The organism is Tateyamaria sp. (genome assembly GCF_059783535.1).
Window position 1 is genome coordinate 1 of record NZ_JBYNDP010000010.1, and the last position, 50,097, is coordinate 50,097.

Below are 50,097 nucleotides of genomic sequence, written 5' to 3' on the forward strand. Positions count from 1 at the left end.
CGGATGGATGAACACGCCCCAAAGCCGCCCCTGCGCAACGGCATAGCGCGCATCAAGCGCACTATCGAAATTGGCTTGCATCAGACGCATTAACTCTTCCGCACTCAGCCCCTCAGCAGACCGAATTGGCACCATGGCACGCATTCGGTCGGCTGTCGGGTCCGCAATCACAATGACTGGTATGTCGTCGATGGTGAACTGAATTGCGTTGCCAGCAGGCTGCGCTTCCGGATCAATCGCACGAATGATCTCGGCCATGCGCAGCATCGTCATGGGTGGTTCCACCGGTGCGCTGGGAAGTGCATCAGCCTCCGGAAGCACTTCGGCTTCGGATCCGGTCTGCGGTGTCGTTTGTGCGTGCGCCGCGCCGAAGATTGCCATTCCCCCTAGGATAGCAGCCATGCAAGTCGTGCGAAAAAGTCCCATAAGCCAATGCCTTTTATCTGCGAACAGGTAAAAGTTAGGTCAGCCCGTTCTCAAATACCAAGCACCGTTTGGTGATGGATTGAAACAGATGCAGCCAAAAGCTGCGCCTGCAATGCCTTAGACAGCCGCCTTGAGGGCGTTGGCCAGGTCGGTTCTCTCCCAGCTAAAGCCACCATCCGCATCAGGTGCACGGCCAAAATGACCGTACGCTGCGGTGCGCTGGTAGATGGGCTTGTTCAGAGACAGATGTTCGCGAATACCACGCGGTGTCAGATCCATGGCCTGCGCCACGGCAGCCTCGATTGCGGCATCTTCAACCTCACCGGTGCCGAACGTGTCGCAATAGATCGACAGGGGCTTCGACACACCGATGGCGTAGCTCAGCTGAATGGTGCATTTGTCAGCCAGTCCCGATGCGACCACGTTTTTAGCCAGATAGCGAGCGGCATATGCAGCCGAGCGGTCCACCTTGGTCGGATCCTTGCCGGAAAATGCGCCGCCACCATGCGGAGCAGCCCCACCATATGTATCCACGATGATTTTGCGGCCCGTCAAACCGGCGTCACCGTCGGGACCACCAATGACAAACTTGCCAGTCGGATTCACGTGCCATTCGGTTTCATCCGTCAACCAGCCTTCTGGCAACACCTCTTCAATGTAGGGGGCAACGATGGCGCGGATGTCTTCACTACTCAGGTTTTCGTCCAAGTGCTGTGTCGACAAAACCAGTGAGCTGATCCCAACCGGCTTGCCATCGCGGTAGATCACGGACAGCTGCGACTTGGCATCCGGCCCCAACGCGGGCTCCGTACCGTTTTTGCGGACCTCTGCCAATCTGCGCAGGATCGCATGCGCATACTGGATCGGTGCAGGCATCAGATCAGGTGTTTCATTCGTGGCATAGCCGAACATGATCCCCTGATCGCCTGCGCCTTCGTCCTTGTCCGCTGCTGCGTCTACACCTTGCGCGATGTGCGCAGATTGTTCGTGCAGCAGGTTCGTGACCTCACAAGTGGCGTGGTGAAACTTGTCCTGCTCGTAACCAATGTCCTTGATGCAGGCCCGGGCAATCTCATTGATCTTGCCCATGTAATCATGAAGTTTATCCTGGTCGCTCAGCCCGACCTCACCGCCTATGACGACGCGATTGGTTGTGGCGAATGTTTCGCAAGCGACACGGGCTTCGGGTTCTTCTGAAAGAAATGCATCCAGCACTGCATCTGAAATACGGTCGCAGACCTTATCTGGGTGGCCCTCGGAAACGGACTCCGAGGTGAAAATATAATTCTGACGGGACATAAGCGCTCCATTAGGTTAATCCGCGTCACGTCAGGAAGCCGTTGTGACGGGTTCAGACGCACTTACGCTCGAAGCACAGGCGCGTCAATGGGGGGTGTGCGCCGGGTAAGAGCGCGATGCAATACGGCTACAATCAAACCAACCAAGACCAACAAAACCCAAGGTAAATCACCGGTCTTGCTATAAAGTGTAGGCGGGGCCGGCATCGGCAGTTTGGCATCAAGATAACCCGCTTCGTTGAGAGCCAATGAAGCGGCGATACGCCCCTTCGGATCGATCACCGCAGAGATGCCGGTATTGGCCGCCCGGATCAGCGGCAGCCCCTGCTCGATAGCGCGCATCTGTGCTTGCGCCAGATGCTGCTGCGGCCCGGACCGCGTTCCAAACCAGGCATCATTGGTCAGTTGCATCAGAAATGTCGGGCGTTCGGACGTTCCACCAACATCATGTGCAAAAACCGCCTCATAACAGATAAGCGGCAAGGCCGATCCGAGAGGGCCCATGTCGATTATCTGGGGCCCCGGCCCGCGCCCGTATCCGCTGTCCGCTCGTTCGGCCAGCGCACGAATACCTAAGCTTCGAAACAGCCCGGGCAAAGGCATGTATTCTCCAAAGGGAACAAGATGGTGCTTGTCATAGATCTGTGTGACCTGTGCTGCCGCATCCAGAATCACAAGACTGTTGAAATAGGTATCCTCGTTGCGGCGTTGAATGCCTAGAACAACTGGTGCGCCCCGCGCTGCATCGGCGATAACGTCAAAGGCAGGTTGCGCATTTTCGACAAGGTAGGGAAGCGCCGTCTCGGGCCAGACAATAAGATCGGGAACAGGCCCTGCAGCGGTATAGTCGATTTGGCGGTTGATGAAGACAGGGATGCGCGTCGGATCCCATTTCTCGTCCTGTGGCGCATTGGGTTGAACCAAACGAACCGTATGCTCGGTCAGTGGGCTCTGGTTTCCACCGGGTGACAAAAGGACTGGTACCAAAACAGCTAGCAACAGAACCGCTTGTACCCAGATCCGTCGAACAGCGCATATCAATGCCATCACCGCGAGCAACGCAAGCATCGTTCCATGCGGGCCACCAAATGCGAGAGCCTGTCCAGCGAGGCTGCCCACAAGGGCCTGCGGAGGAGTGGCCCAAGGAAAACCAGTAAATAGATAGGCCCGCAGGATTTCCGCCCCGGTCCAACCGAACACCAGAATCCAAAATTGTCCACCGCACCACTTCGCCAGCGCAAGCGCCGCAGACCAGAACAACCCAAGCAGGATCGACAACAGAACAAGGGCAAAAGGCGCCATCCAACCGGTGTTAGCTGCATCAACTTGAAACGGTTCGGTAATCCAGTTCAGCGTTACAGCAAAGTAACCAACACCCACAGCTAGGCCGAAAAGGGCCGCATGCCGCGCATTGCGCGCCACCTGCAGCAGCAGAAACATGGCCATAACCGGAACAGTTATCGCAGGAGCGAAATCGACTGGCGCGTGGGACAAGGCCCCGAATCCGCCCGCCACAAGGGCCAACAGAACCTGCGCCCAGATCGGCCATGCCGATACATGGACGCGGGATCGGTTCATTCGGCAGGCTCCAGGCCCTTAAGTCGAACCCGCATCCGTTTGATACGGCGCGGATCGGCATCGATCACTTCAAACTGTGGCCCGTCAGGGTGCAGCACCACCTCTCCACGCGCAGGCACACGTCCCGCCAGCATGAAGACCAAACCGCCAAGCGTATCAATATCTTCCTCATCCACATCGTCATGTGTCGTCAGAGATACTCCAATCTCAGCCTCGAACTCCTTCAGTGGTGTCTTGGCCAGCGCAAGGTAGCATCCGGACTTTTCCCGTGTGAACAAGGCGCCTTCATCAACGTCATGTTCATCCTCGATTTCGCCAACCACCTGCTCGATCAGGTCTTCAATCGTGACCAATCCGTCAACACCGCCATATTCATCAATGACAAGCGCCATGTGCCGCCGTTCAGTCTGCATCTTTGTCAGCAGAACACCGATGGTCATCGAAGGGGGAACAAACAAAAGCGGGCGCAAGCGGGCGCGCAGATCGTAGTTGGCCCCACCGCCGTTGAAGCCATGTTGCAGCGCCACGTCCTTGAGGTGGGCAAAACCGATGGGAGTGTCCAGCGTCCCCTCGAACACCGGCAATCGGGTATACCCGCTATCTTTGAACACCTGCACCAACTCGTCCAACGAGACGGTATCCTGCACTGCCGTAATGTCAGCCTTGGGCACGGCAACATCCTCGACCCGCAAACGGCGCAGGTTGATCATGCCATGAGACTGTGGTCGGGGGCTTGGGACCTCGGACACATTTGGGGCGCTGTCCGATGGGCTGAGCGCACCAATGACGCGCGCCAGAAATCCACCACTATGGGAAGGTTCGGTCATGTCAGTATCTGACTGCGCGCGTTGCGCCGCGTCAGACGATCCGTCGATGTCGCCCATTGGCTCCTATCCAGTTCGTTTGGGCCACTTGGCCCTGAATGCGACCTAATATGGGTCAGCCACCCCCAGTTTGCCAAGTATTTCGACCTCAAGTGCTTCCATGCGCGTGGCATCATGGTCACGGATATGGTCATAACCCAACAAGTGTAACACTCCGTGAACAAGCAAATGGGTCACATGAGCGGCAAAAGGCTTGTTCTGCTCAGCGGCCTCACGGGCACACGTGTCATAGGCGATGGCGATATCGCCAAGGCTGATTGAACCGCTCGGGTCGGGTTGAGGCGGAGTGGGCGCATCGCCATCCACATCAGGCGACAAATCCTCTTCCGGCCAGCTCAGAACATTGGTCGGCCTCGCCTTGTCCCGAAAATCAGCGTTCAAGGCAGAAATGCGCACATCATCACAGGCGAGTACCGATAGTTCAGCCCGCGCTAGACCCAGAGCTGACAAGGTTTCGACAATCGCAGTGTCAGCCAACGCCTCGAGATCGACATCCTGCCAGCGGCTATCTTCAATCAGGATGTCGATATGATGTGGCAACTGTCATCACCTGGGGCCAGCCCCGGCCAGGCCGAGGTTTGTTCAGCAAGAAAAAAGCGTATCAGGACGCTTCGGTATCGGCCTCGTACGCTTCAATGATAGCGGCTACAAGCGGATGGCGTACCACATCCTTGGACGTGAAATAGTTAAAGCTGATATTCGGAATGGTTTTGAGCAACCTTTCGGCATCAGCCAAGCCGGAGGCAACGCCGCGCGGCAAGTCGATTTGTGTGCGGTCGCCCGTTATTACCATACGTGACCCTTCGCCCAAACGCGTCAGGAACATTTTCATCTGCATGGTTGTGGCATTCTGTGCCTCATCAAGCACAACAAAAGCGCGCGACAAGGTCCGGCCCCGCATGAATGCAAGCGGCGCGATCTCGATCGTCTTTTCCTCTTTCAGCTTGGCAAGCTGTTTGCCCGGCAGAAAGTCGTTCAAAGCGTCATAGAGCGGCTGCATGTACGGATCGACTTTTTCTTCCTGTGTGCCGGGCAGGAAGCCCAAACGCTCACCCGCTTCAACCGCTGGGCGGCAAAGGATGATCCGGTCCACATGACCCGATATGAACATCGACACGCCGACCGCGACCGCCAGATACGTCTTGCCAGTGCCAGCGGGACCAATGCCAAAAGCCATTTCATTCTCGAACAGCGCCTGAACATAGGCCTTTTGCGCATCCGTGCGCGGTTCGACCAGCTTCTTTCGCGTCTTTATCTCTATTCGGCTACCGACTGGCATTTCCAATTGATCGCCTTGACGGGAACCTGTGCCTTCTTCGGACTGCCCCATGCGCAACTCACGATCCACATCGGCAGGTTCAACATCCTTGCCAGTCTCCAGCCTCAGATAAAGCGCATTCAAAACATCTGCGGCACGCTTCTGAGCGCCCTCTTCTCCCAGCACAGCCAACACGTTTCCCCGTCTCACGATCTGCACCTCAAGGGCGGTCTCGATGGCCGTCAAATGGCTGTCATAAGGACCGCACAGGTCAATCAGCAAACGGTTGTCGGGAAATTCCAGGACCATTTCCTGGGTTGGGTGGTCTAGGGTCAAATGTCACTCCTTGAGTCTGTGTTTCGCCTAGCGTTGCAAGTTCAGCTTGGGGGTGCAACGGGATGTTGGCCCTTTTCACGCATTTGAAACAAAAAAGGCCGGAACGCTAAGCGCGCTCCGGCCTCGAAATGTGTTTCGCTTTCGATCAATTGGGATCGTTGATCCGTGATCCACCCTTGAAGTCACCGACGGTTTGGGTTGGCGACGCAATTCCAGAGCAGACAGGTTTTCCGTATTTGTCGAGACGGGCAGACAGGTATCCTTCGACGCCGTCATCGATGATCCAGTGATCGCACCCGTTTGGATCTACCCAGATGCCGGCTTGAAGTTGGCTCAGGTTCTTTCTGTCGGTACCGCGGTCTATGGTCTTGTCTGCAGGCAGACCATCGCCAAAGCCATCAGCGCAGGCCCCGAGAAAAAGACCTGCTACTGCAAGTGGGACGAATTTCAGTTTTGTCATGATGCGCCCCTCACTGAATGCAGATAATTTCGACACGACGATTTGCCGCCATGCCCTTTGCCGTATTGTTCGGCTGCGCTGGCAGTCGTTCGCCGTAGCCACGCACATCTGCAATCCGTGCTCCGGATTGCTGCGCAACAGCGGCGACCGCATTGGCCCGGTTCAGCGAAAGACGCAGGTTGTATGCGTCGCTGGCGCGGCTATCGGTGTGTCCTGTTATGATGAAGCTAGTGGCGGTCGAGCTTTGAAAAAACTGCGCCAAGCGTTCGCGACCCGCCTTGTGGATGCGGAAGCTATCGGTCTTGAAGAATTGATCAGTATTCATCACCCCGCATAGGTTGCCTCGGCGACAGACTGGTATGCCCTTACGGTTGACGTGGGGCGTCATATAGCCCTCGGCCCCGTCATCCATGACCCAGTGCTCGCAGCCATCTGGATCGACCCAAATGCCCGGAATGTACTGACCTTTGTCACGCCCTTCCTGTGACCGCGTCTGGCCAAAAGCCTGCGCGGACACATCGGACACCATCAGCGAAGTCAGCGCCACGGCGGTGGCAGCCGCAGTGGCCAAAAGCTTATCAACTGTCATCGAAAATAGTTTCGCCACAGCCCTGTCCCTTTTTTGATCCCCCGCAAGGGCCACACCATGTTGGAACAAGCTGACCCCCGCTACTCTGAGCGAAAGCGTAGGCAATTATTAACACTCTGTGAACCCGCTTTTCACCACATATTGTGTCCAAAATGCGCTGAGTTACAATTGAACCGAGCAATTTGTGCACAAATTTCCAGCAGTGACCCGGATCAGTCGATCACGCCCGCCAGAGAATTTGCTCCGGCCTCAACGATTCTCACAGGCGAAATGTCGCCCGCTTTCCTTTCGGCATTTTCGACATGGACAGCGTGCAGATACTCGCTTTTGCCGCCCATCTGCCCAGGTAGACGACCAGGCTTTTCAAACAGTACGCTCACAGTTCTACCCACCATACCCTCCTGTATCGATCGCTGCTGGCGCGTGATCAGGGCCTGTAACCTTTGCAGCCGGTCGTCAGCTTCCGCGGGCTCTACCTGCGGTCGTTCAGCAGCGGGCGTACCCGGGCGGGTCGAGTATTTGAAACTGTAGGCGTAGCCATAGTTGACCTCTTCCACCAGATCGAGCGTCGCCTGAAAATCAGCCTCGGTTTCTTCGGGAAAGCCGACAATAAAATCACCCGACATCAAAATGTCAGGCCGCGCTTCGCGGATACGTTCGATCAGCCGCAGGTAGCTTTCGGCGGTGTGGCTGCGGTTCATGCGCTTCAGGATGCGGTCGCTTCCCGACTGCACAGGCAGATGAAGGTACGGCATCAGTTTCGCGCAGGTGCCGTGTGCCTCGATCAGGTCGTCTGTCATGTCGTTGGGGTGGCTAGTCGTAAAGCGGATGCGCTCAAGCCCATCCACCTTATCCAGATCCCAGATCAGCTTGGCCAGTGTGAAATCGGACCCATCTGGACCAGCCCCGTGATACGCGTTCACGTTCTGACCAAGCAAAGTGATCTCACGCACACCCCGTTCGACGAGATCGCGCGCCTCGGTCAGAATGCGATCCACTGGGCGGCTCAACTCGGCTCCGCGCGTATAAGGCACCACGCAGAAGGCGCAGAACTTGTCGCACCCTTCCTGCACGGTCAGGAACGCAGTCGGACCTCGTTGAGCCTTTGGGCGGTTCTTCAGCTTCTCGAACTTGTCCTCTTCTGGGAAGTCCGTATCGAGCGCTTTTTCCCCGGCTTGAGTCTTTGCTTCCATCTCGGGCAGACGGTGATAGCTTTGAGGGCCCACAACCAGATCCACCAAGGGCTGACGCCGCATTATCTCTTGGCCTTCCGCCTGTGCAACACAGCCAGCCACGCCGATCTTGAGGTCCGGTTTCTCAGCCTTCAAACCCTTGAACCTGCCCAGCTCGGAGTAGACCTTTTCCGCTGCCTTCTCACGGATGTGGCAGGTGTTCAGCAGAATCATGTCCGCGTCATTGGGTGTCTGCGTCTCGACGTAACCCTGCCCGCCCAGCGCCTCGGCCATCCTTTCGCTGTCATATACATTCATCTGGCAGCCATAGGTCTTGATAAAGAGCTTTTTCGGCGTCGTCATGGGCTTTGATCCCGGATCATGCGGATGGAATGCGGGCTGTACCAGCCTGCCTGACATCTTGCAATGCGGCGCGGATTAACCGAAATTTGACCTCAACCGCGCCAAAAGACGCTAAACGGGGCACAGAATGCAATTCGACAGTCTAAACAGCTTCATTCGTGACAAGGACGCTGTTCCGAAAAAGGGACCCGTTGCCGTTGTTTTGATTGAGGACGATGTCGAAGTGGACACGACCCTGCGGCACCATCAGCAAGCCGGTTTCAATCAGGTCATCGCGTTCATGCCGAAGCGGTTCAAACTGGCCCGCGACCTTTCCGAAACCCTGATACGCGTCGATTTTGACACGTCGGCACCTAACGCGCTTGAGACGGCGGTGAACGGAGTGATTGGTGCAGTCTCAGCAGGCACATGGATGTATTACTGCTACAATGCAGAATTCTTGTTCCACCCGTTTTGCGAGACCAGGTCGGTTGGGGAGATGCTGGCATTTCATACCGAGGAACGACGCGATGCGATGTTGACCTATGTGGTGGATCTGTACGCAGATGATCTTTGGTCTTGCCCTAATGCGGTGTCACTGGATCGTGCCTATCTGGATCGATCCGGATACTATGCGCTCGCCCGCCCGGATGAAAAAGGGCACCCGAAGGAACGGCAACTGAACTTCTACGGCGGTTTGCGTTGGAGATTCGAAGAGCACGTCCCCGAAGCAAGGCGTAAGATCGACCGAATTTCCCTGTTCAAAGCCAAACCTGGCCTGAAACTGCGGAACGATCACACGTTTAACAACGAAGAATACAACACCTATGCCTGCGAGTGGCACCACAACCTGACCGCAGCGGTCTGTTCGTTCCGAACCGCAAAGGCACTGAAGCTGAACCCCGGCAGCACCTACGATATCGAGACATTCAAATGGCACAACTCGGCCCCGTTCGAATGGCATTCACGTCAGTTGCTGGACCTTGGATTGATGGAACCGGGGCAATGGTTCTAACGGCCAAAACGTTACGCGCGGTCGACCCTTCGATTTAGTAAGATACCGCGATCAGGGAGCCAGTGCGGCGAGCGCTCATAGGATTTGCTTGCCAATGGAGCTGATACTTTAGGCGTTGCTCTTTCGCAGAGTGGGCTGTGCTGTCGCTACAATCCCAAAAATCCAAAGCCTTACTATGCGCGGCTTGACATAAGCGGCCCGGGTACTCTTGCGCCCGCGGCCTTTGCCATCGAAGGTGCGCCTATGGATTCCGGTATCGAGTTTTCATTCCGCAAACTCACACCCGCCGCGCAACGGCACATTCGGGTGTTCCAGCTTCACCAGTTCCTGGACCGGTTTGCGATGGGACTGACCGTGTCCGTGGTTGCATTGGCGTTGGTCGACCGCGGAATGGACCTGTTCCAGATTTCGCTGTTGTTCGGTGCCTATTCCGTCACGACGCTGACCATGGAATTGCCCTTTGGAGGGTTGGCAGACAACATCGGGCGCAAGCCGGTTTTTCTGGCGGCGGTGGGTGCTAGCCTGATTTCACTGGCCCTGTTCCTGTCATCAAGCGACTTTTACGTTCTGGCCCTTTCCTTTGCTTTTATTGGCTTCGGGCGTGCGCTGCGCTCTGGCACGTTGGATGCGTGGTTTATTGAGCATTTCAAAGCCAAGGCGCAAAACGTGGACGTGCAACCGGCCCTGGCAAAGGCGCAATGGGCCAACGGCATGGGTTTAGCATTCGGAGCGATCGTCGGAGGTTGGTTACCCGACGCCTTCGGTGCCATCGCGGTCCAATATGGGTTTAGCGCCTATGATGTCGCCTACGCAGCCAGCTTTGCGATGATGACTGCAGTTCTGATCTACACCCTCGTTGCTATTGAAGAAGAGCCACGGCCGCTGCATCCAAAGGCGCTGGTTCAGGGGTTTGCAAACGTACCGGTTGTTGTCCGCGACGCCAGTCTGCTCGCGCTGAGACACCCCACCCTTTCACTGCTTCTGGCAGCCTTGGCGCTTTTGCTTATGGCAACGAACCCGGTCGAAGTGCTTTGGCCCACCCACGTCAAACCAATGCTTCAAGAGGGTTACGCTAACACCGTGATTGGCCTGTTGACCGCAGCCTGTTTTTTCTCGATCGCCATTGGCGCGTCACTGTCGCCGCATATCAACCGAGTATTCAGGCGTGAGAATGCAATGACACTTACGGCTGCTGTAGGATGCCTTGCTGTGTTGCAGATTGTATTGGCACTCCAGGGTTCTGTACTGGGTTTTGTCATCGCCCTGATCGTCTACTTCGTGATCCTAGGCGTCGGTGAAACACCTGCCAGCAGTATTCTGCATTCCACGGTAGAGAACCATCAACGGTCCACCATGTTGTCATTGCGATCACTGGTGCAACAATTGGGGGCAACCATTGGTCTGATCCTCGTCGGAGCAATTGCCGAAGGGTATTCGACACCAATTGGCTGGATGGTCGGAGCGCTGTTCATTCTTGGCGCTTTGCTTCTGACAAGTCTTTTGGCCAGAAGACCAAAGGACCGCTCGTAGAAACAAATGATTTGATCGCAGCGCTACGCTTTCGAGCGTTCCAGTTTGCGCCGCGCGCGGGCTCTGTATGGAAATCAGTCCTTGCGGCGCAAGCGGATCACAACGTCCACAGATGCGATTTCCGCCCCTTCAGGCGCATCGGGCAGCTGCGCGATCACCAGTTGATCCGATGGCGCATCGGTCAGTTTCGCATCATCTTCCCAGAAGAAATGGGGATGGTCATGCGTGTTGGTGTCGAAGTAGCTTTTTGAACCGTCGACCGTCACCTCTTGCATTAGTCCCGCATCACAAAACGCACGCAATGTGTTGTAGACTGTCGCTAAGGATACGGCCTCGCCCTGGTCTTTGGCCGCTTCAAACAGGCTTTCCGCCGTCACGTGGCGGTGCTGGCCATCACCGATCAACAGCGCGGCAAGCGTCACGCGCTGCCGTGTCGGGCGTAGCCCGGCCCCCGCAAGCCATTCGCTTCCTACCTGATGCTGCGTTTCGGTCATTTGATCCTCTTACCCTTGCCCTACTTATAAAGGGCCATCGTTCTGCAATTCAATCGCAAAAGGGTTTGAGGCATTATGCCACACGCCCGAAAAACCCCATCTGCTCCTGCTTGGAAAAGGATTTGCCCGGGGTGTCGTAGTGCGAGAGCACCGCCACAATCCGGGACGTCCCCGGGCCAACGGTCGAGACGCGGTGCGCCGTGTTGACCCCCAGAAACACATTTAACGTGCCTGCGTCCTGGGTGAGTTGGGTTGGTGTGATGTGACCGGCCAGAAGGTCGGCGATGCCCGCATGATTTGGGTCGTCGTCGCTGCGCAAGTCCTTTGCGTATTCAAAGAGTCCGCCCTGGCTCGCCTCCTGCAATAGGAGCGTTGTCGTAAAGATCGAACGGTCGAAATGCCAGTTCAACGCCTCTCCCGGCCGGTACTCCAACACGTTCAGTCCCGCCAGCGCATCGTCCATCGTATAAAGTTCCGGTTTGTCCATGACCGCCGCCAGAAAGGCCGCGAAGGCGGGCCATTGGTAGATGTCATCGAGCGCCGTGCCCCGCATCTGATCATGGCACAGCGTGTGGTTGGCTGTCTCAACCTTGGTCAGGGCTGGGTCGTCAGCAGAAAGCCCGTCGACCGCATCCTTGAAATAAATGTTGTGCCAGCGACTATGATGAAAGCTTTCGGCCCGCATCAGCGGGTCCACGTGGTCGAGGACAGAGGCCAATGCCGCCGGTTGCATGAAGCCAGGAAGGTTGAACAGACCTTCGCGCGCCAGTCCGTCCTTCGCATGGGCGACCAGCACGTCCCATTCGGGTGCAAGCGGGCGATGAAGCGGATAGCGGTCGAGATCGATAATGTCTTTCTTTTTTAACCCTGCCTCACATCCAATAACCAGACAAGTCGCCGCTCTTGCGCCCTTTGCCCAGCCGGTGCTAGACGAACCGGACCCCATAACGGGACCAGACCCGAGACAATAAAGAGGCCCGAATGGCAGACTACCCCACCAGCTTCGACAAGGACGATTTGTTGAAATGCGCACGCGGAGAGCTGTTTGGCCCCGGCAATGCGCAGTTGCCCGCGCCCCCCATGCTGATGATGGACCGGATTACGGATGTGTCTTCTGATGGCGGCGCAAATGGCAAGGGGCATATCGTTGCCGAATTCGATGTCACGCCCGACCTGTGGTTTTTTGACTGCCATTTTCCCGGTAACCCGATCATGCCCGGCTGTCTGGGTCTGGATGGTCTGTGGCAGCTGACCGGCTTTAATCTGGGCTGGCGCGGCTGGCAGGGGCGCGGCATGGCCGTGGGTGTGGGCGAGGTCAGGCTGACAGGCATGGTCCGCCCGGACCGCAAGATGCTGACCTACAAGATTGACTTCAAAAAGGCGATCCAGACCCGTCGCCTGACGATGGGTGTTGCAGATGGCATCGTCGAGGCCGACGGCGAAATGATCTATGATGTCAAAGACATGAGGGTCGTTCTGAGCGAAAGCTGATCGCATCATGCCAGCAACCCAACTGATGACGGAGCGGCTGGCACTTGATTCCCTGACTGTTGATGACAGCGGGTTTGTGAAGCGACTGGTTCAGAACCTGCGTGTCCGCGCCTATCTGGGAGGTGTTGTCTCGGCAGACCAGCTTGACGGCATTGTTGGCAAATATCTCGAATTGCAACGTGACGGACATGTCTGGATTGCCAGATTTAGTGGAAACATCTCCATTGGATTGATCTTTGTGACCCCGCACCATGACGGGGTGGCGCCAGAATTGTCCTTCCAGTTCGATCCCCGTTACTGGGGACATGGGCTAGCATTTGAAGCCTGTCAACGCGTGCTGACCCACTGCGAAAACGATCAGGGCTTACGATCCATTATGGCAGAAACGCAGGAACGCAACGCACCGGCCCGGCGTCTTTTGCAACGCCTTGGCTTTCAAGAAGTCACGCGACTGCACAGATTTGGTGCCACTCAAGTCGTTTTTTCACGCGATCCGAACACGGGCGGCAATTGACTTGCCAAGCAAGGCGGTTGCACCCACCTGCCTCAGCGTCCTACATACCCCCTGACTAGAACGAAGGAGTACGCGCATGCGACGCGTCGTGGTGACGGGGCTTGGGATTGTCTCATCCATCGGAAACAACACCGATGAGGTGCTGGCGTCGCTCAAGGCGGGCCGCTCGGGAATCGAAGCCAGCGAAGAGATGGCCGAACATGGCTTTCGCAGCCAGGTCGCCGGAACGCTGAAGCTCGATGTCAAGGAGCACGTGGACAAACGCGCGTTGCGGTTCATGGGTCCGGGCGCAGCCTATGCCCATATCGCGATGACCCAAGCCATTGCCGATGCGGGGCTTGAAGAAAGCGACATTGTGAACCCGCGCACCGGTTTGGTTGCCGGGTCCGGTGGTCCATCAACGTCCGCCATGCTGACCGCGCATCAGACGGTTTTGAAGACAGGCGCCACCAAGCGCATTGGTCCATTTGCCGTACCCAAGTGCATGTCCTCGACGATCAGCGCGAACCTGGCGACGGGTTTCAAGATCAAGGGCATCAACTATTCCATCACCAGCGCATGTTCGACATCACTGCACTGCATCGGCAATGCGGCTGAACAAATCATGCTGGGCAAACAGGATGTGATGTTTGCCGGTGGCGCAGAGGAACTTGATTGGACTCTGTCGTGCCTGTTCGATGCGATGGGCGCGATGTCATCGAAATATAATGACACCCCCACACGGGCGAGCCGTGCCTTTGACGCCGATCGCGATGGGTTTGTCATCTCGGGCGGCGGCGGCATGGTTGTGCTGGAAGAGTTGGAGCACGCCCGCGCACGGGATGCGAAAATCTATGCTGAAGTCACTGGATATGCGGCAACGTCCGACGGCCATGACATGGTGGCCCCATCTGGCGAGGGTGGCGAACGGGCCATGCGCGCCGCATTAGAGACACTGCCGCAAGACCGGTCCGTCAGCTACATCAACGCCCACGGCACCTCGACCCCTGTCGGTGATGTAGGAGAGATCGAAGCAGTGCGTCGCGTCTTTGGCGAAGGTACCACACCCCCAGTCAGCTCAACAAAGTCGATGACCGGTCACGCACAGGGTGCAGCAGGAGCGCTCGAAGCCATCTTCAGCCTGCTGATGCTCGACAATGATTTCATCACGCCTTCCATCAATGTCGAAACGCTCGACCCGGGTCTAAACGCAACTGAGATCGCGACTGAGATGCGTCCAGATGCGGGCCTTGATTCCGTGATGACCAACTCTTTTGGCTTCGGCGGCACCAACGGATCGATGATCCTTTCAAAGTTTCACGGGTAAGAGTTCACTATGACGGGATTGCTTGAGGGAAAACGCGGCCTTGTGATGGGCGTAGCAAACGACCGGTCCATTGCTTGGGGCATTGCCAAGGCAATGCACGAGGCTGGCGCGGAACTGGCGTTCAGCTATCAAGGTGAAGCATTTGGCAAACGGCTTGAACCGCTGGCAGCAAGTGTTGGCTCGGATTTCATGGTTGACGTTGATGTAACGAATGACGCGTCGCTGGACGCCGCGTTCGACGCCTTGGAAGCACGCTGGCCGACCATCGATTTTGTTGTTCACGCAATCGCTTACTCAAACAAATCCGAACTGACTGGCCGGTTCCTGAACACCAGCCGCGCCAACTTCAAGCATTCGATGGACATCTCGGCGTATTCCTTCATCGAAGTGGCACGCCGTGCACATTCGATGATGCTGGAGAACGGCGGCACATTACTGACCTTGACTTACCAGGGATCGAACCGGGTTGTACCCAACTACAACGTGATGGGTGTGGCCAAAGCTGCACTGGAATCTGCGACGCGGTACCTGGCCAACGATCTGGGCCCAGAGGGCATCCGCGTGAATGCAATTTCGCCCGGTCCGATGAAGACATTGGCTGGCTCGGCCATTGCGGGCGCGCGCAAGACCTACAAGCACACGGATCAGAATGCACCCATGCGTTCGAACGCCACGCTCGAGGCGGTGGGCGGCACAGCTGTGTATTTGTGTTCTGACGCCGGGGCCTGCACAACGGGCGAGATCATTCGTGTCGACGGCGGCTTTCACGTACTGGGTATGCCTCAACCGGATCACCTTTGAACGGTTGCGGCTACATCCAGGATAGTTTGCGGCCCAGAAACCGCTCAAGCCGCGCGTCGGACTGGGCGTAAAACTCGCGAAGGCGCGTTTTTTGTCCCGATTGTAAGGTTCCCCTTGGATGCGCGTTCTCTTTCAGCGAGGGATCAACCAGCAGGTCTGGCAGGCCAAGAAAATCGGTCACGGCGTCAATCACTGATTGCGGGTTTTCACGCAGTTCAACGAAATCCAGCACGAGAAATCGATCCGCGTGAAAGACTTCGTTCCATGCTTCCAACTGGTCGATGTAGTGACCGCGACGCACATAGCTGAACCAATTCAGTTCTGGGCTGTGCACCAAGTCCCGGTTTTTGACCTGCGCGTGGGCATCACGCGTGCGTTCTTCTTCCAATGACAAGGCAACATCGAAGCTCTCTGTCTCCCGCCCTGTACGCAACATGTGATGGTAGTGTGACACACATCTTTCCACCGGGTCGCGCAGGATAGCGATGAATTTTGCCTCTGGCAGTGCGGCCTTTACGCGGTGCTTCACATCCGGCTCGAACAGATAGGCGGGTGTTGTTTCAAAGCACATCCTGTCACCCGCATCACTGAACTGATCAGCATACCAGGGAAGTCCATTGAGAAAGTGCTGATTGAAGAAATGCAGTTCTTTTTGTTGCGGTGCAAAAATATCCGGGTGCGAAGCGAGATGTGCGTGCAGAGTAGATGTGCCGCACTTCATCGCGCCGATGATCAGAAGCGTTGGCAGGGTTCGACCGGACCGTTGAGTACGGCACTTTGCGATTTCCCGCTCTATCTGAAACTGATCACTCATTGCGCCTCCTTGGCTACTGGAGTGCTTAGTGCAAATGACCGGGCGCGGCGAGCAAGTTGAACGTGTTCCACCCATTGTTTTACGCAGATTATCTGGGGCCGATTAGGTCTCAGTTAACGGAATTGCCCCACAATTTGCCGCAAAATCGCCCATTTGAATTGCGAGGATGTCCATCATGGCAAAGGATCGTCACAACCCGGCGCGTCAAGCGCGCATATTGGAGCGCAGGGCAGCACGCACCCGGCGATCCAAGGGGTTGGGACGGTTGTTGTTTTCGCTGACAGGAATAGGGCTTCTGCTGGCGCTGCGGTTAAATCCCGGGATCGTGGAAGAGGTCGTGGCAATGGCTCACGATGTCCCAAAGCGGTCGCAACCTGCAAATTTCGAAGCGCCAGAACCGGTTCACGTACGTCATATGCCGCGGGACGTAGTGCCGGTGCGCCGCGCAGGCACATTGCCACAAACCGAAGTGGCGAGCGATGATACACGACAACAGGCGGACGCCCTTGCGAACACGTTGCGCGGTCTAAACCCGGGTGGTTGACAGGATACTGGCGCGGCGGCGTTGCACCGCAGCGGCAACACAGGTCATCCAGCGTCTACAGACACCACTTCGAAATCGAAGGTCAGGTCTTTGCCTGCCAGCGGGTGGTTAGCATCTAGCGTCACCTCCTCCTCACCAACTTCGACCACGGTTACAGGCATCGGTTGGCCCTGAGGTGTCTGCATCTGCAACTGCAGACCGATCTCAAGCGGGATTTCGTCCGGGATCGCATCACGCGGCACGCCCTGCCGCAACGCCGGATTGATCGGTCCGTAGGCTTGATCGCACGGGATGTTGACCTTTTTCTTCTCACCCTCAGTCATGCCCGGCAGGGCCACATCAAGCCCTGGAATGATCTGACCGGACCCAACAACAAACTCCAGCGGGTCGCGCCCGTCCGAGCTGTCAAAGACGGTGCCATCCAGCAAAGTCCCGGTGTAGTGGATGCGCACGGTATCGCCGTCCTTGATCGCGGTCATGGTCCATCTCCCAACATGTCTGTCCTTTTGACAGATGGCACACACTGCCTGTCCATGGCAGTAGGGTAAACCCCACCTCGCCCCTTTTCGTTCGTGTGCCTCCGTGCCAGTCTGTGCACAAGGGAGTGCCACTAATGCCTATCACGACTTGTATTTTTGACGCCTACGGCACGCTTTTTGATGTGGCGGCAGCCGCACGCATTGCCGCAGCAGAACCAAGCTTTCCGCGGTTGGCGGACACATGGCCTGCGGTGGCCGAACACTGGCGGCAGAAACAACTTCAATACACATGGCTTCGCGCCATTACCAATGCACACACTGATTTCTGGCAGGTCACGCAGGAGGGTCTTGATTGGGCACTCGAGCGCAACGGCCTGGCAGACGATGCTGCCCTACGCGAGCGTTTGCTGGCGCTTTACTGGGAATTGCAGGCATATCCTGAAGTGCCAGCGATGCTGCATGGGTTGAAGGATGCCGGAATGAACACTGCCATCCTGTCGAACGGGTCGCCGGATATGCTGAACGGGGCTGTTCAATCGGCTGGGATCGGTGATGTTTTGGATGATTGCCTGTCAGTGGAAAGCGTCGGCATCTTCAAGCCCGACAGCCGGGTCTATGACCTTGTCGGCCAACGTTTTGGATGTGCTGCCAACGAAGTACTTTTTGTATCCTCAAACGGATGGGATGCCGCAGGCGCATCCGGCTATGGGTTCACGACGGCTTGGGTAAACCGCGCGGGTGAGCCTGTGGACCGTTTGCCGTGGGCACCGCAGCATATGTTGACCGACCTGACCGGCATTCCAGAGCTGGCCCGCATATGAGCACGTTTCAGACGTCGGATGGCCTGTCTCTGTACTTTGAGGACCATGGCGAAGGGCTACCGCTGCTGTGCCTGCCCGGTCTGACCCGCACCACGCAGGATTTCCAGTACATCACACCGCATCTTCCGCCCTGTCGCCTGATCAAGCTGGACTATCGTGGGCGCGGGCAATCGCAATGGGATGACAGCTGGCAGAACTATACCCTACCGGTTGAGATACGCGATGTGATGGAACTGCTGGATCATCTGTCGCTGTCCGCGGTCGCAATTCTTGGCACGTCACGCGGTGGGCTGAATGCTATGGGATTGGCGGCCACTGCGCCGGATCGCCTGCTTGGCGCTGTCCTGAATGACGTTGGACCAGAGCTGGACCCGGCAGGTCTGGCTGGCATCATGGCCTATCTGGGGCGCCGCCCCGCCGCGCGCACCTTGGCCGAAGCCGTTGCTGCGTTGCCTCACGTTCTGAAAGGGTTTGAGGGCGTTCCGACAGAGCGCTGGATCCAGGAAGCACACACGCATTTTGTCGAAACACAAGATGGCCTCGACATCACTTACGACCCACGCCTGCGCGATGCGGTCGAAGCAGGTGGAGAGATGCCGGATCTGTGGCCCTTCTTTGATGCGTTGGCAGGCAAGCCGCTGGCCCTAATCCGCGGTGATGGATCTGACTTGTTGAGCGCAGAGACGGCGCAAAGAATGCAAGATCGTCACCCCGATATGATCTTTGCCGACGTTCCGGGCCGCGGCCATGTGCCGTTTTTGGATGAACCTGAAGCCTTGGCAGCAATACGGGCATGGATGGAGAAGTTGGTTTGAACATTGAAATGATCCGCGCAGCGGCTGCGCGGCTGGAGGGGCACGCACGCAAGACCCCTCTTCTCAATTCCCCTTTCATCGACGAGATCGCGGGCCGTCGCGTCTGGATCAAACCAGAATGCCTGCAACATACTGGCAGCTTCAAGTTCCGCGGGGCGTGGTCTGCACTGTCGGCATTGGACGAGGTCACGCGGGCCGCAGGGGTCATCGCTTTTTCCAGTGGCAATCACGCACAGGGCGTGGCGCTTGCGGCACAGATGCATGGTGTGCCGTCCGTCATCGTTATGCCCAGCGATGCGCCCGCACTCAAAATTGCGAATACCAAGGCGCTCGGCGCCGAAGTGGTGCTCTATGAGCGTGGGTCCGGTGATCGTGACGCGATCGGTGCGCAGCTGGCCAAGGAACGCGGTCTGACATTGATCAAGCCCTTCGATGAGCCGCAGGTGATTGCGGGCCAGGGGACAACTGGTCTTGAGATCGCAGAACAGGCAGCGGCTGTCGGGGTGACAACAGCTGACGTGATTGTCTGTTGCGGCGGCGGCGGATTGACCAGCGGCATTGCACTCGCGCTAGAGACTGAAGCGCCGAGTCTGCGTGTGCGCCCGGCGGAACCGGAAGGGTTCGACGATGTGGCGCGGTCCTTGCGCTCGGGCCAGATTGAACGGAACTCTGCGGTTTCGGGCAACATATGTGACGCCATCATCACACCACAGCCTGGCGACCTGACTTTTCCCATACTGAAGCGTTTGTGCGGCCCCGGCCTTGTCGTCAGCGAGGACGAGGCTTTGCACGCTGTTGCGCAGGCCTTTTTACGGTTGAAAGTCGTCGCTGAACCCGGCGGAGCAGTGGCCCTTGCTGCCGCCTTGTGTCGGCAGGACCAGATAGAGGGGAACGACGTGATCGTCACGATATCGGGCGGAAACGTGGATCCTGACCTATTCAAACGCGCATTGGACACACTTGCATGACTGAATTTTCAATCGCCAGCTTCAACGTCAAAAACCTGATCGGCCCGGATCAGGAATACTATCGGTTCCAGCAGTACACGCCCGAAGAATACGCCTGGAAAGTCGATTGGCTGTCCGAGCAGGTACAGACCATGGATGCCGACATCGTGGGATTTCAGGAGATTTTTGAAGAGGGTGCCCTGCGAGAGGTGATCGATGCTGCGGATGCAGAGGGCATGGCCGACAACGCTCAGCACATACCCGGCCCTAACAAGCGCTATCGGCGCAAGGCAATTTTTCGCAAGCTGGCCTATCGCCCCTATACCAGTGCGGCATTGGCCGTGGCTGCAAATGTGAACGACGGCGGGCCGGGGCAGCGTCGCCCGGGTGTCGCAATCCTGTCGCGCTTCGGTTTCGAAGGTAAACCAGAGATCATTCAGGACTTGCCCGAACCTGTGGATATCGACTTTGGCCCCATGGGCCCAGATGGAGGCGGCAGCTTTCGCCTGACCCGTTTGAGCCGTCCGATCCTCAAGGTGCGCATACCCGTCGGCAATCATGTCATCACCGTTTTCAACTGCCATTTGAAATCGAAACTGGGTGAGTTTGTTCGCCCTGAGGGCGCCGACTTTCCGCCGGAAGTGGATTTGACCCGCTATGATCCGGTGGGCAGGGCATTAGGTGGTCTGCGCGCTTCTTTGCGCCGCATGGCAGAGGCTTGGGTGCTGCGCCGTGCTGTCATCGCGGAGTTGCGAGCTGGGTACCCGGTGATGGCCATGGGCGATTTCAATGATGGCGAACATGCCGTCAGTTCGGAGATCATCAGCGGCGAACACCCTTTCAAAAACTATGCGTGGATGCTCCGCCACGACGCTGAAACCCCGCGTGATCGCTATTCGGAGGAAGAAGACGCACAAATACGCGAAGATATTGAGGCGGTGCGCCTGCACTCGGCGGAAAAGCAGTTCATCCGCAAGTCGTCCCGCGACATGGTGTATACGGCAGCGTTTGGCGGCGTGTACGAAAGCATCGACCAGATTTACATGTCCCGCCATTTTCTACCTGACGCGAAGGGAAGCATCGGACAGATGGACTATTTCAGCGTGTTGAACGATCATTTGACCGATGGCAGCCATGCCGAGGCACCGTATAACAAGCTCGCCTCGGATCACGGGCAGATCATCGCGCATATGCGGCTGAAGGATTAGGCACCATGCACATGGCGGATTTGGGCGACGTACGCCTGCACTACCGCATCGACGGTCCGGAGGATGGCGCGCCGGTGGTCTTCGTAAACTCGCTCGGGACCGACATGCGGCTGTGGGATCCGATCCTGCCCTTGCTGCCCGAAGGTCTGCGCATCCTGCGATTTGATAAGCGGGGTCACGGACTGTCGACCTGCCCGCCTGCCCCCTACTCCATGGGGCAACTGGTCAGTGACTGTGAACGGTTGATGGATCTCCAGGGCTTTAAGGACGTGATGTTTGTGGGCCTCTCTATCGGGGGCATGGTTGCTCAAGGGCTGGCGGTAAAGCGGCTGGACCTGATGCGCGCCATGGTGCTGTCCAACACCGGGGCCAAGATCGGCACCAAAGAGATGTGGGCCGACCGCATTCAGGATGTGGAAACGGGCGGGATCGAAGCGCTGGCCGATGCGGTCATGGATCGCTGGTTTTCGAAGGAGTTTCACCAAACGTCTGAATTGGAGCTGTGGCACAACATGCTGGTCCGGCAGGAGGACGCGGGATACGCAGGCTGCTCGGCAGCGATCTCGGGCACGGATTTCTTTGCCACGACGGCTAAGCTGCGCCTTCCCACACTGGGCATTGCAGGGTCAGAAGATGGATCGACCCCGCTCGATCTGGTGCGCGAAACGGTCGATTTGATCCCCGGTAGCCAATTCCATCTAATCCGCAAGGCAGGCCATTTGCCATGCGTCGAACGACCAGACGAATTCGCCCGCGTCGTGACAGATTTTATGCGCGCGACGGGGCACATCTGATCTATGGCAGCTTCGGTTTTTTCGTCGGCCTTGTATGGTCAATTGTTCCCGACAGGTGAGGTTGGGCGACTGTGGTCCGACAGTGCCGAAGTACGTGCGATGCTGCTGGTCGAAGGCGCCTTGGCCAAGGTTCAGGGCGCGCAAGGCATCATCCCGGAAGTGAGTGCGGCCTTTATCCATCGCTCGTCCTTGGAAGTACAAATTGATCCTGCGGGCCTTGCTGAGGCGACGGGTCAGAATGGCGTTAGCGTGCCTGCTCTTGTGGCCGAGTTCCGAAAAGCAATGGAAGCACCGGAGCATGCGCAATATGCGCATTGGGGCGCGACCAGTCAGGACATCATCGACACTGCGCTCATGCTGCGCCTGCGCCAAACGTTAAATGCTCAGCAGGACGTGTTGAGCAAGATGCTCAGGGCAATGGGCGCTCAGGCCGCGATGCACGCAGAGACACCCATGGTCGCGCGCACCTATGGCCAGCATGCAACGCCTACGAGCTGGGGAGCTGTATTGGCGCAATGGGGCCAAGCCCTGGCCGACGCGATGCAGGAATTGCCAGCCTTGCGGGAAAGCTCTTTGTGGGTATCGCTCAGCGGCGCGGCTGGGACGGCATCGGCTTTGGGGCCAAAGGCAGATGAGACACGCGCCGAGCTGGCTGACGCGCTGAAGCTGCGCGATCCTGGCCGGAGTTGGCACACCGACCGTGGACCCGTCCTGCGTATTGCGGATTGGATGGCACGGATCGTGGCAACCCTATCCGCTTTGGGGCAAACCGCCGTCGTCCTTGCCGCTACTGAGGCCCAGGAAATTACGCTGGATGCGGCAGGATCATCATCGACCATGCCACAGAAGCAGAACCCAGTTGGGCCGTCCGCACTGGTGGCTCTTGGTCATCAAATGACGGGTTTACGGTCATCCTTCCAGGCAGCCGCGGCACACCAGAACCAGCGCGACGGGGCGGCTTGGTTTACCGAATGGATGGTAATGCCACAGACAGCCTTATGCTGCGCGGCGTCGCTCAACGTCGCAGACATGCTTGTATCAAGCTGGAAACCTAATACGGCAGCCATGGCATCCAAGTTTGAGGGCCTCGGCGGCGTTCACGCCGAGGCGTTGAGCTTTGCCTTGGCACAGCAGATGCCGCGCCCTGACGCACAGGCGGCCACCAAAGCACTTGTTGCCGAAGCCGTCGCATCGGAGCAGTCATTGGAGAGTGTCGCCCGCATTGCGCACCTGGATTTACCCGACACTCTTTTTGACCCAACCGCCCAACTGGGCACGGCCCCCGCAGACGCACGCGCCTTTGCCAACCGGGTGAAAGCCCTGTGAAGTTACCCGTCATCTTTATCCTGCTGACGGTCATGATCGACGCGATGGGCATTGGCCTGATCGTGCCGGTCATGCCGGACCTGATCCAAGAGGTTCAGGGCATGGGATTGGGCACGGCAGCCCTCTGGGGCGGGGTATTGTCGACCACCTTTGCTGCTATGCAATTTCTTTTTGGACCTCTTTTGGGTGCCTTGTCGGACCGCTATGGCCGCCGTCCCATACTGCTGGTTTCGCTGATTGTCCTGGCGCTCGACTACCTGGTCATGGCTGTTGCCGGCACGATCTGGCTGCTAGTGTTGGGCCGGATCGTTGGTGGCATCACTGCCGCCACACAATCCACGGCAAACGCCTACATGGCCGACATCTCGAAGCCTGAGCAGAAGGCTGCTAATTTCGGTCTGATCGGAGCGGCCTTTGGCATTGGCTTTGTGCTGGGTCCTGCCATGGGCGGGTTTCTCGCGGAGTATGGCACGCGTGCACCGTTCTATGCCGCGGCGGGCCTCGCCGCTGCAAATGCGATTTTCGGCTACATCGTTCTGAAAGAAACGGTTGATGACAGGATCCGGCGTTCTTTCACCTGGTCACGCGCAAATCCATTTGGCCTATTCAAACATCTGGGAAGACTCCCCGGTCTTGGACCGCTCCTTCTGGTGTTCTTCATCTACCAGATCGCGTTCATCGTCTATCCGGCGATCTGGGCCTATTACACGGCTGAGCGTTTTGATTGGTCGCCCGGCATGGTGGGCGTGTCACTAAGCCTATTTGGCATCTCGATGGCCGTGGTTCAGGGCGGATTGATCCGACCCATGCTGCGTTTTCTTGGGGAGCGCGGCGCGGTTATTTATGGGCACATCGCAGATGTCGCCGTGTTCCTGCTCATCGGCTTTGTCAGCTCTGGCACGTGGCTATTGATCCTGACCCCACTTGCAGCCTTGCCTGCGGTCATCACACCGGCCTTGCAAAGTATCATGTCGCAAGCTGTGGGCGACGATGAGCAAGGTGAGTTGCAGGGAGCGCTTGTGTCGATTGCAGCCCTCGCCATGATCGTGTCCCCGCTGCTGATGACCACGGTGTTCTACACGTTCACAACGCCGGACACGGGTATCTACTTGCCTGGCGCTCCGTTCCTGTTGGCTGCTGTTTTGATGGCGATTGCGCTGATGGTTTTTGTTCGGAAAGCCGGAACAACGACTTCACACAACGTCAGTGGTTCAACTGCGCCCTAGATCGGTCGTTTTCCGGCTTGCCTGCGCACCGCCGCTGCGTCACCGTCTCTGGAAAGAGAGGCAAAGGGACGACATGCAAAAAATCAAAGCCGCTGTATGCCACGCGTTTGGCGCCCCCCTTGTGGTCGAAGACATCCTGCTACGCACCCCCGAGATGGGCGAGGTCGAGGTTACGCTGGACGCGGTCGCAATTTGCCATTCCGATATTTCCTATGCAGAGGGCGCTTGGGGTGGCAGCCTGCCCGCTGTTTACGGACACGAAGCGGCCGGTGTGGTCAGCGCAGTGGGGCCCGGTGTGACGGGCCTGTCGAAAGGGGACAGTGTGGTTGTCACGCTGATCCGAGCGTGTGGGACGTGCCCGTCTTGCGCAAGCGGCAAACCAACGGTGTGTGAGACACCTTATGACGGCGACAAGGGGCCAATCCGTACCGCAGAAGATGGCAAACTGCATCAAGCCATGGCCTGCGGCGCCTTTGCCGAGAAGGTCGTGGTGGACCAGAAGCAGCTCGTGAAGATTTCAGCCGACATCTCGAAAGAGGCGGCGAGTCTGATCGCGTGTGGGGTCATCACCGGCGTCGGTGCCGTTGTGAACGCCGCTGGCCTGCGCGCGGGGCAGGATGTGGTTGTCATTGGTGCGGGCGGCGTCGGTCTGAACGCCATTCAGGGCGCTCGCATTGCAGGTGCCCGCCGCATCGTCGCCATCGACATGACCGAAGAAAAGCTGGAAGACGCCAAATCCTTTGGCGCAACCCACGGCGTACTGGCAACGGGCAAGTCGCCATGGCGCGCCAGCTACAAGGCCCTTGGCGGGAAGGGCGCTGAGGCGGTGATTGTCACCGTCGGCGCCATCCCGGCATATGAGCAGGCACCCAAATACCTGGGCCGTGGTGGCAAGGTTGTGATGGTCGGCATGCCACATTCCGGCGACACGGCCACATACGAACCCGTCATTCTGGCCGCAATCGGACAAGGCATGGTCGGGTCCAAGATGGGTGACGTGGTCATCCAACGGGATATTCCATGGATGGTGGACCTGTATCAGCAAGGCCGGTTGCAACTCGACAGCTTGATATCGGGCCGCTGGTCGCTGGATCAGATCAATGAAGCGATTGCCGACACGAAATCCGGGAAGGCAAGGCGGAACGTGATCCTGTTTGACAAGTCGTAGGGGCCAACCCACTGGGCTTTGCCCGCTCACTGAGAAGATGCCAATTACCTGCCCCGAAGCTACTGGAACAGACACGAGGGACTGTAGGATGAAACTCAAGGACCTCGACATCATCATTACGGCACCTCCAGCCCCTGGCTGGGGTGGGCGGTATTGGATCCTCGTCAAGGTGACGACCGATGACGGGATCGTCGGATGGGGTGAATGCTATGCCTCATCTGTTGGGCCGGAGGCGATGCGGGCTGTCATTGAGGATGTGTTTGACCGGCACATGCGCGGCGAAAACCCAGAAAACATCGAGTTGATGTTTCGACGCGCCTATTCCTCGGGCTTTACCCAACGACCTGATCTGACCGTCATGGGCGCGTTCTCGGGGCTGGAGATCGCGTGCTGGGACATCTTGGGCAAGGCGCGCGGACGACCCGTCTGGGCGCTGCTCGGTGGTCGAATGAACGACCGGATCCGCGCCTACACTTACCTGTATCCCCTGCCCCATCATGGCTTGGACGCATTCTGGACCTCTCCTGAAATGGCGGCAGAGGCGGCGTTGGACTGTGTTGACCGAGGGTATACGGCGGTGAAGTTCGACCCGGCTGGCCCCTACACCATGCGCGGCGGGCATATGCCGGGGATGCGGGACATCTCCCAGTCTGTGGCGTTCTGCGAGGCGATCCGCGAGGCAGTAGGCGACCGGGCCGATCTGCTGTTTGGAACTCACGGCCAGTTCACCACCGCCGGGGCCATTCGCCTCGGACAGGCGCTGGAACCCTACAGTCCACTGTGGTTCGAAGAGCCAATCCCACCGGATGCCGTTGAAGAGATGGCCAAAGTGGCGCGCGCCGTGCGCATCCCGGTTGCCACAGGTGAGCGGCTGACAACAAAGGCAGAGTTTACACCAGTTCTGCGCAGCGGCGCCGCCACAATACTGCAACCGGCCTTGGGCCGCGCAGGAGGGATCTGGGAGATGAAGAAGGTTGCGGCCATGGCCGAGGTCTACAACGCACAAATGGCACCGCATCTATATGCCGGACCCGTGGAATGGGCCGCCAACATCCATTTTGCGACGTCAATTCCGAACCTACTGATGTGCGAGACAATCGAAACGCCGTTCCACGATCAATTGATCAAAGGAAGCATTCGCGTCGAACATGGGTTCATAACGCCGCCGGACGCCCCTGGCTTGGGCATTGAGATCGATGAGGCACTGGCCCGCGCGCACCCATATTCTGGAGACGGTTTACATCTGCAGATGCAAGACGCTCCTTGCGACTACGAGAAGGGCAACAACTTCGAAGGCGGTGCGCCAGCCCCGCGCGACTAGCGATAAAAGCGCACGGCCGACACCGAGATGTCAGCCTCCATCTCGCGCCCGATGGCAAGGATGCCAACGCGGCGCAGGCGTCGTGGATCAAAAGCCGCATCCGTTCGGTGTGCTGTGAACGCGGTGAATGGAATTTCAATTGTTGTCCATTTGGCAGGTGCAGTGAACTCGGTCCGGAACGATTGCCAGGGCCGTGTCAGCGCGTCGGTCCGCAGGCGCAAGTCGTAGGTTTCGCCATTGCCAAGCACGTCCAGAGCGATGCCCGTAAACGCACTCGCATCAAACGTGTCGCCCCCGGCAAGATCGAATGCGATCTGGACGAAACCACCATTGTTGTCGAGCGAAACCAAGCCTGACAGACGCGTTGCGTCGCGGGCCTGAACAACCTCTTGCGTGGCCTGCCCTCTCGAGACGCCGCCCATAACCGTATCGGCCACATATTCCCATTGCGGGTCCAGATCGAGGGTTTGCGCCTGTGCCATTGCCCCGCAACATAGCAGCACAATGGCTGCCGCCCAGCGGATCATGTGCGCACCGCTTCGAATGCGGCCCACACGGCTTCAAACTCGTCAAAGCTGATGCGCTTGCCTTTGACCGAATCAAAAACGATGGTCTCGGAGCGCATAAGCGTGGCGATGGCCTCTGCCAGCCTAGGCGCCACATCTTTGGGTATCACAACCGCACCATGCCTGTCGGCGTGCACAAGATCACTAGGACAAATGTCGAGGCCGTGGATACGTACCGGCTGATCATAGTCGACAACGTGAACAAAACCGTGGCTTGGCCCAATTGAACCGGCGACGACAGGATAGCCATCCGCCAGATCACCGAGGTCCCGCATCACACCGTCGGTTAATGTGCCGGACAGACCAAAGGCCTTGTGGATGTTCGTATTCACCTCGCCCCAATAGGCACCAATCGCGTTTGGTACGTCCAGATCCTGCACGACACAGACCGAAGGGCGATCCCCTTCTGACATGTACTTGTAGTAGGCTATGCGCCGCGCCTTGATCACGTCCGCAGGTTCAGTTGGCGGAGCCAGTGCCCGGATGCGCGCGGTGCGGGCGTAGCCAACCATGACGCCGTCAGGGTCAGAGGCCAGCATCGTACCTCGCGTGAACGCGTTGAACCCCCGCCTGCCTTGAGCCACTTCAATGGCGTTACAAACTGTTGGTGTGTCGACCGATTTTAGCAAGCCATGCAGCGCGTCATCCATGGTTTACCCGTTCGCCAGTGCCGCGCCTTCTGACAGCGCTGTCAGCTTGGCAAAGGCAATTTCCGGATCAACCGAACCGAAGCCGGCAAAGGTGCCAAAGCCACAGTCGCTGCCGGCAATGACACGGTCGGGCCCAACAATGCCGGTGAACCGTTCGATACGCTGACGCACCACTTCGGGATGTTCGACAAAGTTGGTGGTTGTGTCCACAACGCCCGGCACCAGCACCTTATCATCTGGAATTTCCGACTTGCGGTCGCGGAACACAGTCCACTCGTGTGCATGGCGGGGGTTCGACGTTTCGAACAGCACATAGCGCGCCTTGGTCGCCATCAAGGTTGGAAACACCGTGTCCATTGCGATGTCACAGGTGTGCGGTCCTTCGTAATTGCCCCAACAGATGTGTACGCGGACCTTCTCGGCCGGAACATCCGCCAGCGCATGGTTCAACGCCTCGACATGCGCATCGGCGATCTTGAGGAATTCTGCATCGCTCAGGTCGTTGAACAGCATGTGCCGCGACAGGGCCAGGTCGGGGCAGTCGAGCTGTAGGTCCAACCCGGCACCCACGATGGTTTCATATTCCGCCTTCATCGCATCCGCGAGAGCAGCGAGATAGGCGTCCCGGGTTGAATAGAAGTCGTTTTGCAGAAAAAGCGAGATCACGCCCGGCGAGGCGGCGTTCATGAAACCGCGTTCCATCCCATGCTTCGACATCGCCGCCTTTAGGTTGGCGATGTCCATTTCCAGCTCGCCCTGCCCCTTGCTCTTCACTTCACCCGTGCACATTGGCCGGGCGTATTTCGGAGTACCGCCGTCATCCGCCAATCGCTTGAGAAAACTTGGAAATTGCTTGAGATCGGCAGGCGCATTGCGCGGGCTATCGCCGGAAAATCCGGTATAGCGATCCTTGACATAGGTTGCGTAGCTGATCTTGGACGTCTCGCCATCGCTGACAATGTCCACGCCTGCCGCCACCTGTTTGGCGACGGTGTCATCCACCGCTTCGGCCATGGCGGCATCAAATGCAACCTGATCAAACGCCTCCTCTCGCTCGCGGGCGAAGATGAAGTCGACGACCTTCTGTGTACGGGGAAGTGAACCCACGTGGGTGGTGGCGACAGGCATGGTACTCTCCTTCAAATCTTGCGGGCCATCAGAACGGAATGACTGTTGGTCTCGGGGTCTTCGGCTAAAAAACCGGTCAAACGCAAACTGTTTGCCTCAAGACACGTGGCATATTCGGCAGGCGATAGTGAGGCGTGGTAAACAGGTTCATCACCAACGGTGCCTTGTGCCTCACCCGCATCCGGCCCCACGGTCAGCATCACGATGCCGCCCGGTTCAAGGTGGCCAGCGATCCGCCCAATACAATCGCGTTGCGCATCTGCAGTCAGGTGGAAGAAACTGTTCCATCCGATAATGCCATCGAATGTTTCGCCGAGATCAAGGAGCCGCATATCGACCTGCCGCCAATCCCCGTTGGGCCAACGGCGGCGCGCGATGTCCAGCATCGGCTCCGAGAAGTCGACACCCGTCACGCAGAACCCTTCGGCCTTGAACCAGCGCGCAATAGGCTCACCTGTGCCGCACCCCAGATCGAGTACCCGCGCGCCCGTCGCCAGCCCGGCAGCAAAGCGTGCAAGCCAGCGCGCCTCGAACAGCGCGCGGGACCGTTGCGCATCATAGATCTCTGCCTGCCGGTCATAGACCGCGCGAATGTCGTCGGGGTCAGCCTTGATCCCGGTCATTTGTGCGCTCCCCGATCATACGCTTCTGCCGTGCACCGCAGGACATGGCCAACCCGACAGATGGTATGTTTGCATTGGATCATAATGTGCCCTCCCATGCGACAGCATCTCTTTCTCTACGGTTGCGGCGTGAACTTGCTGCCATCCCTGCGCCATGGCCGCACCGGACCAGAGCACAAGGATCAGTGCGATCAGCCGAGCCATGTGGGCCCGGCCGGATCGTCGGTGCCAACGATGTGATAAAGAGACGCCTCGCCGGTCATCGACGGTACTACGCTGTGCGGCAGGTTTTCCGGAACACTCATGGTATCACCCTGTGCCAGCGTCGTAGCACCCCCGTCCCACGCCACCCGCCAGTGTCCCCGCATTGGCATAAGGACGGACGGCTTGTCATGGCTGTGCAAGGTATCCTTGGCACTTGAACGGGTGACCAGGTCCACCTCGAACCCCGGTTTGTCACGGATGATCCCGGTCTCGCCGATCACCTTGCAGGGCGCATCCTTTGCCAGACACACCATATCCCAATAGCGCCGAACGCCCATACCCACGACCTGCATGGGTGTCATTTCGGGATAGTCCTTCAACTCTTCATCCGTCAGCAAGGGCATGGGTTTGACATCGTCTGGCAGGCTTTCACCCTTCTTCGTATCATAAAGGCTGCCATTCTCACCCAGCACCAGCCCGTGATCTGTCGCATCCTCAATGACCTGCGGGGCCCAGATGACACCGCCGCCTGCGTCGTCGCCGCCCAGGATCGCCATGATCATCCCGTAGTCGGTGCCGATATTCTCGAACCCGCGGAAGATACCGGTTGGGATGTTGATGATATCCCCCTCTTCCAGCACCACCTCGCCCGCCGTGCCCCAACGACCCCAGAAAAAGCGCCAGCGGCCCGAGAGAACAAAGAACACCTCCGCCGTGCGGTGCGAATGAAGAGAGTTGCGGCACTTCGGCGGTTGCCCCGCCGCCCCGATGTTGAACCCATGCGGGATCGAGATATGGACATGCTGATCCGGGCTTTCCGACACACCACCGCCGATGATGGTGAAGTTTTCCTTCTGGTCGCTGCCCGGCGTGTGCGCATCGATGAACGCGGTCTTGCAGGGCATGAGGTCGCCATAGCGCACGATGCGCGGCTCCATCTCGGCGGGGGTCATGTTTGGGTCCTTTCATGTGGGAGGGTTGGATCGGGCAGCGGGTCGCCCGGTGTTGTTCCGGTGATGTCGGCATGGATCCAGACCATGCGGTCAACGAACCAGACTTTGGGCAGGATGGTGGCGACCAGGCCAAGCAAAGTGGCCCACGGATTCAACACGATCAGGCCATAGATTAACGGCAGCGCGCCAAGAGCCGACAGTGTGGTCAGCACGTGAGCTGCACGCACATGGTGCCGCGCAATGTCGTAGCTGTCGCGCGCAAGAAAGATGCGCTCGCCCAACGTGCCGCGCGCCCCCCAGCGGCCGAAGTCGGCAGGCGGCGGAAAGGCGCGCGGATTTGCCCAGGTCCAAGCCGCGGCCAAAAGGAATAAGGGCACTGCCCACCACCCGATCCATTGCCGCGCATAAATCGCCGCGACCAGAAGCGGTAAGCAAGTGAACCGCGTCCAGACACTGAGCGGATTGGAATGACGCCGCCAGTCGGCGTCTTCCATCCCCATCAGGCGTTCGGCAGCGCGGTAGATGTCGGTCATCCTTGCCCTTTCAGCACTGCATTTTCGGCTTCCAACTCGGCAATGCGCGCATTCAGCTTGTCCATTTCGGGACCAACCAGTTGCGCGATCTCGGACGCATCAAAGCGCGGTGTGATGAACTGGGGGCAGTTCCAGTCAAAGGCTTCAAGGCGGATCGTCACCAGACGTTCAACGCGACCTTGCCCGTCCACGGCCAGTTTCTCGGCAAGGTCCGGGTTGTTTTGGGCCTGTTCAAAGGTGGCCCGACCCTGCAGCTTCATCCGCGCCTTGCGCGGGTAGTCCATGAGGAAGAGGGACACCCGGTCGTTACCCGCCAGATTGCCTTCGCTGATGTGCTGCTTGTTGCCTCGGTAGTCCGCAAAGGCGAGCGTATGATCGTCCAACACCTTGAGAAACCCCGCTGGTCCACCGCGGTGCTGGATGTAGGGCCAGCCGGTTTCGGAGACCGTCGCCATGTAGAATGAGGTACGCGAGGCGATAAACGCCACCTCATCCGCGTTCAGCGCATGGGTCCGGGCGCCATAGCTGCGGGCGTACATCACGGCGGAGCCATCTGCCTCTTGCAGTGATTTCACAGCATCCGTGAACATCAGCTCATCATAGCGCTTCACGACAGAGCTACCCCGTCTGCAAAAGGATCTGCTTCCAGATCGCCGTTTCATCAAAGAGCGCATATTCGCGCCGCAGGCCCCATGGCCCGAACTCGGCATGAGAGATGCCCAGCACGTAGACCTCAGCCCCCGTCGGCGCGCCGAAATACCCCCAACCATCATGCTTGCCATGCAGGCTCCAACGGATGGCGGCACGGGGCGGCATCAAGTCGTCATTGCGCCCGATCTGATGATCAATCGTGAACTTCGCATCTGGGAAGGACGCACGCAGCCCCATCCAGAAGCGATCTACCGGGTCCGCGCCATGGCCCGTCACGCCCCCGGGATATTCAGATTGCGAGGCACGATCATACTCAGAGGGAATGGCCGCCATGTCCGCACGCATGATCCGGGTCAGGATGTCGGCGTATTTCGCGCCCCACTCATTCTCATTGCCACGCCCTTTGTACGGCCCCGGCTGGTCGGTTGCAGGCGACAGCGGACGTACCGCCTTTTCCATTCCGCCCTCACGCTCGATCAGATCAGCGGCATAGGCCTTCGCCTCCCACCCGATCTGGTTCACGATGGCCGTTTGGTCTCGGATCAACCACTCGTCATTGATCTGATCATTGATGGCGTGACAGTCGGCAATGATGCGGTATTGCAGCGTCTTGCCCGACGCCTGGCCATAGACCCCATCAGCCATATGCGTCGCCGTTGACAGGATGCGATGCGACGACAGCATCCCCTCCTCCGGTGTGCCGGACCAAATTACATCCTCGCCCAGCAGCGTGCGGTCGGGAAACTCGGCCAGCGTCGCCATGGTCGCGCCTATGACCTTTTCGTTGCCAATGACCACCGAACCGGGCGAGCGCACCACGATGTCGGGACTGTAATAGTGATGCAGGGTCGCGATGCCGCGGTCTTCCCAGATCTCCTTGGTGATGCCGAGGATATAATCGGGGAAATCCTTCCACCGGTTCGAAAAACCCTTCATGCGGTCCATCCTTTGGGTATGCGGGCCGACCCACGCAGGACCAGCGGTCCGTCCAGCGCGACGCGGCGGGGTTTGGTGTCGGGATCGGAGAGACGATCCATCAGAATATCGACGGTGGCTTCGGCCATCTGTCCTGCAGGCTGGCGCACGGTGGTCAGGTCATAGCTGGGCCATGCAGCGAGAGTCACATCGTCATAACCAACGACAGAGACATCCCCGGGCACACTCAGCCCCAGTTCGAACCGCAAAACATCCAAAACCGCAAAGGCCATGTGGTCATTGGCACAGAACACGGCATCCGGTCGATCTGGTCCAGCGAACATCTCGCGGGCCACGGTTTTTGCCGTCTCAAAGTTGAAGTCACTGACACCGCGGGCGGCCAGAGCCTGTCCGCCCGCTTGAAGCCCTGCGACAAACCCTGCCTCGCGGTCGCGCTGGGTCGAGGCGCCTTCCCAGCCCGCAATATGGGCGATGCGTTTATGTCCGCCCGCCAGAAGAAACTCAGCCAGCTTGCGCCCGCCGTGGTAGTTATCTGAGGTGACTGCCGACAGCCGGTCATCATCCTGCGCCCGGTTGAAGAGAACGATGGGAATACCGGCGGCCTCACACCGCTGAGTAAGATCGTTGGACATGCCCACGCTGGCGGCAATGATGCCATCCACCTGATAGTCGAGCAATTCCGCCATGACCTCGTCCGCCTCCTCCCCACTGTTGGAAGAGAGAAAAACAAGAACGTGGTAGCCCTGCTCCTGCAGTTTGCGGCTGAGCCGTTCGATGGCTTCAGGGTAGAAATGATTTTCCAGATAGGCGACGACCAGACCGATGATGCGGCTACGCCCAGTGATCAAGCTGCGCGCAAGCACATTGGGGCGATAGCCGAGGGCATCCGCAGCCTGCCGCACCTTGTCAGCCGTGCGCTTGGACACTGACGCCCCAGGTGTGAACACACGTGAAACCGCCGACCGGGAGACCCCGGCCCGCGCGGCCACATCGAGTGCTGTCACCTTGTCCGGCATCAGTCTGCTGTCCACCCCCCATCGATCAACATAGACGTGCCTGTGACCATCGCCGATGCATCAGACGCCAGGAACAGGACCGCACCCATGATATCTTCGACCTCGGCCACCCGGGGCAGCTTGATCTTGTCCATGATCCACGCATAGCGCTCGGGGTCTTGAAACGATTTCTCTGTGAATGCTGTGCGTACGAACGTCGGGCAGACGGTGTTGATGCGGATGCCCGCTTTGCCCCACTCGATGGCCATAGCTTTGACCATCCCTTCGACTCCGTGCTTCGTCGCACAATAGACGGCCCGATCGATGCCGCCCACATGACCCATCTGGGATGAGATGTGGATAATCGAGCCTGGTTTGCCTGCGCGAGTCAATGCCCGCGCAGCCGCCGTTGAAAGGAAATAGGCCCCTTTGAGATTGATACCAACCACTGCATCAAAGTCGTCAGGCTGCGTCTCCATCGACGGGCCATGACGCGCCAGTCCAGCAGAGTTCAAGACGATATCGTATGGTGCATCAAAGGCCGCATTAACAGCTTCGATATCCGACTGATCGAGCGGCATAGCCTCTGCACTCCATCCCTGGCCGGTCATGGCAGCCACCACATCCGCCAAGGCATCGGCGCGGCGCGCAGCACAGACCACGTGCGCACCTGCTTCGGCCAGTGCCACTGCGCATCCAAGGCCGATACCGGACGACGCACCCGTCACAAGCGCGCGCTTGCCGGACAGATCAAAGGATGGGGTACGGGGCAGTTCGGTCAAAACGACAGCCTCCCTTTCAGTTCAGAGTAATCCACCATCACATGCGTCCGATACGCAGGCCGCTCCGTCAAGGCGTCGTAGTAGTCTTGCGCGCCCGCAGGCACCTGCCGATCCAGATCAAGCGTGAAGTAGCGATAGAGAACGTGACCGGCCCAGATATCCGCAAGCCCGAGGGTTTCTTCCGACATCCACGCCCGCGCCCCACGTTCCGACATCGCCACGGCAAGGTCGGCTTCAAACTGGCGCAAAGCGTGATCCACGGCTGCCATGTCCCGCTCTGCTTCGGGGGTGCGGTAGTAAGCCCAGAATAACGGTACGGTAAAAGACCGACACAGCGTATGCTTGGCCCACTCAGCCCACATGTCATCACGTGGGGATGTCACGAGGCTACCTGCACCATAGTGCGCCACAAGATACCGAAGGATCGCTGCGCTTTCGAACATCACCGTGTCGCCATCTTCCAGGACCGGAACCAGCCCCATCGGGTTCATCCGCCGAAAAGCCTGTGTTTCGGTGCCACCAAACCGACCGCCGACATCCTTGCGCTCAACAGTCAGCCCAAGCTCGGCGGCGCCCCACATCACCGCCTGCACATTTGACGACGTGGCGCGCCCATGGATGATCAGCGTCATAGCGCCCGCCCGGTTTCAGGGTCGAACCCCGCGCGCGCCTTGTTGAACTCCCGCATCCGGGCCAGAACATCGACACCGATCTGGTCGTACATGTGCAGCAGATCGACCATGACCCAATTCTCTCGGATCAATCCTTTTTCAAGGCGCCAGAAGTCCAGACTGCGCATTTCGATCCGTTTGTTCACGGGCGGGATGCCCAACCACCCATCGTGGGTGATGGTCTGATACATGTCTGGCCAACCAGTGACCGCGGCATAGGGTCCATCACCGAAGAAATGGTAGGTGATTTCGTCCACGTATTTCCCGCGATCCGGCATACCATTGAGAAACGGAATCTGATGCCAGTTGCGAAACCCCGCGATGCCGCGCCCCGATCCGATACCGCTTGGTCCGTACCACATCATCTTGGGGTGCCAGAACCGCTCCATTTCCATCACTTCCGGCCCACCCTGGCTGGGGTGCTTCTTGAGATGATCCAGCATGTCGATGATGTGTTGGCAGGATGCTTCACTGGTCGCATCATCACGCGGCCCTTCAACCAGACCGTCGCAGGTGGCAGGGCCAGGCACATGCCATTCCCGACCCAACGACGGCACCATCGGCCAGGCGTTCGCCTGCATCATCACCTCTGGAATATCCCAAAGGGCCTGCATCTCGACGATCTTGTCGTTCTCGAACCGGTAGAACTCGTGGAACCGCATGTGGACGATGTGACCGGTCGGCGGGACATCGAGCCAGGGGGCCGCGAAAGTGCCGGTGTAGTATCCGCCGCAGCCGACCCAATCGGCACCGTCCGGTGTCGGGCCAGAGATCACGATGCTGTCCCGCCGTTCAAGGTCAGGCCACGCTTTGGCCAATGCACCGTAAGAACGGTCCACATGCGCATCCACACCCGTCACAGTCTCGAAAGGGAAAGCGAGGCGGAACACGACATCGGGCGTGCACAGGGCATGCAACTGCGCCCGCACGGTGTCCAAGTCAAAGTCATACAAGGCCTGCCGTAAAGGTGCGATCAGGGCCTTGTGCCGTGAGTGAGGATCCATCTTATCCCTGTCCAGACTTGTTGCGGGGCGATTGCCTACTCCGCCGCATCACGCGCCGGTGCGCCTTCGCCGTAGGGGACGTTGATCCCGCCATACCGGCGAACCCGCAGGTTGCACTGCTCGGCATGGCCAACGAACCCTTCCAACATGCAAAGCCGCGAGCCATAGGCGCCAATCTCTGCCGCCGCCTCATCGGTTGTGACTTTCTGGTAGCTGTGCGTCTTCAGGTATTTGCCGACCCAGAGACCACCCGTATACCGACCTGCCTTCTTCGTCGGTAGGGTGTGGTTGGTGCCGATCACCTTATCCCCATTGGCAACGTTGGTTCGCGGCCCAAGGAACAGCGCGCCGTAACAGGTCATGTTTTCGAGGAACCAGTCATCCCGGTCCGTCATGACCTGCACGTGTTCAGATGCAACGTCGTCCGCCACCTGCAGCATCTCTTCATATGTGTCGCAAAGGATGATCTCTCCATAATCCTCCCAGCTTTTGCGGGCGGTATCGGCGGTGGGCAGAATGCCGAGGATCCGCTCGATCTCCGCAGCTGTCTCATCCGCCAAATTGCGCGAGTTGGTGAGCAGCACAGCGGGTGAATTGTAGCCGTGCTCGGCCTGCCCGAGCAGGTCCGTGGCACACATCTCTGCATCGACAGTTTCGTCGGCGATCACCATCGTCTCCGTCGGACCGGCAAAGAGATCGATGCCCACACGGCCAAAGAGCTGGCGCTTGGCTTCAGCCACAAAAGCGTTGCCCGGACCGACCAGCATGTGCACCGGGTCAATGGTCTCGGTTCCGATCGCCATAGCGCCCACGGCCTGAATGCCCCCCATGACGTAGATTTCGTGCGCACCGCCCAGGTGCATGGCGGCAATGACGGCCGGATTTGGTTTGCCCTGCCAGGGCGGGGTGCAGGCGATGATACGCGGAACTCCGGCAACAGAGGCGGTTGCCACGGACATATGGGCCGAGGCCACCATGGGGAACTTGCCCCCCGGCACGTAACAGCCCACGGACTGCACCGGGATATTCTTGTGGCCAAGGATCACACCCGGCATCGTCTCGACCTCGATATCCAGCATCGAGTCGCGTTGCGCCTGGGCAAAGTCACGGACCTGTTGCTGTGCGAACTTGATGTCCTCCATTTCGCGCGGGGTCAGCTCGTCCATCAGCGTGTCGATCTCGGCTTCCGTCAGGCGGAAGCTCTCGGGGCTGTAATTGTCAAACTTCTCCGACAGCTCTCGAACCGCTGCATCGCCGCGCGCCTCGATGTCAGCCAACGTTGCCTCGACAATAGCGCGCGTCTTGGCATCGTCCTCGGCCCGCTCTGCCTCGGGCTTGCCGCGCTTCAAATACTCGATTGTCATCTCGTCACCTCAGTTGTCGGGTCGCGGCGGTGTCTTGTCGCCACGATCGAAGGCTTCCCAGCCCTCACCATCAAAAACGTCCCGCCCCAGCTGGGCGAGGACGTGGGGAAAATCGACCATCACGTAGTTGTCGGTGATACGGCCGTCTTCCACCTTCCAGAAATCCATGTACCGGATCTCGATCCGCTTGCCGGTGGGCGCAATCCCCATGAATTCGCCGGCATGGGTGGCTTCCTGTCGACCAAAGGCTGCAGCCCACTCCCCCATGTACAGCCGCGCCTCGTCAACGCAGACCTTATCGGCAAAGGCCGCCTGAAAGGGGCGTTGCCAGTTGTCCTGAAACTCTTGCAAGCCCGTCTTGGTGCCGCATCCCCGATTTCCCATCCAGCGGAAGGACTGGGCAAAGAACTGGCCAATATCATCAATGCGGTGGTCGTTCAGACCATCCACCATACCCTCAATAACCGCGCGCGTTTCCTCGGTCTTGGTCATGTCAGTGTCGCGGGTCAGAACCGCTTGCTCGGGGCGGGATCCCTTCATCGGATCATCCTTTCATTTGTGATGTGTGACGCGTCGAAGAAACGACGCGGACACAAATGAAATCCCGTGGCATCCGGTTGAGCGCGGGATGCGCTTGCATCCGGCAGGTGCGCGACGAACTGCTCATCAGCCTTTCACTGCCCCCGCTGTCAGCCCCGACACGATCTGGCGCTGGAACACCATGACCAGAAGGAACAGGGGTGCCGTGATAGACACGGCAGCAGCGACCGCCTCGACCTGGTCAGTCGTAGTCGTCTCGCGGTTGAAGTAGCCCGCGATGGCCGGAACCATGGTCTGGTTCTGCGCATCAAGCAGCAGCGCCGTGACGAGGAAATCGTTGTAGCCCAGAAGGAAGCTGAACAGCCCCGTCGTGATGACCCCAGGCCACATGACCGGCATGATCACCCGGCGAAACGCCTGGAAATGCGAGCAGCCGTCTACCCGCGCCGCCTCGTCCAACTCGGATGGGATGTTCTGGAAGAACGACCGCAGCATCCAGATCGTGAACGGTTGGTTGATTGCGACGAGCACGGCGATGATGGCCCAGGGTTGGCCATAAAGTGTCGGGCTGAGGTCGCCCAGGATCGGGCGCAGGATTTCAGCCGAGTTGATGAACCACGGCAGGTAGCCCGCCACCAGCACCGAGTGCGGCAGGGCGCGGAAAACAAGCGCGATGATCAGGAGCCAGAAAGCGAGATTCGAGCCGGAGCGTGCGAGGCCGTAGCCCGCGAGCGTGCCGACCGTGAGCGACACCGTCACCACGCCCGCCGTCACGATCATCGAGTTGATAAAGTTGCGGTAGAACTGGTTCTCACCCCAAACGGCAACGTAATGCTCTGTTGTGAGCCCCAGTATCGGTTTGCCTAGCGGACCGGCAATGCTGTTGAGCATGCCGAAGACCAAAGGCAGTGCTCCAAAAAAGATCAGCACAAACAGCAGGCCATAGACCGCAGCGCCTACGAGCCAGCCTAGCACGATGAAGCCAGGGGGCGAGTATTGCTCAACCATGCCCGGCAGCCGGGTGAACGCCCAGCGGATCGCGAAGTAGAGCACGATCAGGCCAAGAAGGATGTCGAGGAAACTGAGCCCATTGCCCGCCGCCCGCGTAGCGGGTCCGGTGATCACGTTCCACGCGCTGGCGTCAAAGGCATCGCGCGGAGATTTCACACTCATCACCGCGATCCACGCGATGGGGAAGGCCGCGATGAGGCACCAGAAGGCGAGGAACGCGCCCGATGCGACTTTGAGGGACAGCGGCTGCGCGGTGGCTTTGGACATTAATGTGCCCCCCCTTTGTGGTCACGCCAGGTGCGGCGCAGCGGCAGGATCAGCAGGATCACAATGCCCACCATTGTCAGCATAGCGCTCGCTGCCGCCCGGCTGATCGCCCGGTTGCCGGCGTCATCAGGTGTCAGGAAATCAAAGGTCAGCCATTGCAGCGAAATCACATGCGCCTGACTGCGGAAGCCGATGATTTCGTCAAAGACGCGGTAACAGTCCATCAGGTGGATCAGGGCGATGAAGATGATCAAAGGCATCAGGTGCGGAATGATGACATAGCGCAGACGTTCAAAACGGTTCGCTCCGTCAATGATGGCACTTTCCAGTGTGTCCATGTTCACGGTCTGCAGACCGGCATAGAAGATCACGAAGGCAAAGGGTGCTACGTGCCACACGCGGTAGAAATACATCAGCAGCTCAATCGTCCAGGCCTGGGCAAACATCGCGATGTCACGATCAAGCCAACGCTCCAGCGTCGCCGTCAGAATGCCGTCACCCACAAACAGCCAGTAGATCGAAAGCGATCCAATGACCGGTGTGATGATGAAAGGAAGGAGCGAAATGAAGATGACTGGCCCGCGCAACGCCTTGGTCGCGTTGTTGACAGCCAACGCGATCATCAGACCCACACCAATCACAAGGGGCAACGTTACAAGGGTGAACATCAACGTGAACCGCAGCGCCTTCCAAAAATCGATCTGAAGGATGTCACCCCAGTTGCCCGAGCCGATGGCGGCCCAGAATTTGTCCATCTGCAAGACGTTCTGGTAGCTCTGCACACCCACCCAGGCTGTTGTTGTTTGCGTCCTGCCTGTTTCCTCGTCGATTACTGGGACTGTCTTGATTTCCGTTGTGCAAGTCTGGGTCAAAAAGCCGGGGGTGCAAGTTTCGACCTCAATCTGCTGCATGACGGGTTGGGTGATCTGGAAAGACTGGATGAAGACCGAAATCAAAGGCGCCGCGATAAAAAGCAACATCATGAACACCGATGGTGCCACAAACCAGAAGAAGGTTTTGAACTTCATGCTGCTGTCCTTTCCACCATGCACAAGACAACACCGATCTGGCGTTCGATCATCATGGTCGCGGCACCGGCGTGTGCATCCGGTCGTTCGGCAAGACGCGCGACAATCGCGCATCCAGCAGAGCCGCCGCTCAAATCGATATGGTTGAACTCAAGGGTCATCCGTTCCCACCAAAGAGATGGCTGGCCAAGGATGCGCCTCGGCCAGCCCAAGTTGCTTACTGCAACACACCGGCCTCTTTGGCCGAGGTGGTGTAGGCTTCTTCCACAGCCGCAAGCGTCGCTGCGGCATCACGGTCACCGGTCAGGAATGCAGGCAGTTCGTTGCCCAGCGCCGTGTGCAGCAGACCCATCTGCGTGGTGGACGGATAGGCGGGCGGCGCGGGATTGGCGGTCGCCGTTGCAATTGCACCCTCGGCCAGCGGGCCAGGTTGGTAACCGTTCACAAGCCAGATCGCCGCCTCGTTGTTGGCCGTGACCATATCCGCATCCAGCCCTTCCATCGCCAGGCGGAAGGCTGCGTCCGCCTCCTCGTCGGTGATGTTGGCCGCGATCACGATACCGTCCCACCACAGGGTCGTGGCAGGCGCACCGCCGTCCATTGCCATAGGCGCCGCAGCCATGGTGACCTTGCCGACAACCTGGCTTTCGTTCTCGTCATTCATCGCACCAGCGCGCGAGGCCCACAGGTTCGCCATGGCGATCTTGCCCTGTTGGAACTGTTGCTGAACGTAAGTTGAATCGCTGACCAGAACCTCTGGATCGGTATAATCCAGGGTCTTCTTCATAGCTGCGAGCGCCTTCATCCCGGCGTCCGAATTCACCGCAGCGGTGTTGTCGTCGTTAAAGAACGCCCCACCAAAACCCGGATACATGTTCACGAATTCCTGGGCGAGGTTCCATCCCGACTTCATGGTCGCGCCAATGGCGTGATCGACGACACCCGCTTCCTTGATCTTGTCAGCGGCCGCGAACACTTCATCCCACGTTGTGGGGGTGTCGATGCCCAGATCGGCCAGAATATCGCTGCGGTACATCAGGTGCTGTGTGTTCACCATCATCGCCACAGCCATGATCTTGCCGTCCACACGGATCAACTGGTTGGGCGAAAGGTTCTGACCATACTTGGCCACCAGATCATCCAGCGGACGAATGGTGCCAGCGTTGAGCAGCGGCGTGACGGTGCCGTTCGACACACCACCGATGTGATACAGCGACGGGTTCGCCTCAAACGCCGCAGGTTGCTTGGTGCGGAATTCCTGGTCCAGTTCGGCCTGGAAGTTGCCGCACTCGGCCATGGCGTCAGTCACGGCTTTCCATGCTTCGAACCCGGCGGTCAGCGACTTGAGCGGCACCTCGTTTTCGTAGGAACACGCGGCAAAGGCCGTGGTGCCCAAAAGCGAGACAGCGCCCGCCAGTGCCAGTTTCTTCAGATACATTTACAGACTCCCTGTTGTGTTTGACGCCAGTGCATCTTGCAAGGCTGCACTGGCCGGATTGGTCCGCCCGGATGCCTCCGGACAAACAAGTTCCTCAGGCAAAACGTTCGCCTGAAGAAGAATCAAATGCGTGGCAGATGCCCGCAGGAACCGTGAAGGACACAGTATCGCCGATCTCGGCCCGGAATTCCTTGTGCGCTTTGATCGACACAAGCTGCCCACCAGCACGCACGGTCAGCATCGTGGCATCCCCAAGCAACTCAATCGTGTAGATCGGCGCGGTGATCTGGCCGTCGCTTTCAGCGAGCGCCGCGTCCTCGGCTCGAAAGCCCAAAGTGGCCGGACCATCTGGTGCCGACAGACCGCTGATCGTGACATTATCGCCGGTAAAAGTGCCCCCACTCAACGTGCCGTCCATCAGGTTCATGGCGGGCGAACCAATGAAGCTAGCCACAAAGGTGTTGGCGGGCCGATCGTAAATCTCGGTCGGCGTGCCAACCTGTTGGACCTTGCCCTGTTTCATCACCACGACACGGTCGGCCAGGGTCATCGCCTCGATCTGATCGTGGGTCACGTAGACGGTCGTGACCTTCAGCTCGTGGCTGAGGTTCTTGATCTGGGCACGGGTCGACACACGCAGCTTGGCATCGAGGTTCGACAACGGTTCGTCCATGAGGAACACATTGGGTTCGCGCACGATGGCGCGGGCCAGAGCCACGCGCTGCCGCTGACCGCCGGACAATTCCGCTGGTTTGCGGTGGAGAAACTCATCCAGTTCAACCATTGCCGACGCGCGGCGCACCTTCTCGTCATGCGAGGCGGGGTCGACCTTACGCACCTTTAGTGGGAAGCGGATGTTTTCATAGACGTTGAGGTGCGGATAAAGGCCGTAGGACTGAAACACCATCGCAACATCCCGGTCCTTAGGGTCCAGATCGTTGACGCGCTTGCCATCGATCATGATGTCGCCTTCGGTCGCATCTTCAAGCCCGGCAATCATGCGCATCGTCGTTGTCTTGCCGCAGCCTGACGGACCGAGCAGAACCAGAAATTCCTCATCGGCGATGGTCAGATCAAAGTTATCGACCCCGACGAAAGTGCCCCACCGCTTGTTGATGTTGCGCAGCTGGATTTCTGCCATAAGATCCCCCGGCCAAAAGGTTGATGTATTAGGCTAGACACCGGGTTGAGGACTTGGCAACAGTTTTTTGCACACGTGTGCAAAACGCATCGCAGAACCGGTCAGCCGGGGCTGTCAAAAACGCGATTGCACGGCATTTAGGCACTCGATGATGCTGCGACGCGGCGCGTCCACAAAAGGCGGATTGCAAATCACAACACCTTCCTTGGTGGGATTTGCGGCAGTCCAACCAGTATGCAAGCGACGCATCCTGGACCGATCAGTGCTGCGGCGCAGCGCCCACAAAACGGGGCGATGCAACTTTCATAATCATCCGAAAAAGAGAATGCGTGAAACCGTCGAATACCCACGCTTGTGTACGCAATCGACAGGTTTGCCATGGCACCGGCACACCACACACCACCGAATCGACGAACGTTTCAAAGCACGGGATCGGGTAGCAACCCGGACCCCAGCTCTGTCTTGAAGCGTCTTCCGGGCGTCTTCAGAAAAATGCTTGCAAACCGGTCTGTGCACGCCCAAGGATCAGCGCATGCACATCATGGGTGCCCTCATAGGTGTTTACCGTTTCAAGGTTCACCATGTGACGCATCACCTGGAACTCACCGGAAATCCCGTTCCCGCCATGCATGTCACGGGCCGCACGCGCAATCTCGAGCGCCTTGCCGCAGTTGTTGCGTTTGACGATCGAGATCATCTCGGGCGCAGCCTGTGCCGCATCCATTAAACGCCCCACCTGCAACGAAGCTTGCAAACCCAAGGTGATCTCGGTCTGCATATCTGCCAGCTTCTTTTGGAACAGTTGCGTTTGCGCAAGTGGTTTGCCGAACTGTTTGCGATCCAGCCCATATTGACGCGCGGCGTGCCAGCAGAACTCGGCTGCCCCCATCGCCCCCCAAGAGATGCCGTAACGCGCACGGTTCAGACACCCGAACGGCCCCTTGAGCCCCTGAACATCAGGAAGCAGTGCGTCCTCACCGACTTCCACATTCTCCATCACAATCTCACCGGTGATTGATGCCCGCAAGGACAGCTTGTTTTCGATCTTGGGTGCGGACAGGCCCGCCATACCTTTCTCAAGGACGAATCCGCGGATCTTGCCGCCGTGTTCCTCCGACTTGGCCCAAACCACGAAAACATCGGCAATGGGCGCATTCGAAATCCACATCTTGGACCCGTTCAGCACATAACCACCGTCGGTTTTCTTGGCGGTGGTTTTCATACCTGCCGGGTCGCTGCCTGCATCAGGCTCCGTCAGGCCAAAACAGCCAATCCACTCACCGGACGCCAGTTTGGGCAGGTATTTCTTGCGCTGTTCTTCCGATCCGTAGGCATAGATCGGATAGATGACGAGCGAGGATTGCACCGACATCATCGACCGATACCCGCTATCGACCCGCTCGACCTCGCGCGCGACCAGACCGTAGGAGACATACGAGCCGCCTAGCCCGCCATACTCTTCGGGTAGCGTCACGCCCAAAAGACCCATATCCCCCATCTCGCGGAAGATACCTGCATCGGTCGTCTCATCGGCAAACGCACTGACGACACGCGGCGCCAGTTTTTCCTGGGCGTAGGCATGGGCCGAGGCCTGGATCATGCGTTCGTCTTCGCTCAGCTGATCGGACAGGCGCAGTGGATCGGACCAGTCAAAGGAACCAAGGTCCGGCGCATCCTTGGCCTTCAGGATCTTTGTCTCGACGTTCATAGGGTCCTCCATCCATCTGCGTGTGCCGGATCGGCATGTCTTTCCATCGGAATGTAGTGCGACGCGACCGGCAACACCATGCGTCATCGGCACCAGGCGCCAACCCGATTCAGATGACATGCCCCAGGCTGGACGCAAGCCTGCCCCAATTCGGCCTTATTCTCCACTCATAGACAACAGATACGATTCTGTCTTCCGGGTGGGGCCGAAGCAAAAGGAGTGCTGGCATGAAGCGCGCGATGCAAATTGGGGCCGTCCTGGCCACGCTGACGGCTGCGACCGCGGTCTCTGCAGCTGAACACGAAGTTCTGATCCTGCCGGACGCCTATTTCCCGTCGGTTGTGTATCTTGACGAGGGCGACACGGTGAAATTCACCAACCTCACCGGTACGGATCACAAAATCATCTCGAAACATGAGAGCTGGGCACTTGGTCCGATCGCGGATCAAGAATCCGTAACCATGGTCGTCGAACCGGGCGTGCAAACCACGTTCTACGACGCGGATGCCGTCTCAGAAGAAGATGGCTCCTTCCTCGTCGAGGGCAATTTGAGCTTTGCGGCAGCACCGCTCGACTAAGCGTCGATTGGGGTGATGAGGCCCGGACCAGACGCACGGTTCGAGTTCACCACGGCATCAACCCGATGCCACTTCAAAGCATCATGAGGGGCAGCACGCATCAGCGTAGCGGCCCCTTTACCCTTTTCGCCTAGCCAAAGTGCAACATCCTCGGGCTCAAGAACCACCGGCATACGGTGGTGGATACCCGACATCGGTTTGTTGGCGGCCGTGGTGACAATGGCCGCTGCACGAATTCGATCGTGACCCAGGTCCTTCGGCGCCCATTCCTGCCAGACAGCAGCAAACACGAGTGGGGTCCCATCGCTACGGGTGATGTACCAGGGCAGACGCGTGTCGCCTTCGCGGGTCCATTCATAGAAGCCCGACGCCGGAATCACAGCCCTCCGCTCCCGACAGGCGGCGCGGAAGGCGGGTTTGTCGGCGATGGTTTCGGCCCGCGCATTGATCAGTAGCGGGCCATCTGAGGGCGTTTTGTACCAATGCGGAATGAACCCCCACCGCATCGGGGCCAGCCATCGTTGCCCACGTTGATATGTAACAGTGTGCACGGCATCGGTCGGGCAGACATTGAAGTTAGGGACATCGGGCATGTCGTTCGCAGCAACCGCGGCGAACATCTCAGACATGTCTTCCGGGGCCAGCGATATTGAAAAACGTCCACACATGAGGATGACGCTATCTGGTACAAATAGAAATCGTAAGGCGGATCTTGATCCGCGAGCGCGGCGGAGGACACCTCCGCCTTACAGTTGGGCACAAAAAAAGGCGGAGCGTCAGCTCCGCCTTACTCTTGATCCCGTAAGGCGCAGGTGCCCTGCGCCACCGCCACTACTTCACCGTGATACGACCATCAGTGTAGGGCGTGAACGGTCCCTGCTCCGCCAGGTACTCCGCCAACACATCCGCCAAGTCAGGTCCGAAATCATATGCGTTCTCAGCAGTGGTGAACATGGCATAGCCATCACCACCATTGCGAACGTAGTTGTTTGAAACGACCCCATAGACCTTGGCCGGATCAATGGGCGCGCCTCCAACCATGACGTCACTCACACGCTCACCCACTGGTTTTGACGCATCAAAGGCAAAGCTCATCCCCGCCACCTGAGGGAAGCGACCCTTAACCTCTTCGATCTGGCTTACGCCGTTTTCCAACGCATCGACCATTGCTTGGCCGGAGACTTGGAATGTTGACAGCGTATTCTGGAAGGGGAGCACGGTCAGCACCTCGCCCATCGTGATTTCGCCCGAATCGATCGAGGCGCGGATGCCACCACCGTTCTGAATAGCGATCTCGACCCCCTGCTCCTTGACCCGCGCCAGCATTGCATCAGCAATTAACGAGCCCATGGCGCATTCCTGCACCCGACAGACCGAACGGTCCCCTTCGATGGGCTCTGCGGCCTCCGCAACGATCCGCGTCTTCATCTCTTCAATGGGTGCCCCCATCTCGGCGATACGGGCGACGAAATCAGCGTTGGGCTCAACGGACGCATCCAGCAGCATCGGATCACCAGAGGCTGCTGTCACATTGCCGTCGTCATCAAAAGTAACTGTCAGATGACCCAGATACTTGGTGTAAGCATAGGCCTGCGCGACAGCCGCATCGCCCACCATGGTTGGATAGGCCGGTGTTTCTGCGTCGTCGTTGGACATCAGCGTATGGCTGTGTCCGCCGATCACCACGTCGATCCCGTCGACCGCTTCCGCAATCGAGAGGTCCTTGGTCAGGCCCACGTGGTTCAGCGCGATGATGATATCGACCCCTTCACCCTGCAGCGTAGCGACATCCGCCTGCAGCGCTTCGATTTCATCCTGGAAAACAACATTTGGGCCGGGAGATGACGTTTCGACCGTGTCCGTGGCCAGCGCCGAGATCACGCCAATTTTCTTGCCGCCCACTTCAAGCACCACATGGTTTTCAACCTTGCCGCTTAGCGTTTCTTCCGCCGACAGGTCCAGGTTGCCCGAGATCACGGGGAAGCTCACCTTTTCGATGAAATCAGCTAAACCCTGCGGGCCATCGTCGAACTCGTGGTTGCCCACGGCCATCGCGTCATAGCCCATCTGCTCCATAAACTCGGCCTCGGCAGCACCCTTGTAGGTGGTGTAGAACAGCGAGCCCTGGAACGGATCGCCTGCGTCCAATACGATGACGTTCTGGTTGTCGAGCGATGCCTTCTTGGAATCAATAGCGCTCTTTACCCGCGCAACGCCACCAAAGCATGACCCTTCGGCCTCGCCCTCGGCGTTACAGGTCGAATCGTACTTGTTGATCGATTCAATGCGGCTGTGCATGTCGTTGGTGTGCAAAATGTGCAGCGTGTATTCGGCGGATGCCATGCCTGCGCTCAGCGCAAGTGCGGCGGTGCCCATCAGAAATCGGGTCATATGGTGTCTCCCTCATTGGTTATCCCCATATCGTGACAACAATCCGCAGCGCGAGTCAAAGCGGTTCCTTAGGGAAAGCGCGCAACAAATCCATGACAGCCCGCACTTGACCACTGCGTAAGCAAGCTGCATCACGCACCCATGCTGATTTACAAGATTTTCCGCGCCCCCGAATGGGCGCATTTGCGCGAAAACGGCAGCACGCCGGGCGCGCCGATCGATGTGCAGGACGGCTATGTCCACTTCTCAACGGCGACACAGGCTGCCGAAACCGCTGCCAAGCATTTCGCGGGCGAAGACAACCTGTTCCTGATCGCGGTCGAGGCGGACGCCTTGGGTGATAACCTGAAATGGGAAGTGTCCCGCGGCGGGGCTGAGTTCCCGCATCTCTACCGCGAGATGCGGCTGGCAGATGTCCACTGGGCACAACCCTTGCCACTGGAAAACGGACATCACCAGTTCCCGGCGGGTGCAGGGTTCGACACGTGACCCATATCGACCCGACAGCAGAACAGTTTCAGGCCTTCAAGGACCTACCACGCGACACACCGATCGAGATGCTCAACCTCGTCCGTTTCAACGATCTCGCCAACTATCCAGGTGACCATGAGCTGGTGCGCGACGGGCTGACAGGCGCGCAGGCCTATGGGCTCTATGGCAAACACTCGGCCCCGGTTCTGGACAAGGTCGGCGGCCGTATTGCATGGCGCGGCGGATTTGAAACCACGCTGATCGGTCCGGCAGACGAGGCTTGGGACTCCGTGTTTATCGCCCATTACCCGAATGCAGGGGCCTTCCTCTCCATGGTCACTGATCCCGACTACAAGCGCGCTGTGGTGCACCGGCAGGCAGCTGTCAAAACCTCGCGCCTGATCCGGTGCAGACCAGCAGACGGGGGCGCGTCTTTCGGATGAAACAGGCACTGGAACGCATCGGAACCCAGGCCCTGCGCAGGCTGGACCCAGAAACCGCGCACGGACTGGCACTCAAGGCGCTGCACACACCGCTTGCGCCGCTGCCCGGCCCCATCACCAGCGACCGCCTGCGCACGTCACTGGCGGGTATGGACCTGCCCAACCCCGTGGGCCTTGCCGCAGGCTTCGACAAGAACGCGACTGCGATTGCACCGCTCAGCCGCGCGGGCTTTGGCTGGATCGAGGTCGGCGCAGCAACGCCCCTACCGCAACCCGGCAATCCCAAACCGCGCCTCTTCCGGCTGACCGAGGATGCGGCCGCCATCAACCGTTTCGGATTTAACAATGACGGGATGCAGGCGATTGCGACCCGCCTAGCGAAACGCCCCAAAGGGGTGCCCGTGGGTCTGAACCTTGGCGCCAACAAGGATAGTGCCAACCGGGCCGAGGATTTCGCAAAGGTCCTGCAACACTGCGCCCCCTATATCGACTTCGCCACGGTCAACGTCTCCAGCCCCAATACGGAAAAGCTGCGGGACCTGCAGGGGCCAATGGCGTTGGCGGCACTGCTGGACGGCGTGATGCAGGTGCGCGGTGACATCCCCGTCTTCCTGAAAATCGCCCCGGACCTGACCGATCAGGACCTCGCCGACATCGCGAAGGTGGCCGAGGACGCGCGCGTCGCCGCCATCATTGCAACAAACACCACGCTGGACCGCACCGGCCTACGCAGCGCGCACGCACAGGAAAAGGGCGGCCTTTCCGGCGCTCCCCTGTTCGAGAAATCCACGCGCGTTCTGGCAAAGCTTCATCGCATGACCAAGGTGCCGCTGATCGGTGTCGGTGGCATCGCGTCCGCCGAACAGGCCTACACCAAAATCAAGGCAGGCGCGTCAGCGGTGCAGCTTTACACCGGCCTCGTTTACGGCGGCCTCAGCCTCGCCGCGCAAATTGCCCAAGGACTGGAGATGCAGCTGCAAAAAGACGGTTTCCAGTCAGCTGCACAAGCAGTCGGCACGGAAACACAGAACTGGCTATAGTCCTTCTTCTGGCCAAAAATACCT

Annotated in this window: 54 protein-coding genes, 1 pseudogene and 1 riboswitch; of the genes and pseudogenes, 20 read left to right on the top strand and 35 right to left on the bottom strand. The window is 58.6% G+C overall.

The genetic code is table 11. From position 1 onward, the window contains the following. From AC6RA8_RS03645 to miaB, 9 genes and pseudogenes are all read right to left on the bottom strand, one after another. A pseudogene (locus AC6RA8_RS03645) lies at positions 1 to 381 on the bottom strand (hypothetical protein); the annotation flags it as partial. 162 nt (positions 382 to 543) lie between these two features. Beyond that, entirely contained in the window at positions 544 to 1,725 is a 1,182-nt protein-coding gene (metK, locus tag AC6RA8_RS03650) for a methionine adenosyltransferase (RefSeq protein ID WP_500350768.1), read from the bottom strand. A 3-nt stretch (positions 1,726 to 1,728) separates the two neighbouring features. Then, positions 1,729 to 1,778: riboswitch (SAM-SAH riboswitch) on the bottom strand. Between the two features lie 9 nt (positions 1,779 to 1,787). After that, a complete protein-coding gene (gene lnt, locus AC6RA8_RS03655) occupies positions 1,788 to 3,302 on the bottom strand; it encodes an apolipoprotein N-acyltransferase (protein WP_500350769.1) in 1,515 nt (504 codons plus the stop codon). Continuing rightward, a complete protein-coding gene (locus tag AC6RA8_RS03660; protein ID WP_500350770.1) occupies positions 3,299 to 4,186 on the bottom strand; it encodes a hemolysin family protein in 888 nt (295 codons plus the stop codon). Before AC6RA8_RS03660 ends, lnt begins: the two co-directional genes overlap by 4 nt. A 45-nt stretch (positions 4,187 to 4,231) precedes the next feature. Then, positions 4,232 to 4,726: an rRNA maturation RNase YbeY gene (gene ybeY / locus AC6RA8_RS03665; protein WP_500350771.1), complete on the bottom strand. Its 495-nt coding sequence runs from the start codon at positions 4,724 to 4,726 to the stop codon at positions 4,232 to 4,234. Between the two features lie 61 nt (positions 4,727 to 4,787). Then, positions 4,788 to 5,753 carry a PhoH family protein gene (locus AC6RA8_RS03670; protein WP_500350835.1) on the bottom strand — a complete coding sequence of 322 codons (966 nt, stop codon included), beginning with the start codon at positions 5,751 to 5,753 and terminating at the stop codon, positions 4,788 to 4,790. Positions 5,754 to 5,925: 172 nt separating this feature from the next. Continuing rightward, positions 5,926 to 6,240 (bottom strand): hypothetical protein, encoded by a 315-nt coding sequence (locus AC6RA8_RS03675; RefSeq protein ID WP_500350772.1) that lies wholly within the window; start codon positions 6,238 to 6,240, stop codon positions 5,926 to 5,928. A 10-nt stretch (positions 6,241 to 6,250) separates the two neighbouring features. Continuing rightward, positions 6,251 to 6,829 (bottom strand): OmpA family protein, encoded by a 579-nt coding sequence (locus AC6RA8_RS03680; protein WP_500350773.1) that lies wholly within the window; start codon positions 6,827 to 6,829, stop codon positions 6,251 to 6,253. 212 nt (positions 6,830 to 7,041) lie between these two features. Then, on the bottom strand, positions 7,042 to 8,364 hold the full coding sequence (gene miaB, locus AC6RA8_RS03685) for a tRNA (N6-isopentenyl adenosine(37)-C2)-methylthiotransferase MiaB (RefSeq protein WP_500350774.1): 1,323 nt from the start codon (positions 8,362 to 8,364) through the stop codon (positions 7,042 to 7,044). Positions 8,365 to 8,491: 127 nt separating this feature from the next. Between miaB and AC6RA8_RS03690 the strand changes: the two genes are divergently transcribed. Both AC6RA8_RS03690 and AC6RA8_RS03695 read left to right on the top strand, forming a co-directional pair. Continuing rightward, positions 8,492 to 9,358, top strand: coding sequence for a hypothetical protein (locus AC6RA8_RS03690; protein ID WP_500350775.1), 867 nt, complete (start codon positions 8,492 to 8,494; stop codon positions 9,356 to 9,358). A gap of 243 nt (positions 9,359 to 9,601) precedes the next feature. Next, a complete protein-coding gene (locus tag AC6RA8_RS03695; protein WP_500350776.1) occupies positions 9,602 to 10,888 on the top strand; it encodes an MFS transporter in 1,287 nt (428 codons plus the stop codon). Between the two features lie 74 nt (positions 10,889 to 10,962). Here the strand turns inward: AC6RA8_RS03695 and irrA are convergent, their stop codons facing one another. Beyond that, entirely contained in the window at positions 10,963 to 11,382 is a 420-nt protein-coding gene (gene irrA, locus AC6RA8_RS03700) for an iron response transcriptional regulator IrrA (RefSeq protein WP_500350777.1), read from the bottom strand. A gap of 73 nt (positions 11,383 to 11,455) precedes the next feature. Then, complete coding sequence (locus AC6RA8_RS03705; protein ID WP_500350778.1) at positions 11,456 to 12,178, bottom strand: 2OG-Fe(II) oxygenase; 723 nt, start codon at positions 12,176 to 12,178, stop codon at positions 11,456 to 11,458. Positions 12,179 to 12,363: 185 nt separating this feature from the next. Here AC6RA8_RS03705 and fabA point away from each other — a divergent pair, with 185 nt between their 5' ends. The 4 genes from fabA to AC6RA8_RS03725 all read left to right on the top strand — a co-directional run bounded on the left by fabA (position 12,364) and on the right by AC6RA8_RS03725 (position 15,494). Further along, positions 12,364 to 12,873, top strand: a complete 510-nt coding sequence (fabA, locus tag AC6RA8_RS03710) for a bifunctional 3-hydroxydecanoyl-ACP dehydratase/trans-2-decenoyl-ACP isomerase (protein ID WP_500350779.1) — start codon at positions 12,364 to 12,366, stop codon at positions 12,871 to 12,873. 7 nt (positions 12,874 to 12,880) lie between these two features. After that, a complete protein-coding gene (locus AC6RA8_RS03715; protein WP_500350780.1) occupies positions 12,881 to 13,387 on the top strand; it encodes a GNAT family N-acetyltransferase in 507 nt (168 codons plus the stop codon). Positions 13,388 to 13,463: 76 nt separating this feature from the next. Further along, positions 13,464 to 14,693: a beta-ketoacyl-ACP synthase I gene (gene fabB / locus AC6RA8_RS03720; RefSeq protein WP_500350781.1), complete on the top strand. Its 1,230-nt coding sequence runs from the start codon at positions 13,464 to 13,466 to the stop codon at positions 14,691 to 14,693. A 9-nt stretch (positions 14,694 to 14,702) separates the two neighbouring features. Then, the gene (locus AC6RA8_RS03725) at positions 14,703 to 15,494 is read left to right on the top strand and encodes an enoyl-ACP reductase FabI (protein ID WP_500350782.1); all 792 of its coding nucleotides are present in this window, start codon (positions 14,703 to 14,705) and stop codon (positions 15,492 to 15,494) included. Between the two features lie 10 nt (positions 15,495 to 15,504). Here AC6RA8_RS03725 and AC6RA8_RS03730 read toward each other — a convergent pair whose 3' ends face one another. After that, a complete protein-coding gene (locus tag AC6RA8_RS03730; protein ID WP_500350783.1) occupies positions 15,505 to 16,308 on the bottom strand; it encodes a sulfotransferase family protein in 804 nt (267 codons plus the stop codon). A 175-nt stretch (positions 16,309 to 16,483) separates the two neighbouring features. Here AC6RA8_RS03730 and AC6RA8_RS03735 point away from each other — a divergent pair, with 175 nt between their 5' ends. After that, the gene (locus AC6RA8_RS03735; RefSeq protein WP_500350784.1) at positions 16,484 to 16,852 is read left to right on the top strand and encodes a hypothetical protein; all 369 of its coding nucleotides are present in this window, start codon (positions 16,484 to 16,486) and stop codon (positions 16,850 to 16,852) included. Between the two features lie 44 nt (positions 16,853 to 16,896). On the opposite strand, the gene AC6RA8_RS03740 is transcribed toward AC6RA8_RS03735, so the two are convergent. Then, positions 16,897 to 17,331 (bottom strand): FKBP-type peptidyl-prolyl cis-trans isomerase, encoded by a 435-nt coding sequence (locus tag AC6RA8_RS03740; protein WP_500350785.1) that lies wholly within the window; start codon positions 17,329 to 17,331, stop codon positions 16,897 to 16,899. A 134-nt stretch (positions 17,332 to 17,465) separates the two neighbouring features. On the opposite strand from AC6RA8_RS03740, the gene AC6RA8_RS03745 reads away from it, so the two are divergent. The 9 genes from AC6RA8_RS03745 (at position 17,466) to AC6RA8_RS03785 (ending at position 26,957) form a co-directional block, all read left to right on the top strand. Then, positions 17,466 to 18,152: a haloacid dehalogenase type II gene (locus AC6RA8_RS03745; protein WP_500350786.1), complete on the top strand. Its 687-nt coding sequence runs from the start codon at positions 17,466 to 17,468 to the stop codon at positions 18,150 to 18,152. Further along, positions 18,149 to 18,967 carry an alpha/beta fold hydrolase gene (locus AC6RA8_RS03750; protein ID WP_500350787.1) on the top strand — a complete coding sequence of 273 codons (819 nt, stop codon included), beginning with the start codon at positions 18,149 to 18,151 and terminating at the stop codon, positions 18,965 to 18,967. The genes AC6RA8_RS03745 and AC6RA8_RS03750 overlap by 4 nt, the downstream gene beginning before the upstream one ends. Then, on the top strand, positions 18,946 to 19,935 hold the full coding sequence (locus AC6RA8_RS03755; protein ID WP_500350788.1) for a threonine ammonia-lyase: 990 nt from the start codon (positions 18,946 to 18,948) through the stop codon (positions 19,933 to 19,935). Before AC6RA8_RS03750 ends, AC6RA8_RS03755 begins: the two co-directional genes overlap by 22 nt. After that, positions 19,932 to 21,122: an endonuclease/exonuclease/phosphatase family protein gene (locus tag AC6RA8_RS03760; protein ID WP_500350789.1), complete on the top strand. Its 1,191-nt coding sequence runs from the start codon at positions 19,932 to 19,934 to the stop codon at positions 21,120 to 21,122. Before AC6RA8_RS03755 ends, AC6RA8_RS03760 begins: the two co-directional genes overlap by 4 nt. A gap of 5 nt (positions 21,123 to 21,127) precedes the next feature. Beyond that, positions 21,128 to 21,916, top strand: coding sequence for a 3-oxoadipate enol-lactonase (gene pcaD / locus AC6RA8_RS03765; RefSeq protein ID WP_500350790.1), 789 nt, complete (start codon positions 21,128 to 21,130; stop codon positions 21,914 to 21,916). A gap of 3 nt (positions 21,917 to 21,919) precedes the next feature. Next, the gene (locus AC6RA8_RS03770; protein WP_500350791.1) at positions 21,920 to 23,242 is read left to right on the top strand and encodes a lyase family protein; all 1,323 of its coding nucleotides are present in this window, start codon (positions 21,920 to 21,922) and stop codon (positions 23,240 to 23,242) included. Continuing rightward, positions 23,239 to 24,468 carry a TCR/Tet family MFS transporter gene (locus tag AC6RA8_RS03775; RefSeq protein ID WP_500350792.1) on the top strand — a complete coding sequence of 410 codons (1,230 nt, stop codon included), beginning with the start codon at positions 23,239 to 23,241 and terminating at the stop codon, positions 24,466 to 24,468. The genes AC6RA8_RS03770 and AC6RA8_RS03775 overlap by 4 nt, the downstream gene beginning before the upstream one ends. A gap of 73 nt (positions 24,469 to 24,541) precedes the next feature. Continuing rightward, positions 24,542 to 25,636 carry a Zn-dependent alcohol dehydrogenase gene (locus AC6RA8_RS03780; RefSeq protein WP_500350793.1) on the top strand — a complete coding sequence of 365 codons (1,095 nt, stop codon included), beginning with the start codon at positions 24,542 to 24,544 and terminating at the stop codon, positions 25,634 to 25,636. An 88-nt stretch (positions 25,637 to 25,724) separates the two neighbouring features. Then, a complete protein-coding gene (locus AC6RA8_RS03785) occupies positions 25,725 to 26,957 on the top strand; it encodes a mandelate racemase/muconate lactonizing enzyme family protein (RefSeq protein ID WP_500350794.1) in 1,233 nt (410 codons plus the stop codon). Here AC6RA8_RS03785 and AC6RA8_RS03790 read toward each other — a convergent pair. The 20 genes from AC6RA8_RS03790 to AC6RA8_RS03885 all read right to left on the bottom strand — a co-directional run bounded on the left by AC6RA8_RS03790 (position 26,954) and on the right by AC6RA8_RS03885 (position 45,150). Next, positions 26,954 to 27,484, bottom strand: a complete 531-nt coding sequence (locus tag AC6RA8_RS03790; protein ID WP_500350795.1) for a CIA30 family protein — start codon at positions 27,482 to 27,484, stop codon at positions 26,954 to 26,956. The genes AC6RA8_RS03785 and AC6RA8_RS03790 overlap by 4 nt on opposite strands. Beyond that, positions 27,481 to 28,173 (bottom strand): RraA family protein, encoded by a 693-nt coding sequence (locus AC6RA8_RS03795; protein ID WP_500350796.1) that lies wholly within the window; start codon positions 28,171 to 28,173, stop codon positions 27,481 to 27,483. Before AC6RA8_RS03795 ends, AC6RA8_RS03790 begins: the two co-directional genes overlap by 4 nt. A gap of 3 nt (positions 28,174 to 28,176) precedes the next feature. Beyond that, positions 28,177 to 29,301, bottom strand: a complete 1,125-nt coding sequence (locus AC6RA8_RS03800; RefSeq protein ID WP_500350797.1) for a cobalamin-independent methionine synthase II family protein — start codon at positions 29,299 to 29,301, stop codon at positions 28,177 to 28,179. Between the two features lie 11 nt (positions 29,302 to 29,312). Beyond that, positions 29,313 to 29,924 (bottom strand): class I SAM-dependent DNA methyltransferase, encoded by a 612-nt coding sequence (locus AC6RA8_RS03805; protein WP_500350798.1) that lies wholly within the window; start codon positions 29,922 to 29,924, stop codon positions 29,313 to 29,315. Positions 29,925 to 30,115: 191 nt separating this feature from the next. Continuing rightward, positions 30,116 to 31,081 (bottom strand): cupin domain-containing protein, encoded by a 966-nt coding sequence (locus AC6RA8_RS03810; RefSeq protein ID WP_500350799.1) that lies wholly within the window; start codon positions 31,079 to 31,081, stop codon positions 30,116 to 30,118. Further along, a complete protein-coding gene (locus AC6RA8_RS03815; RefSeq protein WP_500350800.1) occupies positions 31,078 to 31,614 on the bottom strand; it encodes a DUF6653 family protein in 537 nt (178 codons plus the stop codon). Before AC6RA8_RS03815 ends, AC6RA8_RS03810 begins: the two co-directional genes overlap by 4 nt. Further along, positions 31,611 to 32,225: a pyridoxamine 5'-phosphate oxidase family protein gene (locus AC6RA8_RS03820; protein WP_500350801.1), complete on the bottom strand. Its 615-nt coding sequence runs from the start codon at positions 32,223 to 32,225 to the stop codon at positions 31,611 to 31,613. The genes AC6RA8_RS03815 and AC6RA8_RS03820 overlap by 4 nt, the downstream gene beginning before the upstream one ends. 7 nt (positions 32,226 to 32,232) lie before the next feature. Continuing rightward, positions 32,233 to 33,201: a nuclear transport factor 2 family protein gene (locus AC6RA8_RS03825; RefSeq protein ID WP_500350802.1), complete on the bottom strand. Its 969-nt coding sequence runs from the start codon at positions 33,199 to 33,201 to the stop codon at positions 32,233 to 32,235. Continuing rightward, a complete protein-coding gene (locus AC6RA8_RS03830) occupies positions 33,198 to 34,217 on the bottom strand; it encodes a LacI family DNA-binding transcriptional regulator (RefSeq protein WP_500350803.1) in 1,020 nt (339 codons plus the stop codon). Before AC6RA8_RS03830 ends, AC6RA8_RS03825 begins: the two co-directional genes overlap by 4 nt. Next, positions 34,217 to 34,978 carry an SDR family NAD(P)-dependent oxidoreductase gene (locus tag AC6RA8_RS03835; protein ID WP_500350804.1) on the bottom strand — a complete coding sequence of 254 codons (762 nt, stop codon included), beginning with the start codon at positions 34,976 to 34,978 and terminating at the stop codon, positions 34,217 to 34,219. Before AC6RA8_RS03835 ends, AC6RA8_RS03830 begins: the two co-directional genes overlap by 1 nt. Beyond that, entirely contained in the window at positions 34,975 to 35,610 is a 636-nt protein-coding gene (locus tag AC6RA8_RS03840; RefSeq protein WP_500350805.1) for a glutathione S-transferase family protein, read from the bottom strand. The genes AC6RA8_RS03835 and AC6RA8_RS03840 overlap by 4 nt, the downstream gene beginning before the upstream one ends. Further along, complete coding sequence (locus AC6RA8_RS03845) at positions 35,607 to 36,653, bottom strand: ester cyclase (RefSeq protein WP_500350806.1); 1,047 nt, start codon at positions 36,651 to 36,653, stop codon at positions 35,607 to 35,609. Before AC6RA8_RS03845 ends, AC6RA8_RS03840 begins: the two co-directional genes overlap by 4 nt. A 35-nt stretch (positions 36,654 to 36,688) precedes the next feature. Beyond that, positions 36,689 to 38,017: a histidinol dehydrogenase gene (hisD, locus tag AC6RA8_RS03850; RefSeq protein WP_500350807.1), complete on the bottom strand. Its 1,329-nt coding sequence runs from the start codon at positions 38,015 to 38,017 to the stop codon at positions 36,689 to 36,691. A 9-nt stretch (positions 38,018 to 38,026) separates the two neighbouring features. Further along, on the bottom strand, positions 38,027 to 38,557 hold the full coding sequence (locus AC6RA8_RS03855) for an ester cyclase (RefSeq protein WP_500350808.1): 531 nt from the start codon (positions 38,555 to 38,557) through the stop codon (positions 38,027 to 38,029). A gap of 126 nt (positions 38,558 to 38,683) precedes the next feature. Continuing rightward, positions 38,684 to 39,835 carry a carbohydrate ABC transporter permease gene (locus tag AC6RA8_RS03860; protein WP_500350809.1) on the bottom strand — a complete coding sequence of 384 codons (1,152 nt, stop codon included), beginning with the start codon at positions 39,833 to 39,835 and terminating at the stop codon, positions 38,684 to 38,686. Beyond that, positions 39,835 to 40,863 carry a carbohydrate ABC transporter permease gene (locus tag AC6RA8_RS03865; protein WP_189369228.1) on the bottom strand — a complete coding sequence of 343 codons (1,029 nt, stop codon included), beginning with the start codon at positions 40,861 to 40,863 and terminating at the stop codon, positions 39,835 to 39,837. Before AC6RA8_RS03865 ends, AC6RA8_RS03860 begins: the two co-directional genes overlap by 1 nt. After that, entirely contained in the window at positions 40,860 to 41,024 is a 165-nt protein-coding gene (locus AC6RA8_RS03870) for a hypothetical protein (RefSeq protein WP_500350810.1), read from the bottom strand. Before AC6RA8_RS03870 ends, AC6RA8_RS03865 begins: the two co-directional genes overlap by 4 nt. 56 nt (positions 41,025 to 41,080) lie before the next feature. Further along, positions 41,081 to 42,301 carry an ABC transporter substrate-binding protein gene (locus AC6RA8_RS03875; protein ID WP_500350811.1) on the bottom strand — a complete coding sequence of 407 codons (1,221 nt, stop codon included), beginning with the start codon at positions 42,299 to 42,301 and terminating at the stop codon, positions 41,081 to 41,083. Between the two features lie 94 nt (positions 42,302 to 42,395). Further along, on the bottom strand, positions 42,396 to 43,442 hold the full coding sequence (locus AC6RA8_RS03880; protein WP_500350812.1) for an ABC transporter ATP-binding protein: 1,047 nt from the start codon (positions 43,440 to 43,442) through the stop codon (positions 42,396 to 42,398). 484 nt (positions 43,443 to 43,926) lie between these two features. Further along, positions 43,927 to 45,150: an acyl-CoA dehydrogenase gene (locus tag AC6RA8_RS03885; protein WP_500350813.1), complete on the bottom strand. Its 1,224-nt coding sequence runs from the start codon at positions 45,148 to 45,150 to the stop codon at positions 43,927 to 43,929. Positions 45,151 to 45,377: 227 nt separating this feature from the next. Between AC6RA8_RS03885 and AC6RA8_RS03890 the strand changes: the two genes are divergently transcribed. Beyond that, positions 45,378 to 45,728 carry a cupredoxin domain-containing protein gene (locus tag AC6RA8_RS03890; RefSeq protein WP_500350814.1) on the top strand — a complete coding sequence of 117 codons (351 nt, stop codon included), beginning with the start codon at positions 45,378 to 45,380 and terminating at the stop codon, positions 45,726 to 45,728. Here AC6RA8_RS03890 and AC6RA8_RS03895 read toward each other — a convergent pair. Further along, a complete protein-coding gene (locus AC6RA8_RS03895) occupies positions 45,725 to 46,396 on the bottom strand; it encodes an SOS response-associated peptidase (RefSeq protein ID WP_500350815.1) in 672 nt (223 codons plus the stop codon). The two genes, AC6RA8_RS03890 and AC6RA8_RS03895, sit on opposite strands and share 4 nt — an antisense overlap. Positions 46,397 to 46,559: 163 nt before the next feature. Beyond that, positions 46,560 to 48,119, bottom strand: a complete 1,560-nt coding sequence (locus AC6RA8_RS03900) for a bifunctional metallophosphatase/5'-nucleotidase (RefSeq protein ID WP_500350816.1) — start codon at positions 48,117 to 48,119, stop codon at positions 46,560 to 46,562. A 141-nt stretch (positions 48,120 to 48,260) separates the two neighbouring features. On the opposite strand from AC6RA8_RS03900, the gene AC6RA8_RS03905 reads away from it, so the two are divergent. Genes AC6RA8_RS03905 through AC6RA8_RS03915 form a run of 3 tightly spaced genes read left to right on the top strand, consistent with a single transcriptional unit; the run spans position 48,261 to position 50,073 of the window. Then, positions 48,261 to 48,608 carry a DUF952 domain-containing protein gene (locus AC6RA8_RS03905; RefSeq protein WP_500350817.1) on the top strand — a complete coding sequence of 116 codons (348 nt, stop codon included), beginning with the start codon at positions 48,261 to 48,263 and terminating at the stop codon, positions 48,606 to 48,608. Next, entirely contained in the window at positions 48,605 to 49,033 is a 429-nt protein-coding gene (locus AC6RA8_RS03910; protein ID WP_500350818.1) for a DUF1330 domain-containing protein, read from the top strand. The genes AC6RA8_RS03905 and AC6RA8_RS03910 overlap by 4 nt, the downstream gene beginning before the upstream one ends. Beyond that, a complete protein-coding gene (locus tag AC6RA8_RS03915) occupies positions 49,030 to 50,073 on the top strand; it encodes a quinone-dependent dihydroorotate dehydrogenase (protein WP_500350819.1) in 1,044 nt (347 codons plus the stop codon). The genes AC6RA8_RS03910 and AC6RA8_RS03915 overlap by 4 nt, the downstream gene beginning before the upstream one ends. The last annotated feature ends 24 nt before the right edge of the window (positions 50,074 to 50,097 follow it).

What these genes read in the sequence shown, in the direction of transcription:
- AC6RA8_RS03690 (WP_500350775.1), top strand. Translation starts at nt 8,492, where the DNA reads ATGCAATTCGACAGTCTAAACAGCTTCATTCGTGACAAGGACGCTGTT.
- metK (WP_500350768.1), bottom strand. Translation starts at nt 1,725, where the DNA reads ATGTCCCGTCAGAATTATATTTTCACCTCGGAGTCCGTTTCCGAGGGC.
- AC6RA8_RS03870 (WP_500350810.1), bottom strand. Translation starts at nt 41,024, where the DNA reads ATGACCCTTGAGTTCAACCATATCGATTTGAGCGGCGGCTCTGCTGGA.
- AC6RA8_RS03875 (WP_500350811.1), bottom strand. Translation starts at nt 42,301, where the DNA reads ATGTATCTGAAGAAACTGGCACTGGCGGGCGCTGTCTCGCTTTTGGGC.
- AC6RA8_RS03825 (WP_500350802.1), bottom strand. Translation starts at nt 33,201, where the DNA reads ATGAAGGGTTTTTCGAACCGGTGGAAGGATTTCCCCGATTATATCCTC.
- AC6RA8_RS03800 (WP_500350797.1), bottom strand. Translation starts at nt 29,301, where the DNA reads ATGCCTGTCGCCACCACCCACGTGGGTTCACTTCCCCGTACACAGAAG.
- AC6RA8_RS03675 (WP_500350772.1), bottom strand. Translation starts at nt 6,240, where the DNA reads ATGACAAAACTGAAATTCGTCCCACTTGCAGTAGCAGGTCTTTTTCTC.
- AC6RA8_RS03915 (WP_500350819.1), top strand. Translation starts at nt 49,030, where the DNA reads ATGAAACAGGCACTGGAACGCATCGGAACCCAGGCCCTGCGCAGGCTG.
- AC6RA8_RS03770 (WP_500350791.1), top strand. Translation starts at nt 21,920, where the DNA reads ATGGCAGCTTCGGTTTTTTCGTCGGCCTTGTATGGTCAATTGTTCCCG.
- AC6RA8_RS03795 (WP_500350796.1), bottom strand. Translation starts at nt 28,173, where the DNA reads ATGGATGACGCGCTGCATGGCTTGCTAAAATCGGTCGACACACCAACA.
- lnt (WP_500350769.1), bottom strand. Translation starts at nt 3,302, where the DNA reads ATGAACCGATCCCGCGTCCATGTATCGGCATGGCCGATCTGGGCGCAG.
- AC6RA8_RS03735 (WP_500350784.1), top strand. Translation starts at nt 16,484, where the DNA reads ATGGCAAAGGATCGTCACAACCCGGCGCGTCAAGCGCGCATATTGGAG.
- AC6RA8_RS03715 (WP_500350780.1), top strand. Translation starts at nt 12,881, where the DNA reads ATGCCAGCAACCCAACTGATGACGGAGCGGCTGGCACTTGATTCCCTG.
- AC6RA8_RS03740 (WP_500350785.1), bottom strand. Translation starts at nt 17,331, where the DNA reads ATGACCGCGATCAAGGACGGCGATACCGTGCGCATCCACTACACCGGG.
- AC6RA8_RS03815 (WP_500350800.1), bottom strand. Translation starts at nt 31,614, where the DNA reads ATGACCGACATCTACCGCGCTGCCGAACGCCTGATGGGGATGGAAGAC.
- AC6RA8_RS03890 (WP_500350814.1), top strand. Translation starts at nt 45,378, where the DNA reads ATGAAGCGCGCGATGCAAATTGGGGCCGTCCTGGCCACGCTGACGGCT.
- AC6RA8_RS03755 (WP_500350788.1), top strand. Translation starts at nt 18,946, where the DNA reads ATGGATGGAGAAGTTGGTTTGAACATTGAAATGATCCGCGCAGCGGCT.
- AC6RA8_RS03830 (WP_500350803.1), bottom strand. Translation starts at nt 34,217, where the DNA reads ATGCCGGACAAGGTGACAGCACTCGATGTGGCCGCGCGGGCCGGGGTC.
- AC6RA8_RS03750 (WP_500350787.1), top strand. Translation starts at nt 18,149, where the DNA reads ATGAGCACGTTTCAGACGTCGGATGGCCTGTCTCTGTACTTTGAGGAC.
- AC6RA8_RS03780 (WP_500350793.1), top strand. Translation starts at nt 24,542, where the DNA reads ATGCAAAAAATCAAAGCCGCTGTATGCCACGCGTTTGGCGCCCCCCTT.
- AC6RA8_RS03865 (WP_189369228.1), bottom strand. Translation starts at nt 40,863, where the DNA reads ATGAAGTTCAAAACCTTCTTCTGGTTTGTGGCACCATCGGTGTTCATG.
- AC6RA8_RS03880 (WP_500350812.1), bottom strand. Translation starts at nt 43,442, where the DNA reads ATGGCAGAAATCCAGCTGCGCAACATCAACAAGCGGTGGGGCACTTTC.
- pcaD (WP_500350790.1), top strand. Translation starts at nt 21,128, where the DNA reads ATGCACATGGCGGATTTGGGCGACGTACGCCTGCACTACCGCATCGAC.
- AC6RA8_RS03860 (WP_500350809.1), bottom strand. Translation starts at nt 39,835, where the DNA reads ATGTCCAAAGCCACCGCGCAGCCGCTGTCCCTCAAAGTCGCATCGGGC.
- AC6RA8_RS03745 (WP_500350786.1), top strand. Translation starts at nt 17,466, where the DNA reads ATGCCTATCACGACTTGTATTTTTGACGCCTACGGCACGCTTTTTGAT.
- hisD (WP_500350807.1), bottom strand. Translation starts at nt 38,017, where the DNA reads ATGACAATCGAGTATTTGAAGCGCGGCAAGCCCGAGGCAGAGCGGGCC.
- AC6RA8_RS03805 (WP_500350798.1), bottom strand. Translation starts at nt 29,924, where the DNA reads ATGACCGGGATCAAGGCTGACCCCGACGACATTCGCGCGGTCTATGAC.
- AC6RA8_RS03760 (WP_500350789.1), top strand. Translation starts at nt 19,932, where the DNA reads ATGACTGAATTTTCAATCGCCAGCTTCAACGTCAAAAACCTGATCGGC.
- AC6RA8_RS03680 (WP_500350773.1), bottom strand. Translation starts at nt 6,829, where the DNA reads ATGACAGTTGATAAGCTTTTGGCCACTGCGGCTGCCACCGCCGTGGCG.
- AC6RA8_RS03810 (WP_500350799.1), bottom strand. Translation starts at nt 31,081, where the DNA reads ATGACCCCCGCCGAGATGGAGCCGCGCATCGTGCGCTATGGCGACCTC.
- AC6RA8_RS03855 (WP_500350808.1), bottom strand. Translation starts at nt 38,557, where the DNA reads ATGAAGGGATCCCGCCCCGAGCAAGCGGTTCTGACCCGCGACACTGAC.
- AC6RA8_RS03725 (WP_500350782.1), top strand. Translation starts at nt 14,703, where the DNA reads ATGACGGGATTGCTTGAGGGAAAACGCGGCCTTGTGATGGGCGTAGCA.
- AC6RA8_RS03895 (WP_500350815.1), bottom strand. Translation starts at nt 46,396, where the DNA reads ATGTGTGGACGTTTTTCAATATCGCTGGCCCCGGAAGACATGTCTGAG.
- AC6RA8_RS03885 (WP_500350813.1), bottom strand. Translation starts at nt 45,150, where the DNA reads ATGAACGTCGAGACAAAGATCCTGAAGGCCAAGGATGCGCCGGACCTT.
- AC6RA8_RS03660 (WP_500350770.1), bottom strand. Translation starts at nt 4,186, where the DNA reads ATGGGCGACATCGACGGATCGTCTGACGCGGCGCAACGCGCGCAGTCA.
- AC6RA8_RS03790 (WP_500350795.1), bottom strand. Translation starts at nt 27,484, where the DNA reads ATGATCCGCTGGGCGGCAGCCATTGTGCTGCTATGTTGCGGGGCAATG.
- AC6RA8_RS03905 (WP_500350817.1), top strand. Translation starts at nt 48,261, where the DNA reads ATGCTGATTTACAAGATTTTCCGCGCCCCCGAATGGGCGCATTTGCGC.
- AC6RA8_RS03695 (WP_500350776.1), top strand. Translation starts at nt 9,602, where the DNA reads ATGGATTCCGGTATCGAGTTTTCATTCCGCAAACTCACACCCGCCGCG.
- irrA (WP_500350777.1), bottom strand. Translation starts at nt 11,382, where the DNA reads ATGACCGAAACGCAGCATCAGGTAGGAAGCGAATGGCTTGCGGGGGCC.
- AC6RA8_RS03900 (WP_500350816.1), bottom strand. Translation starts at nt 48,119, where the DNA reads ATGACCCGATTTCTGATGGGCACCGCCGCACTTGCGCTGAGCGCAGGC.
- miaB (WP_500350774.1), bottom strand. Translation starts at nt 8,364, where the DNA reads ATGACGACGCCGAAAAAGCTCTTTATCAAGACCTATGGCTGCCAGATG.
- AC6RA8_RS03670 (WP_500350835.1), bottom strand. Translation starts at nt 5,753, where the DNA reads ATGGTCCTGGAATTTCCCGACAACCGTTTGCTGATTGACCTGTGCGGT.
- fabA (WP_500350779.1), top strand. Translation starts at nt 12,364, where the DNA reads ATGGCAGACTACCCCACCAGCTTCGACAAGGACGATTTGTTGAAATGC.
- AC6RA8_RS03845 (WP_500350806.1), bottom strand. Translation starts at nt 36,653, where the DNA reads ATGGATCCTCACTCACGGCACAAGGCCCTGATCGCACCTTTACGGCAG.
- fabB (WP_500350781.1), top strand. Translation starts at nt 13,464, where the DNA reads ATGCGACGCGTCGTGGTGACGGGGCTTGGGATTGTCTCATCCATCGGA.
- AC6RA8_RS03785 (WP_500350794.1), top strand. Translation starts at nt 25,725, where the DNA reads ATGAAACTCAAGGACCTCGACATCATCATTACGGCACCTCCAGCCCCT.
- AC6RA8_RS03730 (WP_500350783.1), bottom strand. Translation starts at nt 16,308, where the DNA reads ATGAGTGATCAGTTTCAGATAGAGCGGGAAATCGCAAAGTGCCGTACT.
- AC6RA8_RS03840 (WP_500350805.1), bottom strand. Translation starts at nt 35,610, where the DNA reads ATGACGCTGATCATCCATGGGCGCGCCACGTCGTCAAATGTGCAGGCG.